Here is a 41,013-nt window from a genome sequence, read left to right as displayed (position 1 = left end):
ACCGAGGTCGTCGAGGTGGTCGAGGGTGGGGGCCAGCAGTGGTGAGTCGTGTCGGTTCGCGCCGGCCAGGACCCGGCCGAGGGGAATGCCATAGCCGTCAACCAGGGCAGAGCGTTTCATGCCCTGCTTGCCCCGGTCCACGGGAGAGCGTCCTGCGCAGTCACCGCCGCCAGGGGCCTTGGTGATGCAGCCGTCCACGGCGATGTCGTCCAACATCAGACCAACGAGCCGGTCGTAGGCGGCCACCGCGATCTGCTTGAGCTGGGCGAACACCCCAAGTCGAATCCACTCGTCGCGGCGGGCGCGGATCGTGGTCGCCGAACAGGTGGCATCGGCGATCGCCTCGTAGGAACAGCCGAACCGCAACACCTGGACCAGCTTGTCGAACACGATCCGGTCATCGACCCGCCTGCGGTGACAACCCAACGGATGCGTCGGCTGGTACGCGGATCGCTCGGGCAGCAGCGCGGCGAACTGGACCCACAGCGGCTCGATCAGCCATGCTGGAACAGCAGGCACAGAACCTCCCTTGATCACGAAGCGTCAGCAACTTCATGATCACGAGTTCTGTGCCTGCATCCGTTCCGACCCGCCGATCAACCCCACCATTCCGCGCGCCCTCTTAGTACTGCAACGGCGGGTCGTGACTTATGGCGGTTCGAGTCGTTTGCGGTAGTGGGCAGCTCGGGCTTGTTCCTGGCGTAGGCGGCGGAAGTTGGACCAGTGCAGGATGTGGCTGGCTCGATGGCGGATGGTCAGGACGAGGTGGGCGAACAGGCGGCGGATCTCGTTGCTGCTCAGCGGGATCAGGCTGCCCTCGCTGCCGGTGGTGCCCCCTTTGCGGCTTCGACGGCACGGGTGACGACGAGGAACGCGGCAGCGGCCATGGCCAGGGTGATATGGCCGTACCAGGCGTCGTAGCGGCGGACCTGGTACTGGTCCAGGCCGACCTCGTTCTTCGCGGTCTGGAACGATTCCTCCACCGACCAGCGGCTGCCGGCGACCCGCACCAGTTCACGCAGTCGGGTGCCGCGTGGGCCGAAACACACGTAGTAGGCGATGTCGCTAGGGTCGCTGATCGAGCGTCGGGCCAGGACCCAGCCCCGCCGGCCGTGGGCGAAGGTGCGTCGGATCGGCACCCGAGCCCAGTCGTAGCGGCGTGGCCCGTGCGCGCCGTCACCACACGACAGCCGCTGCCACGCGCCGGGACGCACCTTCGCGATCAGCTCGTCGACCCGGGTGGTGGTGTGCAACCCGCTAGGCACCTCGTCGTCGCATCGGGTGGCCATCACGTAGGCGATGTCCTGCTCCTCCAGCCAGCCCCGCAGGCCGGGGTTCTGCCCGTATGCCTCGTCCGCGGTGAACCAGGAAAACGGCACCTGCGCGGTGATCGCCCGCTCCAGCATGACCTGTGCCTGCTGCGGCTTGGTGGCAAACTCGACCTCGTCCGGGACCGCCGCCGCTCGGCACCGATCCCGATCACCGGTCCACGACTTGGGCAGGTACAACTCCCTGTCGATCAACGCCCGACCCCGACCGGTGGCGTAGCACAGGAACGTGCCGATCTGGCAGTTCTCGGTCTTGCCCGCCGTGCCCGAATACTGCCGTTGGACCCCCGCCGAGGCGCGGCCCTTCTTGACGAACCCGGTCTCGTCGGCGACGAGCACCCCGGCCGGATCACCGATCGCTTCCACCACGTAGTCGCGCACGTCATCGCGCACCGCGTCCCGGTCCCACGCCGCGCTGCACAACATGCCCTGCAACCCGTCCGGTGAGACATGCCCAGCCTGCTCGGCAAGGGTCCAGCCGTTCCGCCGCTCCAACGGCGCCAGCAACCCCCGCACATACGCCCACGCCCGCCGCCGCGGCTCCACCCGAGCAAACCGATGCGAGAACCGGAAGAACAACTCCTCCAACCCGGCATCCCACGACCCGACCAACTGCGCATCCACCACAACCAGCCAACGACCGGTTACCACCCGAAGCTACGACCCGCCGTTGCAGTATTAGTTAGGAGTTGTAAGAGGGCATCTGTTAGCCATCGCCCAATGGATCATCGCCCGGGTGCGTTGAGGGAGGGTTTCGTAGTCACGGACGAGTCGTCTGTGCTGCATCAGCCAACCGAAGGTCCGTTCCACGACCCACCGCCGGGGCTGGACGTGGAAGCCCTTCCGAGCAGGGCGGGGCACCACCTCGACGTCGATTCCCAGCTGGGCGCCGTGCGCCCGTACGGCGGTGTTGTAGCCACCGTCGACCCACGCCTTGACCACGCCCGGATGGTCCGCGGACACGCTGGTGAGCAAGTGCCGACCGGCGGTGGAGTCCTGCACCGACGCGGCGGTGACGATCACAGCGAGGAGCAGTCCGAGGGTGTCGGTGGCGATGTGCCGCTTGCGTCCCTTGATCTTCTTCGCCGCGTCGATGCCCTGGCTGCCCTCGCCGACGTTGCATGAGGTCTTCACGCTCTGCGAGTCCAGAACCACCGCTGACGGGCTCTCACGGCGGCCTCGAGCGACCCGGACCCGCTCCCGCAGCAGATCGTGAATCCGCTGCGTGGTTCCGTCCGCTTCCCACTTGGCGTAGTAGTCGTAGACCGTCTTCGCTGGCGGGAAGTCGTGCGGCAGGTACTCCCATGCGATCCCCGTTCTGGACACGTACAGGATCGCGTTGACGATCTCCCGCAGGTCATGCACCGGCCGGCTGATCCCCAAACCCACCCGCGCCGCCCGCCACGCGGTCAGGACCGGCTCGATCAACGCCCACCGCTCATCCGACAAGTCCGACCGATACCCACGCCGCTGCACGCCCACGCGGCGATCAACGAACCAGCCCCATCCCCGCAACGGCCGAACGTGAATCAGCCACTACGCGGATCAGATGCCCTCTAAATAAAGGCGATGGCTTCCGCTGCAAGCTGCGCGCCACCTCTTGCCGTGCCTGTCCCAACGAAGGTCGGCGCCGCCTCCAACACTTGACCGTGCTGACTTGATCGACCGTGCTTCAGCAGCCAGCCAGAGAACCGTGGACTGGCCGGCCTTACCCATCCGCTGGTTGCCGTCCACTAGGCATTCACTGATTTCGGTCGAGGTAAAAACGGACTGGGGCGTCCGGACCAGGTGACGGCCAGGGCCTCACGGGCCCGAGTAGCGGAGACGAAAAGCAGTGATCTCTCGCGTTGAATGTCGCGCTGATGCTCTAAGTGGTCGACCTCTGCCGGCGTCACCGCGGCGTCGAGTGGCACGTGGCGAGCGCCAACTCCCACGATGGCGACGGCGCGGAACTCAAGCCCTTTGGCCCGATGCATGGTCATCGTCTGGACACCTGTGTCAGGGTTGACTGTCTGCCCTGAACTCAGCGGTGCTGCCGGCACGCCAGCGGCTCGGAGCGCTTCAAGGGCTGTGGAAGCGACCGAATTCGTACGGCCAATCACGGCGATGTCGTCCAGTGGAATTCCGCCGCTATTCCAGCGGCAGATCCGCTCGGCGAGTTCAGCCATTTCCGCGGCCTGCGTCGGGTAGCCGGTGATTTCGGGCTCGCCGCCGCGGAGGATGGATCGATAGCCGCGTAGGGTATCGCTGCCGCCGTCAAGATCATCATAGCCGTCAGGGTCGATAAGGCGGATGGCAGACGCGAGGATCTGGCGCGTCGTGCGGTAGTTGAGGGTGAGCCGGTGGGATCGCCCACGCGTCTCGATACCTAGGGAGCTCAGGGTAACCCGGTTGTTGTAGATGCGCTGGAAGGTGTCACCGACAATGAAGAGGTCGTCAGGACCGCTGGGAGCTAGAGCGCGTAGCAGGGTCCAGTGGGCGGTGTGCAGGTCCTGCGCCTCATCGATGACGACGTGGCGGTACGGGCGGGCCGTGTCATCCCACCGGCTGGCGACGTCAGCCGCGCGGACGGCAGCCTGTTTGAAGCCTAGGGCCTTGTCCCGGTCAAGGCGCCGTTCATACTCTTGGATAAGTGACCAAACAACTGCCCTATCAGCGCGATTGAGGCGCCGGCCTCGGCCTGCCCGGCGTGCGGCGAAGTACTCATCGCGAGTGCGAATGTTCTGCGCGAGGATGACCTGTTCCCATTCGCTGATAAGGAAGGGCCGGTCGAAGCTGTCGTCGGTGGCAAGCTCAGTGAGGACGTCGTTCCAGCGGCTGGCCAGAGCGGCATCGCCGAGGATTTCGATATTGGCCCACTGCCCCTCGGTGTCCTGGCGCAACACTTCCCGCACGACCTTGTCGATGTTGAGGATGTCTACCTTGGCGATGAGGCTCGGTCCGCCGAGATCGTCGAGGAGTCGCGCGAGCAGGTCCGCGAGGGCATTGGTGTAGGTGGTGAGCAGGATCTGAGGCCGGCCGCTGGCGGGAAGCGCGTCGGCGAGGGCCTTGACTCGGTGAAGCGCGACGACAGTCTTGCCCGTCCCGGGCCCGCCGGATACCCGTACCGGTCCCTTGTACCGCTTGGCCTTGGGCCGGTAGGCCAGGCGCCGTTGTTGGGGGTGCAGGAAAACGCGCCATTCGGACATGGGCTTGAGGAGCATGCGCTCTAGCTCCTCCGAGTCGTCAGTGACGACGGCGAACGCTTCCCTCGTGGAGGGCCGGTTCACCGCAGCCGCCGCGTCCTCAGGATTGACTTTCTCGTCAGCGGTGGACGGAGCAACGATGTCTTGCCACACCTGTTCGGCGGTCTCCCCATCGGCCAGCGCCAGAATGACCTGGCTGGCCAGCTTGGGGGCGTAATCAACGATTCCGAGAACGGCGTCTATGGTGCGGATCTCTCGCAGCACCGGCACCAGCGTGGGCGGTACGCCGAGCCTATCGAAGTCGGCGTCGGAGACACGGTCGAACAGCCCGGCCGAGGCGGCGGCGTGCCGACCGATGTCGCCGCCGCGGATGAGGATCTCCTCGACCGCGCCGTGGTCGTAGAACTCCACACCGCCGGTGACCTTATTGACGTTCCAGACGGTCTGGGCGGCGTAGGTGTAGGCATCATCGTGAGGCTTGATGCTTGCCAGGTAGAACGTGTCGGAGTCAGGGCGCCACAGCACAGCGCGGAAGTTGTCGTTGACCCGTGCCGTCCACACGTGCTTGTCGCGAGGGCCGTGGGGTTGCTTGAGATCGAGGCCGCGCGCATCGGGGTCGCGGCGCAGCTTGAGCATGAAGTCGACCACGCGCCGCTGAATGGTGGCGTCCAGCGCCTGGTACGCCTTGTCGAAGGTGTCGGCGAACAGGACGTTGACCTTAGCCACGGGTGGCCTCCAGCTCTCTGATCAACTCCGCGGGTTCGAAGTGAGCGACGCCGTCGGCGCGGTGGACGTGCCATCCAGCGTTGGCGTAGGCGTCGTTGCGGTCGGCGTCGTCGTCGATGACAACGCAGACCCGCTTGCCCGGCCAGGCAAGCTCCACCGGCCATGCGTCGTCGCCGAGCTCGTAGCCGATCTGCGGCAGTGGCATGCCGGCCTCGGCCAGCGCGGTGAGTAGCCGCTTAACGACTGGCGAAGCTAGATCGATGGCGTCGAGCCAGGGTTGCGGCAGCGTCGGGGGCTCGGCCGTAGCCGGGGTGGGCGTGAACAAGGGGATCCGGTGTATGTCGATGAGCGCGAGGCGCGAGTGCGCGGTCTGTTCGAAGTAGCGGCCGGGGCCGGACAGGAACTGCAGCAGGTTCGACGCGATTAGCCATTGTGCCCATCGGGCGCGATGGTCAGCCCCGCCGGCGACCGCTTCGGGCTGGTCATCCAGATAGGCGAACACGGACCAAGCCATCGGATCCATCCGGCCAAATGCTCCGCGACGGTTGTCGCGAAATGCCACGATGCGACATCCCGCCGTCGTGGCGGCGACCAGCCCGGCCGCCTCGGCTTGGTTTGCAGGTGCACCCGGGATGGCAGACTGACCGACGATCAGCGCCGGCAAGATCGGACCTACGGCCTGTCGGTCGGCCGGTCCGACACGGCCGGTGCTTGCCAGGCCGGCCAGCATCGAAACGGCGCGTCGCGACCACATCTGCGGATCTGGCCGTTCCAGGAACGCCAGCAGGGCTTCCACCGGGTTGGCAAGTGCGATGTCGAAGGAGCCCGCAGCGGGGTTGGCTTTCAGCGTGGTCCTGAAGTAGTGGTCGCGTGCCTTGGCGAGTGCCTGGTCGTTGACCAGGGGCGCCTGCGGCGCATTGGCGTTGATGTTCTGCTCGACAGACGCGGCCCAGGCCCGGACGTCGTCCCAGGTCAGCTGCCATACCCAGGTGCCGTCATCGCGCAGCGCGCCCCGCTTGGCCGCGTCGTCGGCGATCTCGTTGTTGTCCGGGCTGGCGTGGAAGGCGTAGCCGTCGAGGAAGATAGCCACCTTTGTACCGTCGTCGGATTCGAGGAGATAGTCCGGCTCGCTGCGCACGGCAGCGCCCTGGACGACGTGGTCGCGCATGCGCCACCGCACAGCTGGCCCGTCGGCGGGCTTGAGTTTCAGCTCGAACTCCACACCCCGCGAGCCGGCGCGGGAAACCAGCGAGAACCGGTCACGGGCCGCTGGGTCGTCCTGGGCTTTGCCTGCCTTGGCCCTGAGTGTCTCGACGAAGAGCCGTTCTAGCTCGCTGTCGGCCAGCGCGTCGATCCTGATGTCCGCCAGCGTCTTCACCGTCTCGGGCTGCCAACCCTCCAGGATCTCGGTCAGCAGCTCCGTTGCGGTGTCCTTGGAGACCAGTTCGTGTTCGGAGGAAGGGACGAAGGGCAGCAGGCAGCGGTGGCAGGGTTGGCGGTCCTCGCGACCGCACTCACACGCCTGGATGTGGTCAAGGGCCAGCCGCAGCACACGCTGCATCGTGTTGTGGTCGGCCAGGTGCTCGAGGTAGCCGGTGCCGCCGGGCATGGTGTCGTGCAGGACCAGGAATCGTCGTGGGGTGTCTCGGTCGTCACCGGGCATGGTGGCCATGACCGCCGCCAAATGGTCGGGCTCGCCGCCGAAATGCTTGGTGATGCCGAGCATCAGCGCCGCCTGGAACGACACCGACCTCGTCGGCACGAGTGTGGTGGAGAACGGCAGCAGCAGCCGCAGCGCTTGGGTACGTAGCTCGTGCCCGGTGACCAGGTTAACGGTGCGTTCCTTTAGGACCCCAGCATCCCGCTGCGGGCACCAACGTGCGTGCCGCGTGCCGATCCGGCGGGCTTCCCGGTCGTACGCCGCTGGATGGACGCCCTGCACCGCTCCGCAGTGCTCGCAGACCGCGAACCCTGGGGCGGAGACCTTGTCGCCCGCGACATCGAACTGCGCGCCGGGCACACCGTCAGGGCCGAAGTTGATGTCGCGGATAGTCGCTTCCCGGGCAAATTCGACCCCGAAGAACCGGTCGGCGTTACGCCACGCGCGCAGCCCCTGCGGCTGGCGGGGGTCGATGTCGACCAGGGTCACCAGCTCGTACCGGCGGCGTTCGCGTTCCTCGTGGTCGTCGGTGACCCGCGCGTCCTCGCGGCGTTCGCGGGCGCGGGCGCGTTCGGGGACCAGCACCCGCCGAGCGGAGGCGGCCGCGTCGGCGATGCCCTTGTCCCGGCAGCGCGGGCATTCGATCAGCACCACGTCAGTGCCCTCGGTGAGCACGTACCCACAGGCGCGGCAGAAGCGCCAGAGCGTATGTGCCGGGCGCTGTGGGGCGCCAACGTCCAGACCGTCAATGACAAACTTCGACCCGTTGGCGTGAAAGGTGTTACCCGGGGCGAAATCGGTCAGGGCAAGCCCTGCGCCACGTCCATACTCGAACAGCTGCTCCTGGTAATCCCCGTCCGCGGCTTTCCACCACAGAGAAGCATCCAGCCAGGTCGGGTCGTCGTGCAGCGTGTAGTTGGGCAGCAAGCCGAGCCGCACCAGCGCGTTGATCGAGTTCTCTTGCACCAGCACATCCAGCCGGCGGCGGACGGCCCGCAGCTCAGCGAACAACGCTCGGCGGTCTTCGCGGCGCGCCGGATCGGTCGTGTCCATCGGGATCGCGTCAAAGGCGGCATTGATGGCGGCAAGCCGTTGCTGCAGCTCCTCGCGGCGACGTCGCCACGCCGCGACCGCCTTGCCCACCTCAACCTCGATCTCGCCCTTCGCAAACGCCACCACCGACTTACGCGCCGGTTCGCCGATGCTCGGAAACAACGCCAGGAAGTCCGCTGCTAGCCGCTCCCTTCGTACCGCGGCCACCTCCAGCAGCCGCCGCAGCCAGCCCCCAGCATCCTCCAGGCCGGCTTGGAACAGCTCGCCGATCCAACGCGGCATCGGCCGGGTCGGCGCGGCGGTGCGTTCCCACAGCGACCCGTCTGCCGCCCGGTCGAACAGCCAGGCGAGGTAGTGCCGACGCAGAATCTCGACCGCGTCGAGGTAGCAGGCTGGCGGCACGATGCGGCCGGCCAGCATCGCAGTGGGCCGGTGCAGGTAGTAGTGGTTACGGGCTGCCCGCCGCGGCACAAACGTCACCGCCATCGCGTTGCCGGTGGTTCGCCCGGCCCGGCCGATGCGCTGCGCGTACTGAGCTGGACCCGGTGGCACCGAGGTCAGCAGTACCGCCGACAGGTCACCGATGTCAATGCCCAACTCCAGAGTTGGAGTGCAGGTCAGGACATTGGGGTCGAACGGGTGCCGACGCTGCTTGAAGGCGCGTTCGACGCGCTGCCGCCGAGCCTTGGACAGTGCACCGGTGTGTTCGGCGGTGACCACGTCGCCGGGACGGTCCTGCGCGTACAGCCGACGGTAGAAGTCGTCAGCAGCTCGTGGCCGCAGATCGGGGACGAACTGTCCGGGGCAGCGGAAGCGCAGGCACGCCATTCCCTCCCACGCCGCAACCATGCCGGGCGGCACCGTTTGCCGCCACGTGCACTCCGAACAGCGAACCCCATGGTCGGCGACGTCAATCTTCGCTTCGCCGTGCACGAGGGAGTACACCAGGAGGCGGCTCGGCGCCAGCGCGTATACGTGCCCACCGCTGTTGGTGGGGTAGGAGCGAACCAGTCCTTCGGAGGCGAAGACCCGAAACGCGGCCCTGTTCAGGTGGGCTGCCTCTTCCAGCGAGCCCGCCACGGTGCGGTAGGCCCAGTCGGTCAGCCAGGTTGCGGTCCGCCCCCTTACTAGGCTGTCGAACTCGCTGTCGCCGTGTCCGCCATCGCTGACGAATATGGGCGCGGCCAGCCCCTGAGGAAATGCCGGCATTCCGGAGGGCCGGCCTCCCCAGATCGGCCAGCGCCGGGTTCCGGACTGCCGTATGTAGGTGTCGAGCCACGGATGGTAAATCGCCCCGCGAAGCCGCATACGCTCCAACAGCCCCCGCGCGTAGCGCAGGTAGCTCTGTAGATCCGTTGGCAGCGTCACCTGGCCTGGCGCGCGCCGGTGGGCGTCGGTCAGCAGAGCCGTCAGCCGCTCGGGGTCCGGCATGTGTATCTCGACGGCTGCGGTGCGGGTCAGCTCCAGCGTCCGGCCCATTCGCGAGCGCAGCCCGAACTCCAACTGGGTGGCGAACACCAGCCGGTCCTGGAGCATCTCGATCGCGGCGTCCACCGGCTCGCCGTCCAGCAGCCGTAACACCTCCGAATGCTCGCGCAGGTCCGGTGGCACCAACGAGGCGAGCCGCTCCTGGTCGGAGGTTGTCACGCTGCCGGTCACCGCCGACTCCGCAGAGTCCAAAGCCAGGTCGTGCACGGCCACAGGGGCGTCGGCACGGAGGTTGGCTGACAAGAGTCCGCGGAACGTAAATCCAAAAGATCGGTGAGCGATGAAACCGGCCCTGTGGGTGGCATCCTGGACCGCGTCGGTGAACGCCAGCAGCTTGCGTTCCACGCCGCGGAGGTGCCGCTCGGAGAAGAGTTGGGTGGTCACCACCGAGGCGAGGGTGGCGGTGCCCGCGCCCAGGAATCGCATCCCGTCGTCAAGACCGCACGCCGGGCAGGTGTCGTCGTTGCCAGAGGGCACCGCACCGTTCACGGTGATGACGGGAACGGTGCGGTCTGTCGGATTAGGCAGAAGTAAACGCCCCTCGGCATCTAGATGCAGAACCTGCGGATCATGGTCACGCGCACGCAGCATCCACCGGATCCGACTGTCCCGCCGTCCTGCTGCCCGGTAGATTTCCAACGGCCGGGTCTTTAGCTCTTGCCAGTCCAACGCCGCGTCCTTCGACAGCGCCGCCCATCCCGACTGACCGCAGTGCCGGCAGTACACCGCAGGGAGGTGGCAGCGCAGTGCAGCGGGTGGCGCGGCCGAAGAGTCGGTATCCGGGTCCTCGGCAGCGGCGTCGTGTCCCCGTGGTTTGTACACCGCCAGATTGAGCCGGTTGGCTTCGCTGTCACCCGTCGGTCCGTCGTCGTCGAACCAGCGGAAGTGCGGCTCATACGTCGCCGCTCGGATCACCCGACGGATCTCCCGCACCCACAGCTGCGCCTCGACCCGGAGAAACGGACGCAGCCGGCCGTGGTCGTCACGGATCCTGGCCGTCGACACCAGCGCCAGCAGCCGCATCAGCGCTGGGGCGAATGACGGCTTTGGCACATCTGTCCGGGACGGCGCCCACGCGGGCCCGCCCCCGTGTACCGCGAACGGCTTGGCGCTTTGCGGCACGGTCAGCGGCACCTGCCCCATCGACTCTAGCAGAGCCTTGACGAGGATGTGTTGGCGCAGCCGCTCGCCCAACGCCACCGGATCCCGCGCGTCGATGCCCACCGTGGCGCGGGCTACCTCATCGAGGGCGTTGGGATTGCCGAGAGGGTCACCGATGGCGGCCAGCACCTCCGGCGTCGGGAACGGCAGCTCAAACTGAATGTCTGGACAAAACTCACCTGAGGTGAGTCGGTCCTCGACCACGAGCGCGTCTTGGTCGAACGGGCAGCCGAACACGTCTGCGGCGAACTTGAGCAGCCGGTCCAGGTCGGCCTCGGCCGAGTGCTCCGCTAGGCCAGCGTCGGCGGCCACGTCGCTGGCCAACGTCGCTGACGTGGCAACAGGGGTGATCGGCCCTAGCGGCCTCTCCCTCTCATTCAGCTTGGTCGCCGCCCCGAGCCGGCGTAAAAGCATCGCCACGTCGGTGCCTTGCGCGCCGTCGTAGGTGTGGAACTCATCCAGTACGACATACCGCAGCGCTCCGCCCTGCCACAGCGGCATGTCCGGCGGACGCTGGAGCAACAGATCCAGCATCTTGTAGTTGGTCAGCAGAATGTCCGGGGGATTGTCCCGGATCTCGTCGCGGTCCCGCATGATCCGCATCATCGACTTGTCGTCGGCTAGCGCCGACGAACCGAAGTCCCGAGCGTACGAACCGAGGTTCTCGTCGTCCCCTTCGCGCCGGTGGTCACCGCCGATGTAGATGCCGGCCGTCACCTCGGCCATGAACTCCTCTCGGAGTAGCTCGTCGATGCGGCGCGCCTGGTCGTCGGCCAGCGCGTTCATCGGATACAGCAACAGCGCCTTGACCCCGTGCTGCCCGGCCGCCCGCGCACGCCGGCAGTGGTCGAGGATTGGCACCAGGAATGCCTCGGTCTTGCCGGAACCGGTACCCGTCGTGACGATCGTCGGCTTCGGTTCCTGTCCCTTCGAAGACAGCCGCGCCCACGCCCGCTCCTGGTGGAGGAACGGTTCGAACCCCTCCGGCCACCAGTCGAGCAGAGATTGATACCGCCCGGTAGCTGGCCTGAAACCCGGCCGGACCCTCAAGTAAGGACCACGGAAGACGCCGGTGCGCTCGTCGGTGAGGAACGCCTCCAGCACGTCGTGTACGTCGTCGTCAGCGAGGGCGAACGCCGTGGTCAAATACTGGACCAGGCTGCCCTTGAGGTCTTCGACGGCGAGCGACGGAATCATGACATACCCTTCGTCGCCAGCGTCTCAGCCGGCAGTTCCGGGTACTCGCCGTCCGCGAGTCGCCGCCGAAACTCCTCGTACGCCTGCGTCATTTCCTTCTCCCGATCCGGCTTGACCCACCCGTCGGGGATCACCGGCTCAGGTGCACTCGGGTTGAGCTGCGCCTTCTTCCACGCCTTGACGATCTCTGCTTCCTCGGCAGTCTGCCGGACGCCGCGATTGTGGGTCTCCGCGCCGATCTTGTGACCGTCTGGGGCGAAGAACATTTCCCACTCATACTTGCGCAGCACGGCGAACTGGGAGCGGTACATCGCGCACAGTTGCTCGGCCGTCAGCCCAAGCATGATCGCAACGAGGGCGTCTGTCTCCACCAATGCCAGGCGCCGGTCGTAATCGGTGCGTAACGGAATAGCCATTGTCCAGTCGGGTTCGACCTGGCCCAGAGGTCTGCGCTCCAGCGTCGGGTCCGCCCACCGGTCGGTCAGCCACGCCTCGTCGTACAGTTCTTCCCACAGCGGCGCATAATCCTGCGTCAGGCAGTTCAAGCGGAGGGTCCGCAGTAGAAGTGGCCGAGTCAGTGGATGTTCCAGTGGGGCTGGAAACTGTCGCCCCAGCTCGACATTTACCTTTGATCCGCCGGATACCTTGCAAATGAAGTCCAGCGGCAGCGATGCCCACAGTCCGGCTACGATAGCGGTCTTCCGATTGGAGCCCATCGCTAAGGTGTGTACGGCATCAACATGAGTGGGCCCGGGGGCGAGTAAAGCCGCGTGGTGGGTCCGTTCGGTGCCGGCGACAATCATGCGACGCCATGCGACCCTCCAGTAGTCGTTTGCTGGTCGGTCCTGCCATGTCCTTTGGGCAGAAATGAACCGTTCGCGTGTGCAGGCGCGAGTGTAGTTCGTTCGCGGCAGTACCATGCTGGGAAGGCCTACCAAGTCCCAGTCCGTGTAGTCCTTGTTGCTCCGACAATTTTCGTTCGGCTCTTTAGCAAACGGCGTCGCGACCGTGAAATGCGGGCCCTGAATAATGGCTTCATTCCATGACCCCGGAACGGCGGAGGAGTCGTTGATTAAACCACTCTTCTTTGCGCCTTTCTCATGCAAGCCGGGTGACCACTGAAATGGCCAGTGACCGAGCCTCTTCCCGGAAGCTCCGAGTGTGCGGATCGAGTCGTTGTCTGCCGCGGTGACCGGCCGCAGTCCCCGTGCCTCAATGGGCGGAGTCCCCTCGGGGTCGGCGAAAACAGCCCAGTCCGCGAGCACTGCCTCAGTTACGTTGACGACCCGAGAGGCGTGGGGTCGCAGGTCCCAACCGCCAGACGGATACTGGATTCCGGGGGCCTCCCCGAGGCCATCGTGGGCGATGGATTGATCGATGACTGACGGATGAACCAATCTGGCCATCTGCATGAACCGGACCGGGCGCGGCACACCGTAGACATTGATTCCAAAGTTCTTGTTGTTGTCGACGTCTTCGAACAACAGGATGTTGTTGCCGAATTGGAAGTGCCGGCGTAGTCGCGGGTAAGTTTGCGTGCGGAACGCGCCGCCGGCGGCGTCAACGAAATGCTGTTCCTCATGAATCAGCCCTGAAACTCCTCGGGTGGAGGCCCCCCGCCATACGCGTTCCATGAAGTTGAGATAGAGGTTTGTTTGAATGCCGGAGAGCATTCGGTGCTCGACTGGCGATCCGAGGTGCTCGTTCATCCCCGCCGACGAGCTCAAGTCGGCAAAATAACCCTTTAGGGAATTCCTGTCAGCAAGTACTTCGGCGCGCCGGCTCTTGTACTTCGCCTCCGGAATCTTTTCCTGCAATGCGAACCACGGCTCGTGTTCGGCCAATGCGATTGGATCGTCCCAGACCGGCCGTACCCAGGGCGGGTTTCCGACCTGGAGGTCGAAACCGCCCTTAGCAAAAACTTGGGCAAACTCCAGCTCCCAATGGAAGAACCGCTCCTGCTTAGCGATTTCATCCAGCACTGACCACCATTGGAATCGACCGTCAGCGGCGACACGGCGGATCGGCACGCATCGCGCTACGGCGCGGTCCATAGAGTCTTCTACCGCGAGCTGGGCGAACTCGTTGCCCGAGCCAAACATCCCGTGCAAGTCGTCATGTCCAGTAGTAAAGGTTCGCCCCTTTACTCCCTTGAATTTCACAGGCTTCGCTTCGGGCGGCGGCACCCCGAGGACAGCCTCGCAGAAGTCCAGCCACTCGTCGAAGGTCGGCGGCTCGATGTCGATGCCCTGGCCGACCGGCCAGAACCACAGCGCGCACCAGGCGTCCATGACTGTTTTCAGCCGGCTGTATGGGGACTCTTGATCGTCGTACAGCGCCTTGGCGATCTCGTCTCGAGTGACGACCCCAGAGGCCGGTTGAGGCAGCGGCCGGTCCGGGTCAACTCCCCAGACGCCAATGCGCCGACGAATCTCCTGTTCGGAAATGGCGATCCGCTTGCGGGTCAGCTCCCAGAGCCGCTCCGCCCGCCGGGCGAGGGCGAGCAATCGGTCCCGGGTCTTCTTGTCGGAGGGAACGGCACGAATCTGCTGGCGCCACTTCATTAGCGCGGCTCGCTCGTCTGGGGCGAGCTCTTTGGCCTGCGGCGCGTCTACGACGGCGCCCCATCCCTGCGCGGGCAGGAGGAAGTGGTGGATCTCGTCGTCGGCGATCTGGTTGACGAGCTGACCATCGACGTCGCACGTCATCGGCCGGTCGGCCGGTGGTGTGTTGCGCCAGGCACCACGCTTGAGCAGGTCGGCGGAGTAGAGGGCGCGACGGGCGCCGATCAGGGAGTTGCCGGGGCGCAGGTGAAGACCGAACCAGGGTGCCTGAAGTCCTTCGTGCATGACATTGAGCCAGACGGACACCTCGGCCAGCTCGACCGCCGTGGGGTTGAGGTCCACGCCGTAGCAGTTGTGCAAGGCCAGGTACGCCTTGACCTTCTGCCGTTCAAGCTCCATTTGGTCGGGCAGCAACTTCTGGCCGCGTTCACGCTGAGCGCGGTCAAGGTATGCGTCGGCGAGCTGGTTGATGGCCTCGTTGAGGAATGCGCCTGAGCCCAGCGCCGGCTCACAGACGGTCAGCTCAAGGATGTCGCGGGCGGTCATGTCGTCGGTTAGCAGCTCAGCGAGAGCGTGCCGGACCGTGCACTGGGTGAGGATCTCGGGGGTGTAGTAGGACGCCGAGCGTTGCCGCTCGCGGCCCGACAGGCGATAGACGAACGAATTCTTGACGTGCTTGACCGGCTCCAGTTCCCCGGTGACCGGATGTGGCCGGAGCACGAAGTGCTTTTCGTCGTAGTCGCTTGCTCTGGTGACCGGCACGATCCAGGTGCCCTTGGACGGATCGGCGTACTCCTTGGTCTCTCCGTCGAGACTGGTGCCGCTGGCCTTGACCGTCTTGGCGACCTCGTACACGTCCTCTGGGGCAAAGAACCCGGTGTAGGACATGAGGCCCTCGTACACTGCGCCGAGCTGGTTGATGCCGAGCTGGGCGTACGAGATGAACCCCCGCTGCCCACCTCGGCCGCGACGCCTGCCGCGGCCTCGGCCGGTGCGGCGGCCGGGCTCCGGGGTCAGAGTAAGCAGGTTCAGCACACGCCACAGGCATCTGTTCCGCAGCCGCGTGTCGACAGTGCGGGGACCGACCCGGACCCGTTCGCCGATCAGATCCGTGCGTGTTGGATCGAACAGGTCCGACTTGAGCGCCTCAAACCGGATGCCGGCGCGGTCCACGGCGACGGGGACACCGTCGTCGTCAACCACCTCCTCCTCGTCGGGCGTGCGGGCCCGGTGACCTTGGTCGACCAGCCGGAACAGCAGGTCCAGACACTCCTGGAAGTAGTGCCCGCCTTCGGCCTCCTCCGGCAGTTCGTAACTGACGGTCTCGGCCAGCCGCCCGAGGCCGTACCCGGACTGGTACGCCTCATCTCGGCTGGGCAGGATGCCCAGCTCGGGACGGGCCTCGGCGTAGAGCAGGAACAGGATGCGGTAGAGGTAACGCAGAGACTGTTCGGTAAGCCGGCGGGCGAGGTTGTCTCCCAGGTCGTCGGGGTCTGCCGCCTGCTCGTTGATTCGGTCGAGGATCTCCTGGGCGATTAACTCGACGGACTGGCGCAGCGCTTCCCGTAGCTCCTTGGAGACGCTAACGGCGTGCTTGCGGCCGGTGTCGACCAGGCCGGCCAGGGCGCTCTGGCCGTCGTGGGGCAGAAGCGACTCGGCGCCAAACAGTGCGGCGATGGTCTCCAGCTCACCGCCGGGTGTGTCGTCCTTGGTGTGCAGGGCCTGGGTGAGGTCGACCGCCAGATACTGCCGGGGCCACGCAGCGCTGTCGGCCAGCAGCACCACGTTGCCGGCGAGCAGCAGGACATACCGGGGCGGGTCGTCGGACGCAAACAGGAACTCGATGGCCTTGCCGGCGTGCGTGATCTTCTCGTCCCGATCAAGAACGATCGGGTCGAGCAGAAGAGTGCCGCCGTCGGTGTCGACCACGCCCTCACATGTGTCGGCCCAAGTCGCATCCAGCGCCACCAGATCCAGCCCGCCGGCCGTCTCGGCGGCGGGAACGGCCAGGGCGACGGGCACCTTCCGGTGTTGGTCGAGGTGTACCACCTCTAGAGTCGTCCGGCGCAACCAGGCGGGTCCGGTCTGGTCGTTGCCCGGGCCGTGGTACGCGAGCGCGAACAGAACTATATCGTTGAGGGCACGGACCTGTTCGACAACGCGTGGGTCGGTCAGCGCGGCACGGGCGGCGGCCGGACCGGCGAGGGGGCCGGCGGTGCGGACGGCGGGATCGTCGACCGAGTTGGTGGTCAGGAGCCGTTCGGTGATGCGGGTGCGCTCGCTGAAGAACCGCTGGCCGAGCGCCTTGACGCCGGCTGCGGAGCTGGGTCGTGGCTCTTCGGCCCTCTTCCATCGTCTGCGCAGGTCCTCAAGGTCGCCCTTGAGTAGCGAGGTGAGGTAGTGTTCGGAGATGTACTCGCCATAGTTGGTGATTGACGTCCAGGCCATGCCTCTCAGACCTCCCGCGCCGGCTGCTGGGGAACCAACACTCCGACGATGCGGATCGTCGGTTTGCCGTCGGTGGTGAGCTCAGCGAGCAGTTTCTGGATCGCCACTGCGGTGTTGGTGATCCGCCGCTCGGCGCTTTCCCGAATGCCGGTCAAGGTCAGCTGTTCGTACCGGGCTCCGGTGGCTGCCTTCCACAGCTCCAGGCGCTGTTCGTACGCGATGAGCGGCTCCATGAGCTTGCCCTCCTCGGCGTCGAGGCGTCGGGCCATTTCCGCGTGGGCCTCCTCGACAACCCATGGGACAAGCGCCTCCAGCGAGCTGATGTCGCCAACGCCGCTCATTCGCATCTCCCGGTTGACCTGCGCGTCGTGTAGGACCTGGACGAACTCGCGGTCGTCGACGTCTAGGCCACCGTCGCGGTGATGCAGCGCCAGCCAGGCCAGGACGGTCGGCTTGCCCTGCCGGTTGGAGTACCGCCCGTTGACCAAAAACACCGGATTGGAGACAGCCGCGGCAATGACCGGCGCCGTGAGCCTCTTGGCATGGGCGGTGCCTGCGGAGGCACGCGCCAGCACCTTGTCCACCAGCCATTCGGTGACAGGATGCTGGTCGGTCAGCAGTGAGATGTCCGGCCAGCCCGACTCGGCATACTGCTGCTCTTTGGTGCCCTGTCCCCGCCGCTTCGGCTTGTCGGCATTATGTTTGCGGGCCAGCTCTAGGCGTTGCCGGGCAAGGTCCGGTGAAAAGGTTACGGTGACGCGTTCGAGAATGCGCCGCTGATCTAGGTAGGACTGCGGCAGCACCTTCAGGCGACGCTGCAGGTCGGCGAGCCGCGCGCCTTCGCGATTTAGCTCGAACGTGAGGGTCCCCGGGTAATCGGCGGGGTCCAGCCAGGCCAGCCCGATGCTGTCGGCCGGGTTCGGATACGCCTCGGCGAGGGCGTCTTCGATGAACTCGCGAGTCGAGCCGAACAGCCGTGGCTGCTGTAGCAGATCATCAACGGCGGGGACGATGGCTCCCTGCTGGCCGGGTTCGGCAGCGTCGTCGCCGTCGTCCGCCCAGGCCCCGGCCATGAAGATGTCGGTATCGTCGGCTGGCTCGTCGGGGATCAGCTCGGCGATGTCGCGGCGGTCGAGGAACGCCTGCTCGATGTTGATCGTCTCGGCTTCCTCGTCGCGCAGGCCCATCAGGGCGGCGGATTCGCCGAGGGTCCGGTGCGCGGCGTCCTCCTTGGTGGTCAGGACGCGGGCGACCCGTTCGTCGGCCTCGTGGTCCGGGTTGGCCGAGCGGTGCAGCAGCACCCGGATCTGCGGGGAGATCTTCTGCCCGTACCGGTCGATGCGGCCGTTGCGCTGCTCGATGGTAATCAGGGACCACGGGACGTCGAAGTGGATGAGGTCGTGGCACTGGCGGTGCAGGTTGACACCCTCGGCGGCGATATCGCTGGTCAGCAGCACCCGCACGTCGGTGTCGGCCAGAGCGAAATCCTTGACGGTGCGCTGGACGGCATCGTCGGACTGGCTGCCATGCAGGATCCGCACCGGCCCGGTCACGCCCTGCTCTCCGCCCGAGTCCGGGGGCGGGTCGCCGAAGCCGAGCCGGGCCGGTAGCTGCCGGTACAGCCAGTCGATCGTGGCCCGCCGCTCGGAGAACACCACCACCCGGGCGGACGATCTCGGCCCGACCTTGATCTCGTCTTTGAGTACCTTGACCAACGCGGTGAGCTTCGCGGAGTCGTCGTCGGTCACCCGGTTGGCCAGCTTGGCCAGACGGTGCAGCGCCTCCGCCTCGCGACTTCGGTCGGGATTGTTGCCGACGCTCTTGAGCCGGTTGGTGATGCTTTGCTGTAGCGCGACGCGGGAGGACAGGAACGCCTTCAACAGGTGGACGGGGAACAGCCGGCTTCCCTTCCCGGTGACCGGTGCCGGCCTTCCCGGCGGCGGCGTAATCCACGTCGAATACAGCTCCTCTAGGACCTCCTCCTCGGGATCCGTGGCTGGGCAGTCCACGAACAGTGGCTTGGCGCGCTCCGCCCACTCAGTTCCCAGCTGGGCGGCCACGTTCGGGCTCATCTTGTGCCGCCGTACGTAGATGTCGGCCAACTGGGCAGGGGTGGCGCGCTGCTTGGGATCGACGATCGCGGTCGGGTCGATCAGGCTGATCAACTCATTGAATGACTCGTCGTCGCCGTTGTGCGGGGTGGCCGAGGCGAGGATGAAGGCGTGGGTGGTCGGCGCCAGGACCCGGGCGAGCTTGTTGTTCAACGCCGTCTTGCTGATCAGCTTGTGGGACTCGTCCATGACGACCGCGTCCCAGGTGACTCGCCCGAGCTGCTCGCGGTACTGGCGGTTCTTCAGCGTGTCGATCGAGGCGATGACCCGCGGGTAGTAGTCGAATGGGTTGCGGCCGCCCGGCAGATGCCGCTGCATGCGGGCAATTCCGGCCGAGTCTAACCGGACCAGGCCGATCGCGAATCGGGTCCACAGCTCGTGCTGGAACTGCTCCAGGATGTGCCGCGGGGTCACCACCAGGATTCGATCGCCCCGACCTCGGCGGATCAACTCGGACAGCAGTAGCCCGATCTCCAACGTCTTGCCCAAGCCGACCGCGTCGGCGATCAGCAGTCTGGGCCGTAGGTTCGCCAGCGCCCGTCGCGCCGGCTCCCGCTGGTAGAGCAAGTCGTCGGCCAGGTGCGTGCCGGCGGTCGCCAGCCGAAGCTCGCCCTGCGGCACCGGGGTCTTGCGTAGCAATGCCTCGATGAACAGTCGGGAACGGCGAAAACCGGGGGAGCTGTCGGGGACCAAGCGGGTGTTCTCAGCCCGGAGCGGCTCGACGGTGTCCAGGCGACCTGGGCAGTGGAAGAAGATCGCGGTCTGGTCCCTGACCAGGGGTGATGTGCCGGTGACCACCAGCCGAACCCCGTCGTGCTCGGTATGGCCGACCTCAGTGACGAGCCACTCCTCGCCCCGTGCCAGCACCGTCATGCCGGCGGCGAACTGGTCGTCGGCATGACGCTGCCCCTCTGGTACTTCCGATCCGTACATGAACCCCATCCGCCGCCGGTGACCCGGACACCTTACTTGCCGAAGCCATCACGTCGCCGTTCCGCAGCGCGGCGCCATCGCCTCCGCCATTCCGTACTAAATACGTCCTGACCGGGACGCCGCCCATCGGGTGTACAGGCATGATCGGCTTGGGGTTGGTCCTCGGAGAAGGTGCCGGTGGTGGTGGCGCCCGACGAGGTGTCCGAGTTCGTTCCCGCGACAGCAAGCTCGAGCACCGGAATCGGCGTTGCCGCCCAGACATCCACGAAATCCCTCACCTCGGCCGGCAGCGGCAGCCCACTACCACTTGCCAGGGGCACTGCGTGATCAGCCAGATGGATCAGTGCTTTCTGGAAGACCTGCAAAGCGGTCGGCCGGGTCTCCGGTTTGAGTGCCAGACACGACTCCACGAGATCGACCAGTGCGTCCGGCACACGGTCGAGATCAGGCGGCATCCCGGCAAGCCGGTCGTGCGGCGCCATTCCCTCAAACGGAGTATGCCCAGTGGTCGCCCAGACCAGCGTCGCCCCGAGCGCGAAGACGTCCGACTTTTCGGTGGCGTTGCGCACGTCGAGTAGGTGCTCGTTGGCGCAGTACGGATGCGTGCCGAACCGCTCCGTGGTCTCAGTGACATCGGACCCGACGGAGAACCTGGATATTCCGAAGTCGATGATCTTAATGCCGGTCCGCTCGACGAGAATGTTTTGCGGCTTGAGGTCGCGGTGAAGGATGCCCTTGGCATGAATCTCGGCGAGCGCCTCGCCCAGGCTTGCCGCGAGCCACCAGCCTGGAAGTTCCTCGAAGACCCCGTACTCGCGCACCAATCGGTCCAAGGGTGGTGCATGAATGTAGCGGGTGGCCAACCAGGGTGGGTCGTCGTCACCTCCGGAATCCAGCAGTTCAGCCGTGTGCACACCGGCCATCTGCGTGATTAGCTTGATTTCGCGACGGAAGCGATCTCGCCAAGCAGGGGCCGCTACCTTCGGTGATGTGAAGATCTTGACCGCGGCGGGCGACCGTACGTCCGATCGGAAACCGAGAAAGACTGTGCCGAAGCCTCCGGAACCGATCCGGTGAGTTAGCCGGAAGCCGCCGCATGCATCCGGATCACCATCCTCCTTGGACCGCCATGGCACCATCCGCGCCCCTCTAGCTCCCCGCGTGCACACTTGCAGCATCGACGGCCATCCTAGAACGCACTGCAGACCGTGTTGACCCGGTGCCCGGCGCGCTTGCCAGTGGGCGGGTCAAGGTATACAGCGGGTCAGGTCAGGAGGTGGCCCCTCAGTGGACGCTTCAGGTAGACGCCGGCGAGGGTGCTGCGCTGGAAGACGCCACGGTTCCAACCCGTGATGCGCTGGATTTGTCAGTGGCGACTCGTATCCTCACAATTCGTGAGCCTGACGTCGGTCATCGCTGATGATGATCACCCGTTGACTCGTTGGTTGGCCGCACATCTTCGACGCACGGCGGCGGTTCGTGCCTCGTATACCTCGGCGTTTCCTGTCCGACGGGTGCAGCGGCCGGTGGCGGCGGGTCGGACCGTGGTGCGATGGGATCTGCTGGGCGTGGCGGTGGACTTCCGTCTTCGTTGCGCGTTCGTTGCGCCGGAGGCGCCGCCGTCGGCCGTCGCGGGCGTGGCATTGGCTGGCGCCATCGGCGGACCAGGGCCACGACGCGTCGGTGAGGCACTGGTCGACGAGTACATGGAGCACCTGAGGACCTCCGGGCCGCACATCCGCAGGCGCTGCTGGCGGCTGGATCGAGAGGCAGAGGCACACCTGGACCGGTTGTGTTTCGCCTTGGCCTGGTTTGATCGGGTTTACCGGGATGGTGCGGTCGCCCCTGGTTCGCCTCTGGCTGGCGTGGTGGAAGGCGGCGACTTGGAGGCGTTGCTGGGGTGCGTTCCGGAGTACGTGGTCATGGACCTGCAAGTACAGGTGAAGCTGGCCGAGCGTGCGCTCGGAGGGCTGCGAGACGCTGCGGATGTGGCCGCCTGCCGGGCTGCGCCGACGTTCGCAGGCAGTAAAGACGTGGGTGGCGCCGACGCGGATCTGGTGGTCGGTAGGCGTCTGATGGAGATCAAGTCGATCTCGCGGCCCGAGGTGCTGACGGACCAGGCGATCTGGCAGCTTGCGGGGTACGTGCTGCTTGACTACGACGACGAGTATCGCTTCGAGGAAGTGGCGTACTACATGTCGCGGGTCGGCTGGTCGGCGACCTGGAGGGTCGAGGAGTTCTTCGGGTTGCTGGGCGCGCGATTGCCGCTGCACCAGTTGCGCGATGAATTCGCACGACAGTGTGCCGCCGCCGGTTCGGCGAGCGTCACGGGCGTTGACGGACACGGTGTGCGTCGTGACCGACGCCCGGAGGTGAATCTTGTTGTGGCCGATCGGCCAGGAGGGGGCGGAATCGAATGACGACACGGGGTGGGCTCGACGCAAGCTTGCTTGATCGTCGTGCCCGGATCACCTCGGCCGCCCTGCGGGCGGCATACGCATGGTCTGTGCGCGACCGCGAGCCGCGGGCGTTCGAGGAGGTTGCACGCATGACCGGTGTCGTGATGTTCGAGTTGGGGCCCAGTCGGGGTCCGGTGACGCCGCTGGACCTGGTGCGTTGTCTTCGCCGGCCGCTGAGCGCGCTGCTGCCCTCGATTTTGGATGGCGATGACGGCCGGTACGGCGGGAGCGTTGACGAGGTGGTGTTGCTCGACGACTGTGATGCGCTGACCGACGCCGCCTACGAGATCGGGTCCGACTATGTCCGTGAGGTGATCAGCGGACTCGACCCGGGGCGGGACTGGCTGCCATCGTGGTCGTGGATGCGGGCCAACGACGTCGAAAACGAGCTGTTCGCGAGGCTTATCGGCACCGCGGATGAGGCCGCGTACCGCACGGCCCGGCAGTTCGTGGTCGAGTGTCCCGCCGGTTCGGAGCAACTGCTGGTGGAGGAGTGCAACCGGCGGCAGGCGCACAGGGTGGCCCGATACGTGCCGATGACTGATGGACAGTCGTACCGCTGCGGTGAACGCCGATGGTGGTGGCCATGCCGTGTGTGCGGATGGCCGATGGACGTGCGGGGACAGATGGTGCGCTGCCGCTACCCCTACCACAACGCGACGTACCAGGTGACCGACCGGGGCAAGAGCGGCCCGGGGCTGATCGCCGTGGATCGGCGGCTGCCTATCGGTGTGGGGCGTGGGTTGCCAGAACTGCACGACGCCGACGGTGCGATGCAGGTGGAGGAGCCGGTGTGGCGGTTTGTCGTGGTTCCGGGGGCCACGGAGCTACGGCTGGCTCGACTGCTCACTGGGCTCGGGGCGACGGTCGAGTTGTATCCGGGCTGCGACCGCTACGACCTGGACATCGTGGTGGGCGACCGGCGCTGGGACGTCGACGTGAAGGAACACGCGACTGTGGAAGGGCTGTTGCGGCACATCCGGGAGAATCCACCATCGGCGCGGCACGTCGTGCTGCCCGACACCCACGCGGGCCAGGTCCACGCGGTGCGGGAGGCGTTGCCCACCTACACGGTCCTCACGGAGGGGCAGTTGGTGAGCCAAGTTAAGGGCGCGGTGCGGCGTCGGAAGCGGAGCGCGTCGTGACTCGCCAGCGGCAGGACGATGGTCTGGAGCAGAACAGCCTGCTGCTGCTCCGCGCGGCGGTGGGGCTTGCCGCGGTGCACTTTCCGCTGAAGGCAGATGCAGGCGCGGTGCTGGTGTCAAGCCGAGACGTGGCGTTTCTGCTTGATGGGCACGTCGATGTATGGCCCGCCTGGCGCGCCTTGAGCGGGGATGACACGCAGCGGATCGTGCGGTTGCTGAGGTTGCGGCGTGCGGAGTACGCCGATGGTGAATGGGTGCGCCGGGCGCTGCGACAGGGCTTGGATCAGGAGGGGCTGCCCGCCTGCCGGTTGGTCGCCGATGCGGACGACGCGCTGACCGTGGCCTGCGCACCAGGGATGCCGCTGCGTGACTTCATCGACGAGGCGCTGCGCGAGTTGGAGCGGCGTAGCACGGTCGGCCGGGGGAACATCCCAGTGGCCGGACCCGGTCGATACCACACCACCGTCCGGGTCACGGCCGGTAGTGGCATGGGACGGGTGGTGGACCAGCGGTACGTTCTGCCAGCCTACCCCTCTGTGGCGGAGCCGGCGGTTCCTGTGGTGCGCACCTCCCCGCCGGCGGACGAGATCCTGATTCCCGCGCACGAGCTCGTCGAGCTGGCTGCCAAGATTGACGCCGCTCGTGGTGGTGCCGGCTACCGCGCCCGCTACGTGACGAAGCTGTGCCAGCGGCTCCGGACCGCCGATGGGGCGGTGTCAGTCAACGGAATCCTCGGATTGCCAGCTGGCGAGACCCGGTTACTCAACGCGCCGACCGGCATCGGTAAGAGCGTGATCATGGAAGTGGTCGCCTGCTGGATGGCCGCCCACGAGCTGGTAGTTACCATCGTGGTGCCGACCAATGCGGACGTGCTCAAGCTCGTCCGAGCCGTGGAACAGGACCTTGAGGCACTGGGCGTGGATGCCTCGGCTACCTCCTTGATGTCGCCGTCGGCGCTGTTTGAGGTCGTTCACAAGGTGGTCCGCACCCGGCCGGCTTGGGACCCCGACGGCGAATGGACGATGGACCGGCTCGGCTACGGGTGCGCGCTGGCCGCGAGTGCGGAGACCGAAGGATCAGTCGACGGCTGGACGCCCGGGGCGGAGCCGTGCATCAGCCTGCAGCCGACTGGTGAGGAGACCGCGACCCGTCGGGCCTGTCCGTGGCGGACGACGTGCGGGAAGTTCCGCCTCGCGCGCGCCGCAGTCGATGCCGCCGTAGTCGTGACCAGTCACGCCAACTTTCATAGCGGCCGTCTGCACCTTCCAGTCCGCGACGAGGATGGACTGACCGATCGGATGACCGTCGAGGAGCTGGTGTTCCGCCGCAGCCACCTGGTCGTGATAGACGAGATTGACGCCTTCCAGAACAACGTGGTGTCGCAGGCGGCCCGCGGGCTGGTCCTGGACCGTCGCGGCAGCACCCGTACCCCTCTGCATGAGCTGGAGGCCGAGTACGTGCGGGCGGCCGGCCGGATCAACCGGGAGGTCGAGTCCAGCGTTCGGGACATGGTGCACCACTCGAAGTTCCTGGCGTCTCTGTACACCGCCGCGTTGTACTTCGGCACCATCGGCGTCGAGGGCACCGCAGGCGCGGCGACCGGCCGATACTGGCTGGTGCCCCGCCGCTGGGATGGCGCCCTCACCGCGCAGTTGTACGGCCTGGCCGAGCACGAACCACTGACACCGGAAATGGTCGGCGGGTTCAGGTCGCTGTTCCCAGGGGAGGAACCCCCGCAGGCCGACGAGCCCGCCGAGTTCGCCGAGGTGCGGCGGATTCTGGCTACGGTGACCGAGGTCGGCAGCGGCGCAACCAGACTGCAGGACAGCCGGGAACACCTCGACGAGCTGCTGACCGAGCGCATTCACGACGAGCAGGACAGGGCGAAGGTCATCAATCGGCTGCTTCAGCGGGCCATCTTGGACCGGCTGCGCCAGCATCTACGGCAGTTCGTTTTCGACGCCCCGCACCTGGCCGCCGCGGGTGTGCCAGCCGCTCGGGAGATTGCCGAAACGTTCGGCCCCTACAGTCGATGGCGGGCGCTGCCCAACGGCCCGCTCGGCCGGCTGCTATTCGCGTTCAGCCACCACATCGACCCCACCGGGCGTCTACCCATCCGGCTCAACGCGGCCGCGTTCGGCGGAGACCCACACGCCTACACCACCACCCTTGCCGACATCACCGCACTGTGCCGAGCCGGGACGCGCCGAGCAGTGCTGGGACTGTCTGCCACGGCGTTCTTCCCGCAGGCGCCGCACCACCACGTTCACCTCGAACCACACTGGTGGGTCACCGACGACGATCCGCAGGGAGTCCAGATCCTGCCCGCGTACGTCAACGAGCAGGTCGGCGACGAGCATCGGCTGGTGCGGGTGTCAGGCACAGAGGGAGCGCGGCGGCAGGAGGCACTGCGCCGTCTCGCCGAACTGCTGTGGCGCACCCGCCTGGACCAAGAACTCCGGCGCCTCGCGGATGAAGACCCGGACCGGCGTTTGGTGCTGCTGGCCACCACATCCTACGACGGTGCGCGGGCCGCCGCGGAGGGCCTGGTCCGGGCAGGTGCCGACCCCCGGCGCATCTGCCTGGCGGTCCGCCCGCAGGCGGCCCCGGACATCGGCGACGTCGGTGACGACCGGTCCGGTCAGGCTGGCTGGCGGGAGCTGGCCGCCGACCGGCTTGAAGAGGCTCCCGGCATGGGCGTGGACGTTCTCATCGCCCCGCTGGCCCGGGTCCACCGGGGCGTCAACATCATCGGTGCCGGCGACCGGTCCGCGCTGGGCTCGATCTGGCTGCTGGTGCGTCCGGTGCCGATCATCGACGAGCCCACCGAGCTTGTCGCCCACGTCAATGCCTACCCGCTCGCCCCGGACGCCAACGACGACGTACTGCGCGACCTGGAGCACCGGCCCGCGGACGTCCTCGACGCCCGCAAGCAGGCCGCCGGCCACTACTTCGAACAGATCGTGACCAGCTTGCCCTACTTCCGAACCATGCCCCGGGGAGTCCAGCTCTCGGTCACCGCGGAGATCATGAACGGCATCGTGCAGCTCGTCGGACGCGCCCGGCGCGGCGGCACACCTGCCACGATCTACCTCGCCGACGGCGCCATGCTGGACCCCAGCGGCGGCCCGACGTTCGGCACGCTCGTCCGCAGGCTACGCGACCACTGGGAGCAAACCGGCCAGCTGCCCCGAATGCGGGAGCTCTACGGCACCACGCTAACCGAGTTCTTCCGATACGCCGACGACGAAGCCAAGCTCCTCGCCTGACGGAAGGGAACGCCATGCTCGCTACCCTGGGATACCGCATCCCGGCCGAGCACGTCACCGACCTCCTCGGCCAGGTCACCGTCTATCCGTGGGGCGGCGACTTCGCCAGCGCCTGGCAGCGCCTGCCCCGCACGCCGCGCCGGGGCGGCGCACCCACCACCCCGCCATACCGGCAACTACTCACGGGACTGACTGCCGTACACGGCCAGCCGGTACGCATCATCGACGACTGGCAGCTATCCGACGACGACCGCGCCGCCGGTATCAAGGGCATGATCCTCACCACCGATCCGATCAACCCCTTCCGACTGACCACCTGTCTGCGCACCTTTGAGCGGCAGCTCCGCAAGGGCGAGGATCTCAACTCCCTCGCCCCGACGCTGCCATCGGCCGACGCCACCCGGGCGTTCCGCGACCACGTCACTGTCGCCGAGTCCGGTACCGCCACTGCTCCTGGCTGGCTATTCGACTCCGCGACCTGGGCGATCATGGCCCGGGTCGCCTCACTGAGGCTGCCCCTGGACGACAACGGGCCGCACCTTGCGCTCCGCATGGACACCGACGGGTCGCTGCTGGCCTGGGACAAACTCGTCAGCAACCAGTGGGGCGCCGACTACACGGGCTACGCGATGCTGCGCATCACCGCCCGCATCATCACCCTCCCCCGAGTGTCGGACCTCGCCGTCGTCTTCGACGCCCACCTATCCCGGATCAACAACCAATGGCGTGGGTCCAAGAACGCCTGGATTGACCGCGACAAGCTAGAACCACCGATCCTGCGGGTACCCGTCAAGAACGTGCCGCCCAAGGCGGACGGCGGCCGGTGGACCACAGAAGTCGCGAACCACGCCGCCGCGATCGCCCAGGCGTGCGGAATGGAGCGACTTGACCTCGAGCAAGACCTCCCACCACAGCCCGGGCGCGTTCGGCCATTGGTCCCTGGACCTCGCATCCACCCTGTCGGCAAAGGCCCCGGCGCGCGGCTCATGCTGCGCTTGGCCGAACACATCGCCAGGACCTGCCCCCACCTCGAACCGCTGGAGTGGGGCAAGGACAAGCACACCAAGGTCAAGACGCCTCGACGTCAGGTCCTCACCGATCCCAAGGACAAGGGCACCGAGAAGACCCTGCTGGTAACACCCGACATCATCACCGGCGCTGCCGCGGCTGCCGGATCCCACCGGCTCCGCCTTCTGTGCCTGTACGCGACATCCGCGGCCCGTCATCGCATGACCACCCAACTGGCCGCCGTCGCGCCCACAGCCGCAACAGTCCTCGACGATCAAGCCGTCGACGTGCATCCCGGCCTCGTCGTCTCCTTCCACCGTGTCACCGAACTACTCGAACATGGCAACCGCGACCGCATTGCACTGGCCAGCGACATTGAGGTGATTGCGAAACAGGAGACCGGCACCATCGTGGCCTGGGTTGAGACCGAGTACGACCCGAAGACCGGCAAGGCCACCGAGGATGCCAAAAACCCGGTACGCCGTCTCCTGTCCCGCCTCGACATCGCCACCCAGTTCCTCGCCACGCCGCCACCAACCACGGCTGACGCGCCACAGCGCCGGTCGGCCAGGACCGCGACGGCGACCATCGCCAAGGCTGACCATCCCGCGATGGCGGCCGCAGCTGACCTGCTGTTGCGCACCACTGGCGTTCTGCATCCGGACCTGGCTCGCGACATCCTTCAGGACTTCCTTGAGGGCACGGGACACTCGTCAGTCCACCTGGTGGGGTTGCACTCCCGCCTGCAGCACTCCGCCGTTGACGGCGCTGCGCCGAATTTCGTGGTCACCGCAACCGCCATCCAGGCCTACGGAGACCCGCAGCGGTTCTGGCAGGTACGTATGTGGAGCGACGCCGCCAACCGGTGGGTGCCGCAACCGGACGGCATCGCGCATTTTCATGCTGGACCAATCGGCTCGACTCAGCGCGGTCGCGGAGGCATCAAGGCCGTCCAAACTCGCTTCCATGTCGAGTCGATTCTCGATGCGCTGCCTGCCGGCCCCGTAGTCATCATGGTTGACGCGACGACGTTGCGATCCATCTATCCCGGCCTGCAGAATCATCACTTTGGGGTCGGCGCGTTGCCTGCGGTCAGCCTTACCGCTCAGCGTGACGTCGCGGTCGTTCGCTGCAACACGAGCCGTGAGGTGCCCCGACCGGTCCACCGCCACGGCGGCCACCAGCCCGGTGATCCCCGCCAACCGGCCGCCCCCGACCGCTACGTGTATCAGCTAGCCGCCAGCAGCGTCTGGCTGTTTCCGAAATCGTCGCGTGTTTACCGCGCCAAGGGCGGCAGCATCGGGGCCAGATATACCCCATGGACTCTTCCCGACAACCTTAGACACCTCGTCAGGGATGACTGGCATGCCTACACCGGCACCGAGATCGCCGTCCCGCAGGCCGGCATCTGGAGCGAACGAGCCCTCGTCCTGCTCACCGCTCGTCTGTGTGACCACACCTTGACTTGGGACGACCGCACCCTTGCGCCCATGCCGCTGCACCTGGCCACCCGCGCCGACCTCACACACCCTGACTACAGGACCGACGAGGAAACGGACACGTAGCGGGGAACGGTCACCCTCGGAGCGAGGGTGCGGCTACGCCGTGCTCCGGTGCGTCATGGGCGCGTTGCCTTCGCCGCCAGATGGGCATCGCACTCTGACGCTTGTGCGGCTGCGGACGATAACGTCCCGTGGGTGCTTCTCTGAGTAGGCATCAATCTTGGATGACGGCGAACACGGTGCATCGACGGTCGGAGCAACTCGAGTACCTGCTGCTCTAGGCCGTGTCTCCCGGATCATGGCTTGGGGTGGTCCGGTTTCGCGCGTAGCCAGATGAGGATGTCGGCGATCTGCACGGTGGCGCGGTAGCGGCAGGCGAGCTTGTCGTACCTGGTGGCCACGGCGCGGAACTGCTTGCGCCGGTTCATCAGCCGTTCGATGGTGTTGCGCTGCCGGTAACGCTGCGGGCGGAAGGTGGGTGGACGGCCACCGCGTGACCCTTTCCGAGCCCGGTTGGCTTTCTGGTCGTCTTTCTCGGGGATGTCGTGCGGGATGCGTCGGGCTCGCAGTGCCTGGCGGTTGCCGCGCGAGCTGTACGCCTTGTCCGCCGAGAGGGAACCGAGGCGTTTGCGCGGACGGCCGATCCGGCCGGGATGTGCCACCGCCACGTCGTCGAGCAGCCGCACCAGTTGGCGGGTGTCGTGGTCCTGGCCTGGGGTCAGGTGGCTGGTCAGGTTCCGGCCTCGCCCGTCCCCGATCGTGTGGATCTTCGTGGTCCACCCGCCGCGCGACGTGCCGAGCCCTTCCCGTCGCGCTGCGTCACGGCTGCTCAGCCCCCTTTACGGGCGCCGGCGGCGTGCTGGTGGGCGCGCACGATCGTGGAATCGGCGTTGCCGTGCCAGTCCAGGCTCCCGGCAGCGTCCGCGTCGGCCTGCAGCATCGCCTCGATCCGCGCCCAGGTCCCGTCCTCCTGCCAGCGGGTGAACCGCTTGTACAGCGTCTTCCACGGCCCGTACCGTGTCGGGACGTCCCGCCACGGCACCCCGGTACGTACCCGGAACACGATCCCGTTGATCACCTGCCGGTGATCACGCCACCGCCCACCCCGCTGCGGTGTCATCGCCGGCAGCAACGGCGCGATCCGCGCATACTCGACCTCCGTCAGTTCAAACCGCCCACTCACGACAGACGTGGATAGCCGAATCTGCACCAAAGATCCAGGAGACACGCCCTAGCCCACCAGGTGACGGTCACCCGATCCGGGCAACGGCAGTTCGTGGAGCCGGCGCCGACGCACTGCTCCGGACCGGACCGGCACGCGTTCCGCCCCGGAAGATGTCCGTCGGCTGGACACCCTGTCCGTGCCCGCCGCCGGCTGCCCACCGCGGCCACCACAGCTGGACGTGCCGGCGGTGCTCGTCAACGACCTACCACCCCCCGCTTCGGACGAGGTAGTCCCCGACGAACGCCTCGACGCTGCAGTGGACCGGCGCCGGGGGGAACGGCAGCGGACAGCCGTCCGAGGCGGGCCGCAACTTGTTAGAGGCCGAGTTGGACCGGCTGGTCCGGCGACCCCGCTGTGAGAAGTGCTGTCAAGGGTGTTGTGAGGTCGCGGGGCGAGAACAGCTCAGGTCCCGTATAACCAGCGATCTCCGAGAGCTGCCACCACCGGAACGCGGCCAGGTTCTCCTCCGCAGCGAGTTGGTCGTCTGTCAGCTCGCCGCGGGGCTGGAAGTGGTTCGCGCGGATGAGGAAGTAGTCGTTGATCATGCCGTCGAAGCCCGGCACCTGGTCGGCGGCCACGACTTCTTGGTGCCAGACGTGCGGTGGATCGGCGGTGATCGCCAGACCGGTCTCCTCACGCAGTTCACGGCGCAAAGCCGTCAGCCGGTCCTCACCGGTTTCGATGCCGCCGCCTGGGGCCGCCCAAACGGCCTTCGCCTGCTCTGGCACCGCCGGGTGAGGAGAGACGAACCGGCAGAGCAGGATCCGGTCGTCCTCATCAAGGATGATCGCGCGGACGGAGCGGCGCAGGTGCGGCGTCACGGCATGTCGGACGCGGCGGCGAGGCGGATGATGATCGGCACCGCCGCAGACTATCAACCGTCCGCTTGCCCCACCTTGTCAGCTGCGATCGTTGGCTGCGGGTTCCAGACCAGCCATTTCTCGGCAACGGCGGCCTCAAGGTTGATGCCTTGGCGCCTGGCATGGCCAGCACCGTCGGCATGTCGATCATCCAGCCCGTCCCGGGCTCCGTCCCACGCCCCGATCCGCCGTACAGCAGAGAAATCGGGTCGTGCGAGTCCCCGGCAAACGCGGCCCGGCCGGTGAACAAGTGCATCGGCATGCCTGGCAGCGTAACGGCGTGCCTTCACCGCTCGGGTCCGGCGCGCTGCCGGCCGGACTGATGTTGGCCAGCCCGGCCCGGTCGATGAGACCAGCTCCGGCTGCTGGGCGCTCGCATGGCCCTGCCACAGTGGATCTCATGACAATGAGATGCTTCTATGACTGTCAAGTGGTGCTGGTGGCTGGGTGTGGGTTGGTCAGGGTTTTGAAGAGTTGTCGGTAGGGGCCTGCTGCACGGATAGGTGACATCTGAGATGGCTTGCCCTGTGGGCGGGCTGGAAGGATGTTGCTGTGCCCAAGCCCTACCCCCGGGAGTTCCGCGATGATGTCGTGCGGGTGGCCCGTGACCGCGAGCCAGGCGTAACGGTCGAGCAGATCGCCAAGGACTTCGGGGTGCACCCGATGACGCTGTTCAAGTGGCTGCGCCAGGCCGACGTCGACGCGGGGGCCATGCCTGGGACGGCCGGCAGTGAGTCGGTCGAGCTGTGCGAGGCCCGCAAGCGGATCACGTTGCTGGAGCAGGAGAACGAGGTCCTGCGCCGGGCCGCTGCCTACTTGTCGCAGGCGCATCTGCCGGGAAAGGGCTCTACCCGCTCGTGAGCGAGCTGGCCGCCGAGGGGATCCCCGTGGCGGTGACGTGTCGGGTGTTGAAGATCGCTCGTCAGCCTTACTGCCGGTGGCTGGCCCGACCAGTCACCAGCGCCGACCTGGTGGCGGCGTATCGGGCCAACGCGTTGTTCGACGCCCACCGTGATGATCCGGAGTTCGGCTACCGGTTCCTCGTTGACGAGGCTCGTGATGTGGGGCAGCCGATGGCCGATCGCACCGCGTGGCGGATCTGCTCCGGGAACGGCTGGTGGAGCGCGTTCGGCAAGAAGAAGCGTCGCGGCAAGGGCGGTAAGGTCGGCCCGCCGGTGCATGACGATCTCGTGCGCCGGGACTTCACCGCCGAGGGCCCGAACCGGTTGTGGCTGGCCGACATCACCGAGCACCACACCGCCGAGGGCAAGCTCTACTTGTGCGCGATCAAGGACGTATGGTCCCACCGGATCGTCGGCTACTCCATCGACTCTCGGATGAAGTCCCGCCTGGCCGTCACCGCCCTGAACAACGCCGCCGCCAGACGCGACGACCTGGCCGGCTGCATCCTGCACACCGACCGCGGATCCCAATTCCGGTCCAGGAAGTTCGTCCGAGCCCTGCACCGCCACCACATGGCCGGATCGATGGGCCGCGTCGGCGCCGCCGGCGACAACGCCGCCATGGAATCCTTCTTCGGACTCCTGCAGAACAACGTCCTCAACCGGCGATCATGGGCCACCCGCGAGCAACTACGGATCGCGATCGTGACCTGGATCGAACGGACCTACCACCGCCGCCGACGCCAGCGGTCACTGTCCCGGTTGACCCCCGTTGAATTCGAGGCCATCATGCACCCACCGGCCAGTCAGGCCGCGTGACTACACCTGTCACCTACCGGTGCAGCAGACCCAGGATCGCAACCCTGACCTGGTAACAAGGACGGCCGCCCTCGTTCATGACGTCGTCGATCACCAGCGGCAACAGTCCCGATAGTACCTCTCGCAAGATCATCAACCTTGGTTACATGATCTTAAAAAAGAACATCGACTGCGGTAGGCGCTACGTGTCGTCCTGTCATCCCCATGATTGCTTTGCGCTGTCCGTTTTGAAATGCTGTCGGCGAAGGCATCGAGGAGGGGGTCCCGTGTCGGAGGATGAGCTGGTTTTGGCAGTCGGCGAGCCTCCGATCAACTTTCGCGCGCACGAGCTCCGAGCCGGTAACCTCGCCGGTGCCCGCGACGACTTCGAGCAGATGATTCGTGAGTTGGTGGCCGCGTGCCACCGAGGTGCGCGCCTGATCGCGGCCAACCCGGGCGACTGGGGTATCGACGTCGTGGTCGGTGACCTGGCGGGGCAGATCGTGATCTGGCAGGCGAAATACTTCATGCCTGTGGTGACCGCCTCCCACCAGGGCCAGATCCGCGAGTCCTTTTCGTCTGCCATGAAGGCTGCGGCGGAGCATGGCCACAAGGTGCGCAGGTGGACCTTGTGTGTTCCCGCGAGCATGGACGCCCCGATGGACAAATGGTGGTCCACGTGGAAGAAGAAGGCGGAGAAGGACTTCGAGGTCAAGATCGAGCTGTGGCACGAGGGTGAGTTGCGGCAGCGTCTGATCTCGCCGGACGCTGCTAACGTCCGGCGCCACTACTACGACCCGTACCACAACCCGGCAAAGCCGAAACTGGACCGACCCGGGGTGGTCCAGGTCGAGCCGGAGAAGGCGACCGCCCTAGAGACCGCGCTGTTCGTCAGGCAGCTCCGGGAAGCCGGGCACCAGCAGGTCAGCTCGGCGAAACTGGAGTTCTTCAACGCCGAGCTGATCGCGCGCGAGATCGTCGACAAAGATGTCCCCGCTGAGGTAACTGCCCTCGTTGAGGCAGATGCGACCGTGCACAGCATCTGGGAGACGTCTTTCAACGAGGTGGCCGAGCTGCACCCCACTGGCCCCAAACTGCCGGGTCTGCACGCGTCGGTGATGAGGCAGATTCGCGGCATGGGCGACTCCTGGCCAGCGGAGCTACGGTCGACGCCCGTGCATCGGTGCGGCATGATGCACCGGATTGTCGAGGACGGCCGTGCGGGCTGGGTCCCCCACTGGGAAGACGTGGTTGTGAAGCATCGGGACGAGCAGCCAGCGCAGATGCCTGCGCCGGTCCAGCGGGATCCTGACGTCGAGTCCGCTGGAGCCCTCACATGACCGCGCCGTCGGACTCAGTCCACGCCGTCCACCGGTCGCCGGTGGCGGTGCCGGAGGACGACACGGTGTTCCGGCTGGCCCAACTTGTGCTTCTCCTCCACGTGGTCGCCGAGTTCCATCCAGATGGTGTGGAGCTGGAACGGCTCGGCGCATACGACTTCATCGCCGCGAACCCCCTGCTAATGGCGTCGAGCGATGACGACCCAGACCGGTTCGAACTTCTCATGGCGGGCTTCGACGACCGGGCGTTGTCCTATGCGAGCGCGGCGCAGAGGTTTGCCACCCGGCGAGAGCGGCTCAAGCACGACCTGGCGCTCCTGCTCGCCTACGATCTGGCGACCACCGCAGTCCGTGGCCACGTGCTATACCGGTTGACGAACGCTGGCGTCGACATGGCGATGCGGTTCACCGCCATGTATGCGCGCTCCTACACGACCGCGGCGACCATTGTCGTGCGCAGGTTGAGGAAGGTCCGGCCCGGACCGCTTCGGGAGCGGGTGAGCGAGTGGACTCGCCAGTCCTCGGGCCCTAACCGCATCGACCTGGCCGACCTGTTCGTGGAGCCCGAAGCGCTGAACGAAGCGGACGCCTTCGCTCAAGACAGCGTGGGTAGGCCGTCATGACAACACCCGCGAACTCCGCGTTGTCGCCGCAGGGCAGACGAGGCATCCGAATCCGCCGGCTACGGCTCGTCGGACCCGAACGTCACTACCAAGTCGACTTCGTCGATCCTGAGACAGGCAATCTCAACTCCTTGTCTGTCATTGCTGGGGCCATCAGCACGGGCAAGTCGACCGTCCTGGAGTTCATCGACTACTGCCTAGGCGCGAGTGACTACCCCCGACACCCGGAAGTGATCGCGAAGGTCCTACACGCCTTTGTTGAGCTGGAACTTTCCGGTACGCCCTATGTCATCGAGCGTGGCCTCGGCGATCAATCCAGCCACGTCTTCCTTCGCCCCGGCAGGCTCGATGACGGCGCTGGCCCCCCTGTCGAACGGCGGCCGATCAAACCGCCCGGCAGCCCGGACAGCCTTTCCTCCCTCCTGCTGATGCATTGCGGGCTGGAAGGCGTCCAGCTCCGCGAGGCCCCTACCCAGGCAAACTCCGGCACAGATCCGCTTAGTTTTCGAGATTTGATGAGTCTGTGTTTTCTACCCAACGAGCGCGTGGCCAGCAAGTCCCTGCTGTTCGAGACCCAGCACATGAAGGCACTCAAACTGCGCCAGGTCGTCGACGTGATGTTCGACGTCCACGACGACCGCGCGGTAGACCTCGGACAGCGCATCAAAGACCTGGAGACACGGCTGGCCCGGGCACGGGTGGCGTACGAAGCGGCACAGCAAATTGTCGAGGAACAGCGACTCGGTGGTCGCATGGAGCTGGAAATGGCCCGTGACCGAGCGGCCGAGGAGCTCGCCGTCCTTGCCCGAGAACAGGACGCAATCGACCAGCGTGTAGCCGCCGCCGCAGGATTCGCCGAGGCACAGCGGCGGCGGCACCAAGCAGCCGCGGAAGAAGCACGTCGCGCTGAATCGATCCTTCGTGACCGGGAAACCCAACTCCGCCGGATGGTTCCGCTGCGGGCACAGTACGCCGCCGACGTGGCCAAGCTGATCATGCTCACTGAGGCGCATCAGCTCTTCGACCCGCTCCAGATCAAGGTTTGCCCAGCATGTTTGTCCGCCCTCGGGCGAACCATCGAGGTCGAAGACGGGGCGTGCGGCTTGTGCCATACCCGGGTCGCCGAGGCGACTGGCGCGCTGACTCTTGGCGACGTAGTGCCCTGCGCCCCGCCGGAGCGGGACGAGGTCATCGATGGCACGGCTGCCGGGCCGAGCGAAGAAGACGGCACCCTGCCGGACGTCGACAGCTTCCTCAGCCCGTTCGATGTCAGCACTGAGCTGCGCGCGACCAAAGCACGCCTGGCCGAACTAACCAGGTTCGTGGATGACTTGGACGCCGAGGTTAACCAGCTCAGGCGGCGCGTGGAAGCCGCTCGCAATGCTGAACAGCAAGCAGCAGCCGAAGTTGACCACGTCACCACTCGGGCGATCAGCCCGTACCTCGCCGAACGTGACGCTCTTGCCCGGCGGCGCCAAGACGCCACCGCCACGGCTCAGCTCGCCGCGGCGGGGTTACAAGTGGTCAGCAGCCTTGAACGACGAGCCAACGACGTACTCCGCTTGGACACCTCGGTCAAAGCCCTTCGCGAGGAGCTCGCCACTGCTGGGCAAGATCAGACGGACCGATCCGCGGTCATCCGAACCATCAGTGACCGGTTCGCCGCGATCCTGGCCGACTGGCGGTATCCGAAACTGAGTGGCGCCCGTCTGAACGACGAACTGGTCCCGTTCGTGCGCGACCTCCGATACACCTCGGCATCCTCCGGCGGCCGGACCCTGATCTCCCTCGCGTGGATCCTCGCGATCTTCGAGGTCTCCTGGGAGTCGGGTGGCTCCCACCCTGGCTTTCTTTTCCTGGACAGCCCTCAGAAGAACCTCGGGCAAACCGGCGAACGCGATGCCGAGTTCGCCGACACCGTCACGATCGGGGACTTCTACAAGCACCTGCACACCTGGCTCACCGGCCGCGGGGCCGGGGCTCAGATCGTCATCGTCGACAACGCGCCGCCCGCCGAGGTCGAAGACGATGTTGTCGTTCGTTACTCCGGACGGGCGGACCAACCGCCCTATGGCCTCATCGACGACGCAGTCGCCTGAAGCCCTGCGCGGGCTGTACCCGCAAGCGGCCGAGCGCATCCCGGACTCCACCCGGTCATATATGTGTTCCGCTTTGAGCGCACTGCCATAGAAAGCCGCAATCGTGGCCCGGCTGGCGCGGACGAGCCACCTAACCAAAGCGCCTGTGCGCTACCCGAGCAGGACCGCGACCACGATGCTGATGAGCGCGACGAAGAACCCGGCTATGGTCCACAGCGTCTGCCGGCGGGTCCATCGCAGGCTCGACCGGGCCACGTTCTCGCTATCCGGCGATTCGGGACTCGCACCGGCGTTGCCGCGACCAGCCTGGTTGACCTGGATCTGGTTGTTAGAGCCGCTGACGTACAGGGCGACAGCCTGGTCGGCAGCCGCCGACAGGGGAGCAGCACCGCCTGCATCCTGCTGCGCTTCACCCGCTTCCGCCCGCACCTCCATCACGATCGAGACGGCCGCGGTGCGCACCCGGTCGAGCAGGCCTTCGTAGGCTGCGGCGGCGATGCTCCAGTAGATGCGGCTGTACACCGGACGGCCGGCGTTCTGCGCGATGGCGGCACGCAGCCTTGATTCGTCAGGCACGTCGAAGACGATGAGCCCGCGGCTGTGCTGGTGTGCTCTGGCAACGATCGCCGCGATCTCGGCGACGCTGTCGCGAACCTCGCTGCGGCCGTCCATCTCGATGAGAATCTTCCGCACCTCGTCAGGGACCAGGTGCAACGCGATCCGCTCATGCTGGCCATGGGCCGGGCCGCAGTGAACGTCGCCGAGCAATGCCGCACCGACCGTCCGGTATGCCGGCAGGGCGTCATCGGCACGGTAGCCGTTCAACTCGCGCTGAGCCCATTCACGTAGCCGCGCTGAGCGGACTTCCGCTCCGATGGCGAGGCACATGCGTAGGCAATCTGGGAGCGGGGTGTCGCCGAGTAGCGCACGCTCGATATCAGCGAGACGCCGCATAGTGGAATCGGGCACGGGCAACATGATGCCATCGACAGGTTCGGTTGACGGCGGTGACGAGTGACCCCTCTGTTCCGGGCGGTTCCCAGGGCGGTGATTCCACGGTGCCCGCGGTCGTAGACGCCGTTTGGGCAGCGGTTGCATCGGACGGGCGGCCTATGACGGCGATGTCGGGTCGGAGGATGGGCATGTCAGCTCTTGATTACGGTTCCGGGCCTGAGGGACGCCTGCGAGTACCAGCAGGTGCCGTTGCCGGGAATGCAGCCTCCCGATCGGCCACGGCGTCGGGTGTCGTAGCCGGCGACCGGCCGCGTCGTCAGAGTGGGCCGTGCACGAGCGCGTCGTGCAGTACGGCGGAGGGGTCGACGCTGAGGTCGAGCGGGTCCGGAGGGACGTTGGCGGCGGCGAGGAAATGGCGATCGTGGCTGCTCCGTGGCTGCTCGGACGTCGGGGAACCAACGCGGACGGGCCGCTACACGCTTGGACACGACGGGAAGCACCGAGCCCACTAGCCCATCGACAAGCGAGGATGGGCCGGTTCCGCAGGGCGTGGACCTGCGAAGAATCTGCCGGACCTAGATGGATCCAGGAGTCTGTTGACGGGCCGAGTCATTGATAGAGTGCTACACGTGGACGAGGCTGCTGTGGCTCGTGACTACGGATCAGATGCTCGCATGCGGTAGGTGCCCACGTTCTCGGCGGTGCGGCAGAGCCCTCTGGGTGCCCATAATCGTCATTCCGGACCCGCCGGGTCCGGTCCTCGCCCCCGCGCCGAACCCGGAGGCCCGCCGCGCCCGTGTTCGCGCCACTGCCCGGCGCTGTCGGCGCGCAGTAGGCGCTCAACCATGCGTAGTGCCTCCGGCTCCGTCTCGAACTCCCAGCGCAGCACCTTGCCCGTCTCGGTGTCCCCGGCGCGGGCGACCACCGTCCAGCGCGTGCGGCGGATGAGCCACACGTCCCGGCGTGCCAGGCGCCCCCAGATTCCGTTCCACCACCGCCGGACCTCCTCATCCACACGATGATCGTACGCATGTTCGATAACGTGGCGGGCTGGGGTGGCGAATCAGCGGGGGAGTGGGTCACTCGCAGCGGTCCTCGGCGCCGCGGCCGTACGGCTCGCAGCAGTCGGGGCGGTGCCGGTAGACCCGCAGGTCCCGGCCGTGCCGGTGGCTGTACTCGGTCGTGATCTCGTAGAGGCAGGCCTGCCACGCGACGGTCTCCCCGCCGCCGGGCACCACCTGTCCGTCACCTGGCCCGCCGCGCAGCAGCACGTCCACCCTTCGACGGTACGTCCCCCGTGAGCGCGCGAGGCGGGACTCTGCTCGCCGGAGCGGGCGGCGCTGCGGCCCGGCTGGTCTTCCGGACTGAACGCGTCGTCCAGGGATCGCCCGTCGGTAGCTGCGGCGAGGGCTTTTCACCTGCACGTGCACCTGGCCCAGCGCGAAGCGCACTACGACCACCCGCTGGCGCCATTCGTTGTCGCGGATCTGGGCCCGGCGCAGCCTGTGTCTCTCCCACGATGACGTGGGGGTGGGCGGAGGATGAGCGGAACGTGCGGCCGGCGTGGTGGGGACGGGAGGTGACTCCCGCCCGCTCGCCGGCGGGCGCCGCAGCGAAGCCGGTGCTGCGCCGCCCAGTCGCGCCGATGCTCGCGGCGCCGGTCGACGTCGTGCCTGAGCATCCGGGTCTTGTGCACGAGCCGAAGTGGGACGGGTGGAGGTGTATCGCCTTCCGCGAGGCCGACGGTGTGTACCTGCAGTCGAGGGCCGGCCGGAACCTAACCAGGTACTTCCCTGACATCACCCGCACGCTGCGGGCGTCTATGCCGTCGGGCGTGGTGCTCGACGGTGAACTGGTCGTGTGGGAGCGTGGCCGGACGAACTTCGCGCAGTTGCAGCGGCGTGTTGCGGCCGGCCGCGGCGTGCTGCGGCTGGCACATGACTGCCCCGCCCACTACGTGCTGTTCGATCTACTCGCGGACGTCGACGGCCGGGTGATCCTCGACATGCCGTTGTCGCAGCGACGGGCTCGGCTCGAGCTGCTGCTCGCCGACGTTCCAGCGCAGCTGACCTTGACTCCGCAGACGGCCGACATGCGGCAGGTGGGGGACTGGCTGATGAACTGGACCGTCGCGGCGGGTATCGAGGGCGTGGTCAGCAAGCGCCTGGTCGGCCGGTACCAGCCCGGCAGACGCGGCTGGTCGAAGTACCGCACCCGAATCGTTACCGAGGCGATCATCGGCGGGGTGACCGGCAGTCTGCGCGAACCAGACACGTTGCTGCTGGGCCGGTTTGATCGGTCGGGCCGGCTCCGCTACACCGGCCGCACCCACCCGCTCAACGTCGAGGGACGGCGGGAGTTCGAGGCGGTGCTGTCTCCGCTGCGGTTCGGGCGGCGCCGGCGGGCTGCCGTGGTGCATCCGTGGCCGCAGCCGTTGCCTGCGTCTTGGTCAGGGCAGCTGGACCGGCCGGAGCCGCTGGAGTACGTGCAGGTGGAGCCGACGGTGGTGGTGGAAATCGAGGCGGACGTGGCGTTCGAGCACCAGCGGTGGCGCCATCGGGTCAGGGCTGTCCGGGCTCGCCCGGACATGTCGGCGTGCGACGTTCCGCTGCTGCTCGGAGAGCAGGAGGGCTACTTCGGCGAGACGTAGAACGACATCGAGCGACCATCCGCATGCTCAAGCAGACCCTCGGCTGGACCAACCCGAAGCTGCGGGACCCGCACGCCGCCGACTGGTAGACCTGGCTGGTGCTGGCCGCCTACATCCAACTGCGTCTTGCCAGCACCGCAGCCAGCGAGCTGCGCCGGCCCTGGGAACGCCCCGTCACTCGGAAGGTTCTCACTCGCCCGTGTCTGCCGCAGTTCCGGCATTTGCCGCTAATAGGTCCTAACAAAGTCGTACGACGTGTCGGTACGTGATGATGCAGGTGGCCAGGCCGAGGAAGGCTTCGTGGATGTCGTCGCGGCGTTCCCAC

22 protein-coding genes are annotated in these 41,013 nt (G+C 66.7%); 9 read left to right on the top strand and 13 right to left on the bottom strand.

Annotated elements, in window-relative coordinates; translation table 11 throughout:
* The 8 genes from ACZ6O2_RS31680 to ACZ6O2_RS31645 all read right to left on the bottom strand — a co-directional run.
* Positions 1-519, bottom strand: a 519-nt coding sequence (locus ACZ6O2_RS31680; RefSeq protein WP_466025493.1) for a transposase, incomplete at its 3' end; no start/stop codon positions are given.
* A gap of 287 nt (positions 520-806) precedes the next feature.
* Positions 807-1,940: an IS701 family transposase gene (locus tag ACZ6O2_RS31675; protein WP_466025492.1), complete on the bottom strand. Its 1,134-nt coding sequence runs from the start codon at positions 1,938-1,940 to the stop codon at positions 807-809.
* 66 nt (positions 1,941-2,006) lie between these two features.
* Complete coding sequence (locus ACZ6O2_RS31670) at positions 2,007-2,804, bottom strand: IS5 family transposase (protein WP_466025491.1); 798 nt, start codon at positions 2,802-2,804, stop codon at positions 2,007-2,009.
* Positions 2,805-3,061: 257 nt separating this feature from the next.
* The gene (locus ACZ6O2_RS31665; RefSeq protein WP_466025488.1) at positions 3,062-5,239 is read right to left on the bottom strand and encodes a UvrD-helicase domain-containing protein; all 2,178 of its coding nucleotides are present in this window, start codon (positions 5,237-5,239) and stop codon (positions 3,062-3,064) included.
* Positions 5,232-11,798: a DEAD/DEAH box helicase gene (locus tag ACZ6O2_RS31660; protein WP_466025487.1), complete on the bottom strand. Its 6,567-nt coding sequence runs from the start codon at positions 11,796-11,798 to the stop codon at positions 5,232-5,234. Before ACZ6O2_RS31660 ends, ACZ6O2_RS31665 begins: the two co-directional genes overlap by 8 nt.
* Positions 11,795-16,810, bottom strand: coding sequence for an Eco57I restriction-modification methylase domain-containing protein (locus tag ACZ6O2_RS31655; RefSeq protein ID WP_466025486.1), 5,016 nt, complete (start codon positions 16,808-16,810; stop codon positions 11,795-11,797). The genes ACZ6O2_RS31660 and ACZ6O2_RS31655 overlap by 4 nt, the downstream gene beginning before the upstream one ends.
* Positions 16,811-16,815: 5 nt before the next feature.
* Positions 16,816-19,863: a helicase-related protein gene (locus ACZ6O2_RS31650; RefSeq protein ID WP_466025485.1), complete on the bottom strand. Its 3,048-nt coding sequence runs from the start codon at positions 19,861-19,863 to the stop codon at positions 16,816-16,818.
* 23 nt (positions 19,864-19,886) lie between these two features.
* The gene (locus ACZ6O2_RS31645; protein ID WP_466025484.1) at positions 19,887-20,993 is read right to left on the bottom strand and encodes a serine/threonine protein kinase; all 1,107 of its coding nucleotides are present in this window, start codon (positions 20,991-20,993) and stop codon (positions 19,887-19,889) included.
* Positions 20,994-21,248: 255 nt separating this feature from the next.
* Here ACZ6O2_RS31645 and ACZ6O2_RS31640 point away from each other — a divergent pair, with 255 nt between their 5' ends.
* The 4 genes from ACZ6O2_RS31640 to ACZ6O2_RS31625 are packed head-to-tail and all read left to right on the top strand — an operon-like array spanning position 21,249 to position 29,300.
* Positions 21,249-22,274: a hypothetical protein gene (locus ACZ6O2_RS31640; RefSeq protein WP_466025483.1), complete on the top strand. Its 1,026-nt coding sequence runs from the start codon at positions 21,249-21,251 to the stop codon at positions 22,272-22,274.
* Positions 22,271-23,458 carry a restriction endonuclease-related protein gene (locus tag ACZ6O2_RS31635; RefSeq protein ID WP_466025482.1) on the top strand — a complete coding sequence of 396 codons (1,188 nt, stop codon included), beginning with the start codon at positions 22,271-22,273 and terminating at the stop codon, positions 23,456-23,458. Before ACZ6O2_RS31640 ends, ACZ6O2_RS31635 begins: the two co-directional genes overlap by 4 nt.
* Positions 23,455-26,727, top strand: coding sequence for a hypothetical protein (locus ACZ6O2_RS31630; RefSeq protein WP_466025481.1), 3,273 nt, complete (start codon positions 23,455-23,457; stop codon positions 26,725-26,727). The genes ACZ6O2_RS31635 and ACZ6O2_RS31630 overlap by 4 nt, the downstream gene beginning before the upstream one ends.
* A 14-nt stretch (positions 26,728-26,741) precedes the next feature.
* Positions 26,742-29,300: an RNaseH domain-containing protein gene (locus tag ACZ6O2_RS31625; RefSeq protein WP_466025480.1), complete on the top strand. Its 2,559-nt coding sequence runs from the start codon at positions 26,742-26,744 to the stop codon at positions 29,298-29,300.
* Between the two features lie 233 nt (positions 29,301-29,533).
* On the opposite strand, the gene ACZ6O2_RS31620 is transcribed toward ACZ6O2_RS31625, so the two are convergent.
* Both ACZ6O2_RS31620 and ACZ6O2_RS31615 read right to left on the bottom strand, forming a co-directional pair.
* Positions 29,534-30,357, bottom strand: a protein-coding gene (locus ACZ6O2_RS31620) for an IS5 family transposase (RefSeq protein WP_466025490.1) whose coding sequence is annotated in 2 segments (ribosomal slippage) — positions 29,534-30,069 and positions 30,069-30,357 — 825 coding nt in all. Because the reading frame shifts where the segments join, the coding sequence is not laid out codon by codon here.
* Between the two features lie 419 nt (positions 30,358-30,776).
* The gene (locus ACZ6O2_RS31615) at positions 30,777-31,283 is read right to left on the bottom strand and encodes an NUDIX domain-containing protein (RefSeq protein WP_466025479.1); all 507 of its coding nucleotides are present in this window, start codon (positions 31,281-31,283) and stop codon (positions 30,777-30,779) included.
* A 591-nt stretch (positions 31,284-31,874) separates the two neighbouring features.
* Between ACZ6O2_RS31615 and ACZ6O2_RS31610 the strand changes: the two genes are divergently transcribed.
* From ACZ6O2_RS31610 to ACZ6O2_RS31595, 4 genes are all read left to right on the top strand, one after another.
* Positions 31,875-33,043, top strand: a protein-coding gene (locus ACZ6O2_RS31610) for an IS3 family transposase (protein WP_466025478.1) whose coding sequence is annotated in 2 segments (ribosomal slippage) — positions 31,875-32,159 and positions 32,162-33,043 — 1,167 coding nt in all. Because the reading frame shifts where the segments join, the coding sequence is not laid out codon by codon here.
* A gap of 266 nt (positions 33,044-33,309) precedes the next feature.
* On the top strand, positions 33,310-34,362 hold the full coding sequence (locus ACZ6O2_RS31605) for a hypothetical protein (RefSeq protein ID WP_466025477.1): 1,053 nt from the start codon (positions 33,310-33,312) through the stop codon (positions 34,360-34,362).
* Positions 34,359-34,985: a hypothetical protein gene (locus tag ACZ6O2_RS31600; protein WP_466025476.1), complete on the top strand. Its 627-nt coding sequence runs from the start codon at positions 34,359-34,361 to the stop codon at positions 34,983-34,985. The genes ACZ6O2_RS31605 and ACZ6O2_RS31600 overlap by 4 nt, the downstream gene beginning before the upstream one ends.
* Complete coding sequence (locus tag ACZ6O2_RS31595) at positions 34,982-37,084, top strand: DNA recombination protein RecN (RefSeq protein WP_466025475.1); 2,103 nt, start codon at positions 34,982-34,984, stop codon at positions 37,082-37,084. The genes ACZ6O2_RS31600 and ACZ6O2_RS31595 overlap by 4 nt, the downstream gene beginning before the upstream one ends.
* Positions 37,085-37,234: 150 nt before the next feature.
* On the opposite strand, the gene ACZ6O2_RS31590 is transcribed toward ACZ6O2_RS31595, so the two are convergent.
* The 3 genes from ACZ6O2_RS31590 to ACZ6O2_RS31580 form a co-directional block, all read right to left on the bottom strand.
* The gene (locus ACZ6O2_RS31590; RefSeq protein ID WP_466025489.1) at positions 37,235-38,038 is read right to left on the bottom strand and encodes an AbiTii domain-containing protein; all 804 of its coding nucleotides are present in this window, start codon (positions 38,036-38,038) and stop codon (positions 37,235-37,237) included.
* A 733-nt stretch (positions 38,039-38,771) separates the two neighbouring features.
* Positions 38,772-39,053, bottom strand: coding sequence for a hypothetical protein (locus ACZ6O2_RS31585; protein WP_466025474.1), 282 nt, complete (start codon positions 39,051-39,053; stop codon positions 38,772-38,774).
* Positions 39,054-39,117: 64 nt separating this feature from the next.
* A complete protein-coding gene (locus ACZ6O2_RS31580; RefSeq protein WP_466025473.1) occupies positions 39,118-39,315 on the bottom strand; it encodes a hypothetical protein in 198 nt (65 codons plus the stop codon).
* 302 nt (positions 39,316-39,617) lie between these two features.
* Between ACZ6O2_RS31580 and ACZ6O2_RS31575 the strand changes: the two genes are divergently transcribed.
* Positions 39,618-40,688 carry an ATP-dependent DNA ligase gene (locus ACZ6O2_RS31575; RefSeq protein ID WP_466025472.1) on the top strand — a complete coding sequence of 357 codons (1,071 nt, stop codon included), beginning with the start codon at positions 39,618-39,620 and terminating at the stop codon, positions 40,686-40,688.
* The last annotated feature ends 325 nt before the right edge of the window (positions 40,689-41,013 follow it).

The organism is Micromonospora sp. NPDC048040 (genome assembly GCF_055587185.1).
The sequence above is the reverse complement of the archived record's forward strand: the minus strand, read 5'-3'. Positions and strand labels throughout refer to the sequence as shown.

Coding starts and splice junctions, on each gene's coding strand:
- ACZ6O2_RS31655 (WP_466025486.1), bottom strand. CDS start 16,810: ATGGCCTGGACGTCAATCACCAACTATGGCGAGTACATCTCCGAACAC.
- ACZ6O2_RS31625 (WP_466025480.1), top strand. CDS start 26,742: ATGCTCGCTACCCTGGGATACCGCATCCCGGCCGAGCACGTCACCGAC.
- ACZ6O2_RS31600 (WP_466025476.1), top strand. CDS start 34,359: ATGACCGCGCCGTCGGACTCAGTCCACGCCGTCCACCGGTCGCCGGTG.
- ACZ6O2_RS31590 (WP_466025489.1), bottom strand. CDS start 38,038: ATGCGGCGTCTCGCTGATATCGAGCGTGCGCTACTCGGCGACACCCCG.
- ACZ6O2_RS31595 (WP_466025475.1), top strand. CDS start 34,982: ATGACAACACCCGCGAACTCCGCGTTGTCGCCGCAGGGCAGACGAGGC.
- ACZ6O2_RS31650 (WP_466025485.1), bottom strand. CDS start 19,863: ATGGGGTTCATGTACGGATCGGAAGTACCAGAGGGGCAGCGTCATGCC.
- ACZ6O2_RS31645 (WP_466025484.1), bottom strand. CDS start 20,993: ATGGTGCCATGGCGGTCCAAGGAGGATGGTGATCCGGATGCATGCGGC.
- ACZ6O2_RS31635 (WP_466025482.1), top strand. CDS start 22,271: ATGACGACACGGGGTGGGCTCGACGCAAGCTTGCTTGATCGTCGTGCC.
- ACZ6O2_RS31660 (WP_466025487.1), bottom strand. CDS start 11,798: ATGATTCCGTCGCTCGCCGTCGAAGACCTCAAGGGCAGCCTGGTCCAG.